We start from the raw sequence: 45,693 nt of genomic DNA on the forward strand, positions 1-45,693 counted from the left end.
TCTTGCACTGGTTGAAACACTTATTGACGCTGAGGTACTTACGGATTCTGATACGGGATCAGGTGAGTAATTGACTCTATACAATTGTGGATCCTTATCAGTTGTAGCATTTCCATTTGTAGTAGTATCAAATTTTTTGAAAGCAGCAAGAGCTAGTGCCAAAGATGAATAAGTATTGCCATCTGCTCCTAATACAGTATACGTAAATCCTTGTCGTACCAAATCTGAATCACTTACACCAAATGATATTTCTCCATTTGAGTAACCATCACTGCTATATTTTGTAGCCGATGCACTGGACGAACTAGTAGGGATTTGTTCATATGCTTCATTAGTAACAGGATTATTAGTTGGTTGGCTGGTAGAAATAACTACTGCTTGCTGATAATCAGGTGTCAGGCTAATGATTACTGCTTGCTTATCTGAATCAGTTGTACTTGCACCATTCTTGGTGGCGTCGAATGTGAATATTTGCTGAGCTAACGCAGGAGCCAAATGGTAGCCATTCTCCGAAACTCCTGAATCAGATAACAGCTCTCCTAAGGTTTTAGTTTGGTTTGAAAAACCATTTACAGTTACTGTAATGGAGGAAGATCCATTGATAGACGTGCTATCTGTATTTTGAACCGTTACGTCCACTTGTTGGACTGATGCAGTAACAAATATTGTTATTAAATCATTATTGGTTGAAACAAGGGTACTAGTTGGTTGGGTTTTACTTGTATCATAGGTATAACCAGCGGGAACATTCGTTACAGTGTAATAACCATTAGTCCAATCAATGGTATTGCCATAATTGGCTGTAGGTAAACCGTTGCCATACTCGTCATTTGCTGTTGTTACACTGCTTGTGTCAAGAACATTTCCATTTTGATCAACATATTGATATTGAACTGTTTCTGATAGACCATATACATATATTTTGTACGTATATGTATCACCAGAAATCGGAACAATAGCATAGGTTGCTTGACCATAACTATCACCATTATCATTACTACTTGTTGGATCTCCACCTGATTGAGCATCCGAAACGGCTCCTGGATATACTTGATTCGTTAATGCCCATTTGTAGTTTGTTGGCATATGTGTTGAAGCCCAGTCGCTTGTAACAAGGTTAATAGTTTGACCTATATTGTACTTAGTTTTATCTGAAACATCAAACGGTACTGTACTAATAACGTTACCATTTCTATCGACATATTCAATATTAATTTTTCCGTTATCAATTGCTGTAGTTTGTAATTCGCGGGTTGTAGAACTAACAACCGTTGACGTAGTAGAATTACCTGATACATCTGTTAATTTAGTTGTTCCATTAGAATAGTTTAAACTAACAAATGCTGCGTTAGCATCACCTGATGGTTTTGTTGTGCTAGTATTTGAATTTGACCAAGTCTTTATACTGGAATTATTCATAGTAATTGAACCAGTACCAGTAAAAATACCACTCCACGTATTACTTGGATTTCCTGATGAGTCTTCAGTATTTAGGTATAGACTTTTTGGTGAAATGAATTTAATTGATGAACTTCCGCCAACTTGGAAAATACCACCTATGGCACGCTGATGTATGTTGAAGACAGTACCTGCATTAAAAGTAGCCTTTTGTGTACCTAACAGACTAATTGCACCGGCTTGTGTTGTCGAAGGTGCATTTAATGTGAAGTTTTGACCAAAGGTATACTGAGCAGATGAGTTAGCTAACTGTGTTCCATTAATAAAGTACTGGAAACCAGTTTGTGTCCAACTAACATTATCTCCAGCAGTAATACCATTAATTAGTAAATAGACCGCTGGAAATCCAGCAGAAACACCATTGTAAGTGTAAGCTGCATTCGATGAACCATCCCCCATAGTTAAAGTATTACCATAACCAACACTACCCACAGGTGCGGTTGTTTCAAAATAAAATTCAGAAAAATGAATATCATTTGAAGTACGATTTAATGTAACACTGGCGTTGTTAGCAAAATTAATGCTCCCAACACTACGAGTTACTTCGTTAGATAAATTAAAGGTATTTGTACCAGAAAAATTAATTTTTGAACCTATGCCATACATAACGTGTATAGGATTATACCCATTCACATCACTCTTAGTCAAAGTCACATTATTAATATTTGCTGTTAATTGGGTAGCCGCTAACGAAGATATTAGTGAGTATCCATTACCATCGTTCCACAAAAATCCTTGTTTAACAGTTATATTCGATAATGTAAAGTTTGTTTGTGTGGTAGCGGCAGCATAGGTAAACGTTTGTCCACCAATATCAATTGCATGGTTGTTTCCATTGATGATTACACTTGCACCATTTGCACGATTAGCTAAAGTACCTGTAGTAATATTGAAATCATTAGTGATGTTAATATAGGTAACACTACTATTCGCCCATGCTGTCTGCAATTGCGCATAATTAGACACATCTCTAACAGTACCGTTTGCGATTGCTGCCTGATGGTACGTTGAGTCATTCGTCACCTGATCTGGAGCTGCTACGTTAACAGAAGTTGGTGATGTACTCGTTGTATCATTCGTTGAGACTGATTCACTAAAATTAGCTCTTCCGCTATCAGGATTACTCTGAACGTTCAAAGTATTTTCTGTAGCAGCTAAATTTTGGGTATCAAGTGTTGAAATATTAGCAACTAATCCATTTTGATCAGCAAAATTTTTCACATCATTTGCTACAGTTTTAGTGAATAGGGCTGTAGTAGGCAAAGATACATTTAATTCATTGGCCGAAGTGTCTAGCGTTAATTGACTATTATCAGGCAATTTATCTTGCAGTTCCGATAATTGACTACTTGTAACTGTTGATGGTGCTTGCGAAGTATTATTTGCAAGTGTCGTTTCTGAAGTTGCATTATTAGTAGCTACTGTACTGCCTTTAAGGTTATCATTATTAATATTCGATTCACTCGAAAATTCTGTCTTCTTTTCTACTGAGTCATTATTACTAACATTATCTCTCACTACATTCATAGATGTAGAAGTCGAATTATTTTTATTCTCTACAGTTATATCTGTGCTACTATTACTTGAAATAATATTAGAAGAAGTACTTTCACCATTCACTTGATTAGAAGTCTTAGTAGATAATGAGTCTTTTACGGTCGAAGAACTACTACTAGATAATGAGGCACTAGTACTATCTTGCAGTGATGTACTAGTGCGTAATGAAACGCTATCCTGCAACGAGATACTACTTTGTGTTGATGTACTTAAACTGGTCGAACTAGATAAACTTAGTGACTGTGATAAAGACTGGCTATCTGAAAGAGATTGCGCGTCCGCAGTACTAACTTTATCGGCGGGAATTGTTGCAGTCGTCTTTGTAACCAATGTATCAGCAGTATTTTCTTTAGTTGTGCCAGCATTATCGGCATTTACTGTATCTGCTGATGCTGAGCCACTGTCTAGCAATTGACTTCCCAGTAAACCACCCAATAATGTCAAACCAGAAAATACCCACTGTTTTCCAGATTTATACATTTTAAATCGTGTTTTTGAATCTTGAGATCTAGATAAATTAATTCGTTTCATATGTTTCCTCTCTCAAATAATTTTTTTAGTCATACATACAACAACTTCATAGTACTCGTATTTAATTTCAAAAAAAAAAATGTACCAGTATCGGAACATTTTTTTGATGAATTACATTTCAAAGGTTTCTTTTTTACTATTTTTGTACTTAAATTGATATTTTTAGGAAAGATTAGCATAACTTTTGATTAATTCAAACATTTTTTGCTCATACGTCACGCTTTCAAAGCTCAGTGTCATATCTAAAATATTATCAAACTCATTGTGCAATGGCTTTTTATCCGACCAATGTTTCATTAATGTATGGCAAAGTAAGCAAATATTCTTAGCCTTCCAGTCAGTTACCTGAGAATCCAGTACTGTCATTTTTTTTAATATTTTCCAAGTTAATTCACGATTTTTTAATCTTACCGCTATGCATAATATATCGTACAAAAAGAAAATTTTCTGATTTAAAGAGACTATAATTGATGGTTGACATATGCTAACATACAGTTCTGGTAAGAATTTTGAAAATCTTTTAGGCGCCATATATGCCATCGTAATTAGCATAATAATATCAACAATTGTCCACTCATCACGAATAAATATTATGTCCATAACATCAGTAAACTTGTCCGAATATAAAGAGATATCTTGGACATCGGTATATAACGCACAAAGCTCTGAAAATTTGATTAAAAGTGAATAAGGATCGTTTTTCATAGTTGTATTTCTGTGTTTTTGTAGAGAATCTCTTAATTCATAACAAACATTTCGACACAAATTTAACGAATAAAAAGCAAGCAACGAAGTTTTTTGAATAATTTCATCAGTTGGCTGACTAAAAAGTTCATGCATTTCCAAATCGGTTAACACTAAAATTTTCTGTATGCCAATTAATAAATTGTATGGTAAATCAATCTCATTGTCTAACCATCGATAATATCTTGAGCGACTAATACCGATTTTTTTTGTGATACTATTTACTGAAATATTACGAGAACGCCGAATTGCTTCTAATTTTTCTTTATCAAAGGCGATACTTACTAAACTAGTACTCACTTCCTTATCAATTATCTCAATATCAGGATAAACAGAAGTAATTCCTACAAAAAAAATTTTTTCCTTCAAAACACTTCCCTCCTATATCAATTCAATTGCGTTAATAATGAATATATAATGCCAAATAATACTACTATACCCATAACTATTGTGAATACAACTTGCACTTTACCTATACTGCTTTTTTGATCCGGTCTAATAATTTGTTTTTTTTCATACCTTACTCTCTCTTGAATATCATTATTTAGTATGGTTATTTTTTTCTTATCATTCACGTCATTATCATTCATAGAATAAGCTCCTCTCTGGATAGCCCATCGCAATTTGAAATTCTGTTTCTATAATTGCATGCTTTGTAAAAAAACCAGTAGTTAATAACATCTTAAAATGATTGACTTGTATCATTATGCCATCTAGTTGGCGTTCTGTCAGTTGATGAATCTTTTCTTCTAGTTCATCTAAAGAATCAATAATTATACCCAAATTATAAGTTTGTACCATAGTAGCAATAGCTGTCCCTCTTTTTACAATTACTGGCAAGCCGCTGGCAATATAGAGACTCACTTTATGTGGGTTATTATATTTAGCATATTCTTCACTATTTTCATATTGATTAGTATTCACATCCCAAACTAAACCAAACCCCGAAGGCAATTTTTGTACAATTTGATTGGGTGATAAGACGCCCCGATAATCCACTTGGCTACTTATAGAATAGTTTGGTTGTTTACCGTAAGCTATTATTGGTATTTTATAAGACCAATTTTTTAAGTAATCGGATTTATTTAATGAACCTGCAACAATTATTTTTTTCTCAATTTTTTTTCTATCTGGTATTTGGACATTCACACTATAATCAAATATATTTAAATTTACAGCATTACTTTTCAAACCATACTCTTTTAACACAGTCTCCATACGATAGTTATGCACAATAACAACGTCAAAATTATTCAAATAAGTAATCTCATCAAAATAAGTAGTAGAAGGAAAACGTAAAAATTCCACATCATGTAGTACTGCAACCAAATTCACCTGACGAATATGCATATGCTGCACAAATGTTTTTTCAAATTGAACACCGTTATATGTTGGAAATTGGTAGTAAACAGTATCACCTGCTTTTACCCCTGCTGTAATACCATCAATTCTGGCATGAAGCGAATCTAAGCTTTCCAGCGTAGCATCATATCTAAAAATTGGTAAACGTCTCAATCCTAATTGTTCAGAAAATTTTGAAATATCGTTTCTTGCTTTAAATGTAGCTCCTGAATCTGTTGCTTGAATAATATCTGTCATCCACGTAGTCATACTGCTATGTCCACCCTTCTATACCAGAACAATTAACTAAACTCCGAAAAGACTTTTTGATACAAATCAATTTGCCCCTCAGGTCCAAAAATAGTTTCTTGTTTAGTCAGTTCTTCATCGTATTGAAACTTATTTTCAGATGTTGTTTGTAACTTATCTTTCAATAAGTCAAACTGATCATTAGCAAAAATATTTTCCCTGGCAATATAGTTTTTATTATGAACAAAGTCATTCATTGATAAGATCAACTTGTGAGATAAGAATGCTTTTCGAACCGTGTCTAAAACTTCTGGTCCATTATTGATATCTAATAAATAATCTGTTTTATTGATTGCCTCGACAATATCTTCCACCGTAGATGCTGGATAGAGTTCGACATTATCATGCATATCCAATTGTAATAATCTGGCTGACATTTCAGTTCGTGCCATAATCTTAAATTTTATATGTGGCAATTGGTTAACTAGCGAAGATATGTTCCAAATATCATCAGAATTAGTAACAATCAATGCTGTGTTTTTAATACTTTTCTCGCTTTTTTTTAGGACAAAATGATTTAATTTGCCCAAATAAGAAACTATATTATTTCGAGGATAAGAATGATTATTGTGTATTTTTCTCATGTCTTTTTGCCGTTGAAAAAATATATGTTTAGTATTAGATTCAAGATTATTTAATATCGAAATCATATTACCAGGTATTTCTCTATCTAGTGGCTCATCCCATATTAAAATAGCTTTCGAATCTTTTCCTAATCGATTAACGATAAACAGAGGAATAGAGAGTGAATTGTAGACTATTTGATTATATTCATTTTTTTGAAAGTACTGCTTGATAAAAAACAAAACAAATTCTGTTTCACTTGGAAAAAAGTGAGTCTGTTCTGGTAAATTTAATATAATTTGGTCGGTAATCAAATTATGACTAATTATTTCTTGCCCCGTAGTAGAATAATATGCTTTTTGTACTGAGTTGTTTTGATGAAAAAAAGTTCTTGCGAAGATATTGCCATAACAATTATAATGATCAACAAATTGGACTTTCCCCAATTTATCACACCATTCTACTCTCTCAACCACACGATGATTATGATAAAATATTTTAGCTCGTATCGTATCATTATCATAGATTTCTGCTAGTTGATCATTACCACGGATTCCCCAAAAATTAGGGACTGGTACTTCATCAAAATATAATGGTTTTTTGTGTACATTATCGTAAGACATTGAATAAAAACTAAAAGGTGAAACCATATCCTTATCTAGCCAACCATTATCGTTTATCACGACAGTTTTAAATGCTACCTCAGCTTGATTTAAGGAAAAAATAAAATCGTTTGCTCTTTGATCTGCATTTTCAAATAAATTAATCATTAGTAACCTCTTCAATTAACTTCTGCCACAAAATTTTTGTATTTTTTTCCAGAAAACGTTCTGCTTTTTGATAAGATGCTTGTTTTAAAATTTCATAATTGTTGGTATGAAGAAGTTTTTCAATGCCTACACCTAGTCTTTTAATGTTTTGATCTATCTTATGATCATATTCTACTAAATAACCATTAACATCATTATCAATAAATTCTTGATTCCCGTATGGTACGTCGTAACCAACCATTGGCAACCCGGATCCGACTGCTTCCATAAGTGTTAACCCAAACCCTTCGCTCTGTGATGCTGTTACGTATCCAAAATACGATTTATATATTTCTGTCAAATCTTGATGCCCTTTTAGATTGATGTAACTATCGGCATTATATTCATCAACTATTTGTTGTATTTTTTCTCTTTGATTACCCATGCCATAGATATCTAATACAACAGAGGGAATAGATTCATGTAAGCTAATAATGGCTAGGACAATCCAATCAATGTGCTTTTCAGTCGCTAAACGTGAAGCAGTTATTAAACGATTTTTATTTCGTTTATGCCTTTTTCCACGTAATTTATCTAAATTTCCTACAGGAATAGCCTCAATTTTTGGTGTGATACCCTTATATTTTTTAAATTGATTTTCCAGTTTCTCTTTTTGCCTACAAGTTGCTGTCACAAAAAAATCTATTGCATCAGCATGCATAAACTGATACTCATAAAAATTATTCCATACGACATGTTCTTCATCTGTTTGATTACTACTATAATGTTCAGCATGAATTACAACACCAACTTTTGCATTATTTTTATTTTTTAAGACTGCTGATGCAATATATTTTTCTCTATCAATAATCAAAACATCTTGCTTGGTAGGATGAATTTTTTCTAGGAAATAAGATACTAATTCGTACTCTGAATATAGAATTTTTTCTCTCATATTATAAAGTACATTTTCTTGATCAATTAATTGCTCATAAGCTATGGTGCCATTTTCATTATAAAAAACTCTCCTATGAACCTTTGCCTGGTTATCAACTGGTGTGTAATATTCTGAAAATGTTCTTGTATAAGTAAAGTGATCTTTACGTATTAGATAACCATTAATTATATAATCTGCATAATTAACATTCTCATGTTTGTCATCTAAAACTACTCTTACCGTTACACCGCTATCCTCGTAGAGAACTACTTCAGGTGTAATTCGCTTATTAAAGTAAGCTACATTATAGTCCTTCTCAAATTTATTCAACGTATAACTTGATATTGAGGGTTTCAAGTCTGTAAAGTAAAAATGAATTGGTAATATATTATTAACATTCATCCCTATTCGATCAGCCATATCAAATATATTGCCATTTAAAATAAGTTCAGCAAATACAAATTTTGTTTGTATTTTTAACTTTCTAAAAATACTTTCACGATACGCTTGTGCATACTCTACACCACTGCTAGCCCAACCTAATGCTAAATTAAAATTATAAACTGTCACTAAATATATCCTTTCTACACTTTACTTATGCAAAATCAACTTCAATACTACCGTCTCGTTGCATCGATAATTCACTTAACATAAAACCCGATACTGCTTGTTCATTAATCTTTTCAATCATTAGAGTATATGATTTCTTAGCCTCAATTTGGTATTCATAAACTGGGTTATGCTGAGCTAAGTTACGATTCATAACGATGGTTTTGAGTTGTTGCAGATTATCAACTTCTTCGACCCATTGTGTATCAATAGCTTTAAGTAAAATTAAACGTTGAAAATACTTAAATTGGAACGTACTACTGATTTTTTTCTTTTTATTTTCCAGTACTATTTGGAATATTTTTAGTAGAAAATGTTTAATGCTATTTTTTTTATTGAAATCAATTCGTTCAAAATCCTGATTATGTTTATTAAATTGGTAATCTAAGTTATTTAGTATAAAATTATTGAGTTTATTTTTAGACAATTCTTCTTGCGAAGAAATTTTATCAAACCAGGTATTAGCCATTGATTCTAAAATACTTTCATAGTCATCTTCTTGGCTAATTAAATAATTTCTTACTTCATAAACTTTTTCACGTTGGATACGCGATACTTCGTCAAATTCCAATGTTTGTAATCGAGCTGTTTTATTCTGACTTTCAGCACTTTTTTGTGCATTGTCAATAACTTTTTTAAATTTTCTCTGTTTAAGTTGTTGTAAACGATATTTCCTATGTTTATCTACATATTTTTTTAACCACTGAGCACCATTTTTCAGTAAAATTTCATCATCTAAGGAAACAAAAAACTCACTGCGCCCATTATTCCCTTGTCGCCCTGAGCGCCCTCGTAATTGATTATCAATCCTCTTACTTTCCATACGTTCAGTACCAATAACAATTAAACCTCCTAACTTATTCACTTCGTCGCTAATTTTTATATCAGTTCCTCGTCCAGCCATTGCGGTTGCCACAGTAACTGCGCCTTTTTGGCCTGCCTCTTTAATAATCTGTGATTCTAGTGCAGCATTCCTTGCATTTAATACATTATGAGGTATTCCCTCTCGTAACAATATTCTTGAATACAGTTCAGACATCGTAACTGAACTACTACCCAGTAAGATTGGCCTACCTATTTTATGATATTTAATAATTTCTTTAACTGATGCTGTTAATTTACTTTCCAAATCAAAATAAATATAATCTTCTCTATCAAAACGTTTGATTGGTTTATGTGTTGGTACCACAATCACTGAAACATTGTACATGTCTCGCAATTCTTTTTCGTCCGTCTTACCTGTTCCTGTCATTCCTGATAATTTATGAAACATTCGAAATAGATTTTGATAAGTAATTGATGCCATTGCCCTCGTCTCTAGTGTTATTTCTAGATTCTCCTTAGCTTCAATAGATTGATGAATTCCTGATTGTAATTTGGTGCCAAGTAATTTCCGACCATTACTAGCATCTAATAATACTATTTCGCCGTTTTCGACAACATAATCACGATTTTTGTAATACAGAAAATGAGCTTTTAACGCTAGCATAATATATCGGTAAGTTTCTACGTTCTCTTTGGACATCATAGAATCAATACCGAAAAATTTTTCACCTTTTTTTATACCAGTTGATTTTAGCCAAACGTGTTTTTGCTCTTCATCTAATTCATAATCCTCAAGTGGTTCAAGCGTTTTAATAAAATAATCAGCTACTTGATAAAGATTAGATTGTACGCGGGGCGCCCCAGAAATAATGAGTGGTGTCTGTGCCATATCAAGTAATACTGAATCAATCTCATCAATTACAGCGTAATTGAATCCTCGAATATTTTTATCATTTGCATTATCTGCTAAGTTTTCAAATAAATAATCAAAACCTAAAGCCGAATTAGTTGTGTAAATAATATCTGAACTGTATATTTTTTTCTTATCTAAATCATCATTTTGCTGATTCTCTTGCGCTACTCCAATACCAACTGTTAAACCTAGCCATTCAAATACTGGACCAATTTCGTTTGCATCTCTTGCTGCTAAATAGTCATTAACCGTAATTAACATGACACCATGTCCCATTAAAGCGTTCAAATACAGTGGCATCGTAGCAGTCAACGTTTTCCCTTCTCCAGTTTTCATTTCAGCTACATTACCACTGTGTAGTACAATTCCTCCAATAACTTGTTCACGGAAAGGATATAATCCAAGAACACGTTTATCAGCTTCACGAACTATAGCGAATGCATCTGGTAGAATATCATCTAGTGTTTCTCCCTTTGCCAGACGTTTTTTGAGTTTAAATGTTTGATCTTGCAGTTGATTATCACTCATATTGGCATATTGAACAGACTTAGATTCTACTATTTCAAATATTTTATAATAATTTTTCAATGCTAATTTTTTTAATAGGCTATTCAAAGGTATCATCTCCATTTTTTAGAAATGTTAATTATTAAATTACTGAGAATTTTTTTGAACTAACATATCTAATAATTGATTTTCAGATTTACGACTTAATAGTTTTGAACTTTTTAATGCTGTTTCAAATGTACGTTTTATTTCAATTTTAGAACCAGTAATTTGACTACTAATTAATATGGCTAAAGCACTATCAAATATATGTTGCCCAACAAATATAATGTTTGTATCTAGTGAATGAATAAATTGATTAATATTTGCCAATGATTGATAATCGTTATTTTCTAAAATATTTTCAATTTGACAAAAATTTAAAAAAGGATCTCCAATCGCTATTATATGTTGAGATGCTATATTAAATGGCAAAGTAACTAGTTGATTTCTATAATCATTAAAAGTAACTTTTTGATGTTCATGATTTGTTCTATATGCAGTAGGTAGAACAAGCTTATTATTTGTATCAAAATAATAAGTTGTATTTTCTGTATCTGATTCAAAAATTAATAATTGTTCAAAAATTATTTTTTCATTAGATGAATTAACTAAACTGATTTGATAATTAGTTGCCTCTTCAGGAAAGTTAAAAAATATAGTGCGATTTTGATTAATAATGCTGTCTATTTTCGTGCCATAAATATCATAAAAGTCAACCTGTATAAATATAGAATTTTCAGGATATGCTTGGTATTTCGAATATAAAGCATAACGATGCCCGCCTTTTAAAAGAGGCAAAGTAGGTGAAAAACGAAATTCAGAAAAACTAGTCTCCGAGTACCACGTATGAATTTTTACTGCTTGTGCCATCATAGGATTACGATAATGTATTAAGTTCTCGATAATATTTATTGTGGCTCCGTAAGTATATGTTTTACTATTATTAGAATCCCATAGAACTTGAAATATAAAGCTATTTTCGAGAAATATTTCTGAAGTCATTCCACAGTACCAGCCCTTCCAAAATCATATTGAAGAATATTCTTATACTGTTTAATAAACCAGCTATTGATGGCATAACTATTATCATTATGACGGCCAACAAATCCCTTTGATAATAAAGGAATCCCTTTTTGATCACAAAATTTTTGTATATTCTTAAAAGCCATCGGATCATAGTCATCATTGCGCATAAAGGCTATGCAAAACTTAGTATTCTGATAATTTCCGTGCGTAAATTTATTCCAAAATCGATTATTTACGTTTTCTTTTTTAATTACGTTTGATTCACCAGCAATATTAAGAAGCATATCAAGCGCTGTCGGGAACATGTTGGGTCGAATAGTATGTTCGTGATAAGCTACATCTCCTATATTAACAAGCGGCTTTCCAATAATTACTGCGTGCGGTTGTAAATCAGCTGCATAATACAATGCTCCAAATGTTCCCATGGATAAACCCGATAAAACTAATTGACTTTCTGTAAAATCTAACTCCTTTAGTGTCGATTTAATTGTTTGAATAAGGTTCTCTCCAATATCTCGTTTTCCCATGTAAAAGCTTCCTCCCTCAAGACGAGGATCTGTGACTAACAAATACGGAGCTGATAAATCTCTCATCATAAAGTTTCCTTCGAATCCCTCAGCAGATCTATATCCTGAAAAATAAACATTTAATGGTGGTTTTCTATCACCAGGATGAAAATAAGTCATTAATTCTTGACGGTTTTCACTCACAATTCGTTTTCCACCAACAAAAAAAGTTCCTAACGCTTTCCTTGAACGTCTAATATGAAGCTGACCAAGTTTAACTTGCCCTTTCCCCCTAGCTGAAACTGAAGCCGATAAATATTCTCCCGGATTAAAACTTGTAATCACATATGGATTTTGTAAATCTGTTTCACTTAAAGAAGTTGTTTGGATAATATTTTGACCATCACTACTAATACGCGTAATGTTCAAAATAATTTCAACTTCTTGTTCGCTTTCATACTCTAACCACAATTCAATAACTTTATTTTCTTGAAAAATATAATTATATCGCCAAGTATATATTTGTTTGAACTGTTGACCCCAAATTCCTTCAAAAACAGTATTTACATGTCCCAATATATTTAATTGATTTTCCTGGTGTCGCCTCATTAGCGTATTACCAACAGAAAGTTTTGATCCCTCTTGACCATTAAACAAATATTTTTGAGCTTCTTCTAGGAAATAATTAATATCACTCAAGTCAACTTTGATTGCCCTATTTTCATTCAATATACTCAGTAATTCTTGATTTTTAGTAACAGAAATATCATATAATAATTGAATTGGCCAATGCTTCTTTAATAATTTGTTAACAATATTTTCTGTTAGAACATCATTTTGATTTATTTGGCTAAGCAAAATATAATCAGGAAACATAGATTCCTTTTCTTCTTCGCCTGAAAATGATAAATTCTTGTTATTATTATTTAACGCTGTGTCCAATTGCTTCCAAGACATAAATTGAAATGAAATCTGATCATTAGAGCTATTTTCAAATATATTTTCCTCATCTACGTTTATTATTTTAATCATGTTCGTTATTACTCCTCACAAGATCAATCCAACGTTGAACATTATTTTTATTTGAATATTTTTCTATTTGCTCAATGTTATAAACTAACGATTCATTCCAATAATTTAATGTATCCAAATAATATTCAATTGCTTCATCTAGTTGGTTAATCGTTTTTAAAATTAACCCATTTTTTCTATCCACAATATATGAGGATTCTTTCATATTTATTTGTGGTAAACCTGCACTTATACCACTAATTTGTAAAAAAGTATCAGGCTTATTATTCAAATCTAAAATTACTCTGGCACTACTAAGTCCAATATTAATGTCTTTTTCAAAGGTAATAACTTGTTTTTCTACATGTTGCATTACTTCAATTGCCTTAGTAGCATCTTGATATTCTTTGATTTCTGAAAATTGATTTAATTCATTATCATGTAATCTATTTTCACTATCATCGTTAAGTGCTTGCCAAGCCATTTGATAAATAACAGATTCTTCATTGACTTGATAAAATTCCTTAACATAATCAAATATTTTATTGCTAATGTCTCTTATTTGGAGGCTACTTTTTGAAGCGATTACAATTGAATTTTTTTTGTGTGTAATTAATCTGTGAGTAAGTTTCTGAATAGCTGTTGGCAAAATACCTGCAAGACTGTTATCTACATACCAATAGATAACTTGTTGCCTCATTGATTGGCTTTCTCCTAGTTTCAAATTGGCATCAAATGGTGGTAATTCATGAATCGTAAGATTTCTATGTTTTGATTGACATTCTTTTTCTAATTCACGTTGAGAAAATTTTGTGTCAGCAATTAAAATATCTGCCATACTCAAGAATTTATTGAGAAGCTCTTTGTTTTCAAATTTAAATCGTTGGTTTGAAAAAGATACAATAATACGATTATTCAAGTGACTAAGGTTCGTTAGATAATTATTTTCTAAACAAGCAGACAAAATAATCGTATGGTTTCCTCTTACGTCCTTTAAATGTTGTTCGATGTAAGATATGACTAATTCTTCAATACTCCCATAAATATAATTTTCCCCTTCAAATTCTAATTCAACCTGATGAGTTAATAAATCATGATGTATTTTTATATTTTGATAGTCATCAAAATAATTCATATAAATTTGTTTTCCAGTAGAATCGTAAGCTATTACACTTGATAATATACCTCGGTCATCATAAAAATTTTGCTTGTTAACCATATCATTAACAAAATAATCAACATGGCTTACACCACCAAATTTAGAATAATAGACCTTTGCAAACACACTTTTTTGATACAAAACAATTAAACAAATCGGAGTATAAATAAACTGAGCTTGATCAGGAAATTTAAGGCTATCTGCTTTTAAAGGTAATCCAATATTATTCTTTATATTTTGTAAATATTCGAATACTGACCAGTATCTAATGTTAGTCAATCCTTGTCTATTTAGTTGATAGCGAATACTTGGTAAATAAGTCGGTAAAATGATTTCTACCTTAATATTATTTTTTTGAAACATTTTAAGTTGATGAACAATATCATCAAAATCTGTTGGTCCATCAGATAACGATTGCCAACTTGGTATAAAATAAATCAAATTTCTGTCTCCTTATCAATTAAATTACTAAAATTTATTGGCTAATATACTTGGATAATGATTCTTTTCAATCAAAGCTCGACATTGATCAGTAATCGACACGATGGTTGTGTTCAAAATTAATAAACTTCCAAAAAGATATGAAAATGAACTAAGTTGTTCCCACCTAAGACTCATAAATAAAGGAATTCCTAATAGCAACATTGTCACCACATTACCAACTGTCGCCATATCCATTAATTTATGAGTTATATATTCACGCGTATCATCGCCGGGTAGTACATCAACAATATAGTCACCATTTTTAAGTAAATCTTCACTAATTTCACTTGGGTTTACATTGACAAAAGCAAATCCATAACCCAAGATAATTAAAATAATTAAATAAAGACAAATACTACTTACCGTCTTAAGTGACGTTAAATTAGTGACATCCTCTCCTTGTAAAAACGGTGTCCAATTTTTTAATAAAGGAATGACAAGTTGAGGCAAAGCCATAAATGTCAAACCAAACATATATGGCATAGCATTAGCGGGTAACAACTTGATTGGAATATAGGTGGGCACTGCTAATTCATTGCGAATCATAATACGAGTAACTGGAATTCGAAATTCAGATCCTAATACAAATGAAATAACACTAATAATCAAAACAATTCCTATAATGACAACTACAAAACTAATGACCGAATTCATTGTCGGATGATTTATCAAAGTTTCTTGAATAAATGACCATGTAATCTTTGGTAGTCTGCTCAATATACCAATTAAAATCAATAAACTCGGCCCACCTATGCCTACTTCCATATTCAAATCAACTAACCACATTGTAAACATAGCGCCAGTCGTAAAAACAAAAGTAGCTAAAGTTATATTCAGTTCGGTATTAGAAAAAAACGTGATATTATTTTTCATACTAACCGATAATCCCAATGATTGAATCATAGCAATCAATAAAATCAAAGTAGCCTTCATATAATAAATAGTGTCATCATTAATTTTACTGAACCTATCTTTATTTAATGATTGAATCACCCGCCAAAAAATCATACCTGACATATAAGGACCTAATCCCAATGCAAAAAAGGATAATCTCGATAAATTGCCACCGGTAACTAAACTAATTGATTCCATAAAATCAGGAGATTGATATGCCTGAACAAGATAACCTGGAAGTATAATATGTGTACCAATTTCATATATAAAAATAATTATTATAGAACAAAAACTTCTTTTAATTAGTTCTCTCATGTACTTCCCCAAATTTCTTTAAAAATCCTTGACATAGTATATTTAATGAATTACAATGTTTAGATTGTGTTATATTAAAACAGAATCAAATATCGTTTAACAAATACCATTTATCTTCATATAATTGTATTCTGCGATACATTTCTTTTAATGTCATGCTAAATTAGGGTGTAAACTGCTACAAAAAGGTAGTTAACTTATTAACATCTCTTGTTCAATAAAATTTATGTCACTAAAAAGACCTATTATTCATTTCATGAATAATAGGTCTTTTTAGTTATATCAATTACCTTACTAATTTATCCCAAATCACAACCTTATCAGCTGCTAATGACTTAGGTACATCAATAATCCTTTGATTAGCACTACCTCTAAACTGTAATGTTAAATCTTTTTCTTCTTCCAAAAAACGTCCATCAACTAGTATATCAATTAATGATAATAGTCTCATTTTATCATAGGTCTCTTGCTGCAGTTCATCCCATGTATATCCAGTCCAGGACCATATATCTTTTGAATGACCAAATTCTTTGCGAATTCGACGACATAACTTCAAACAAACATCAGTATTTAAGAAAGGTTCTCCCCCTAATAAAGTTAGTCCCTGCACATAGTCCTGACTTAAATCTTCAATAATTTGGTCTTCTAATTCTTGTGTATAAGGCTGTCCAAAATGAAAATTTTGAGCTGCAACATTATAACAACCTGGGCAGAGAAACATGCAACCACTCACATACAAACTACAGCGTACACCCTCGCCATCAACAAAGTTAAAAGCCTTATAATCAGCAATATAATTTTGACTATACTTCTGCGCGGTCCATTCTTTGGGCATCGGATTGTTTGGTTTTCGCAAAGGTCGCGACATTTTCAATCATCTCCTTAGTTAAATTCTTTTGACGTGAAATTATTTCAATATGTCGACCATGAACCATTGGTCGTTGCTGAGGATTTCCTAGATAACCGCATGTTCTCTTAACAACATCACAAAATGCTGGATCATGGTTGCCACATTCAGGACACGTAAATCCACGAGCAGTTGCTTTGAATTCACCAGCAAAACCACATTTAAAACACTTATCAATACATGTGTTCGTACCTAAATATCCAACATGGTCGTAAGCCCAATTCCAAACAGCTTCTAGTGCCTGTGGATTTTGCTTCAAATTAGGATATTCACAATAATGGATAAAACCACCCGCTGCATATTTTGGAAATACCTCTTCAAAGCTTATTTTGTCAAATGGCGTAGGATGCTTTCTAACATCATAATGAAAACTATTCGTATAATATTCTTTATCAGTAATGTTAGGGATATCCCCAAACTTCTGTTTATCAAGATGACAAAATGTGTCTGTTAGTGACTCAGCGGGTGTTGAATACAAACTATAGTGATAGCCACTCTCTGCTTCCCAATCTTGACAATAATCATGCATTTTTTTAACGATTTCTTCAGCAAAAGCATGTGCCTCTGGATTATTTTCCCAATTAGGGCCAAAGAAAGCCAAACAAGTCTCATACAGCCCAACATATCCCAATGAAATTGTTGCTCGACCATTCTTGAATACTTCATCAACACTATCTGTAGCCTTTAATCTTTTCCCAAATGCACCATACATATATAGCAATGGTGCATTTTCAGGAACTGCTTCTTTAGTTCGTTCAATACGATATGCTAAGGCATCGTGACATAAAGCCATTTTTTCGTCAAAAATTTCCCAAAATAACGCCACATTTCCTTCAGAAAATAAAGAAATGCGTGGCAAATTAACTGAAACAACGCCTAAATTCATACGTCCTGAGTTAACTTCTACACCATTCTCATCTTTCCATCCTTGTAGAAATGATCGACAACCCATTGGTGTTTTGAAACTACCAGTTAATTCGACAATCTTGTCATACATTAACAAATCAGGATACATCCGTTTTGTAGAACATTCAAGTGCCAACTGTTTGATATCGTAATTTGGGTCATAAGATGCAAAGTTTAGTCCCTTTTTTAAAGTAAAAATCAACTTTGGAAAGATAGCTGTACGTTTTTCTTTTCCTAATCCCTTGATTCTTATCTTTAAAATTGCCTTTTGGATCTCCCTTTCGATCCAACTAGTTCCTAAACCAAAATTAACAGTAGTAAATGGTGTCTGTCCTTGTGATGAATATAATGTATTAATTTCATATTCCAAAGCTTGCATGGCATCATAAATATCTTTACGAGTCTTTTCTTCAGCATAAGCAACACGTTGATCAGCAACTACCCATTTTTCTGCTTCAACAATATGTTTGTCATAATTCATCTGTGCATACGGTGCCAACAATTGGTCAATACGGTTAGCGGAACAACCACCATATTGTGAAGAAGCTACATTGGCGATAATTTGTGCCATTTGTGCAGTAGCCGTTTGAATAGAATGAGGTGAATCAACCCATGCATTTCCTATCTTATAACCATTTGTTAGTAAATTATCAAAATCAATTAAACAACAGTTCGTTGCTGGTGTTACGGGTGAGTAATCTAAATCATGCCAATGGATATCACCACGTAAATGCGCCTTAGCAACTAATGGCGGTAACATTTGTAAGCCTAACGCTCGACTGGCAGCCCCCGCTTCCAAGTCGCGTTGTGTATTGAATACTCGACTGTCCTTATTAGCATTTTCATGAACAACGTCTTCGTCTTGTGAAAATAGTTTTTCTATTCTTTTTTGAACGTTAGAAGCATCAGAAAAGTTTTGCTCGTCGGCTACATGATATAAATTATATGCATTAACGGCATCAAATTGCTCATAATTTTTGAGTAGTGAGAGCAATAAATTACGAATTTCAATTGTTGTTACACTTGCTTGAGATGCCAAAGATCGATATAAATCTTGGTTAATAGCATCAATAATATCTTCTGTTAAATTGAGTTTTTCTAAAATAAAATTAATTTTATACGCGTAAAATTGCGTCCCCTCACCACTATGCTTAATTACTGTTAAATTGGGTAAACTAATTAGTTTAATCGTATTGTTCATTAACAAACTACTTCCTCCAGCGCTATTTTTTAATTGCTATAATTTAAATGTTACAACTATTTTTTATATAATAGTAGGACAAAGAGTGTCTCTGGATTCAAAAAGCCCTTGTTCATTAGTATTCAAACGATTAAGTTATTATAAAATTAATTCACATATCAATTTATTGATATAATAAACTCAGAGGACTTTAATATGTATTCTGATGACTCACTGGTACTTCATACTGACGCGTACCAAATTAATATGATTTACACCTATTGGAAACAAGGAATTGATCAAACACCTGTTGTATTTGAATCATACTTTCGAAAGATGCCTTTCAACAACGGTTATGTTATTTTTAGCGGTTTAGAGCGTATTGTGAAAATTTTAACTCATTTAAAATTTAGTAACGATGATATTGATTATCTACACTCCTTAGACCTATATGATAAAGATTTTCTAACATACCTTAAAAATTGGCGTCTCACCGCAACTATTCGTTCAGCCTACGAAGGTGAAGTGATGTTCAATAATGAACCAATTTTACAAGTTGAAGGGCCACTTGTTGATGCACAACTGTTAGAAACCTTACTTCTAAATATTATCAACTTTCAAACATTAATCGCCACCAAAGCAGCTCGAATTGCTAGCGTAACAAATGGTGAACCCTTATTAGAATTTGGTACGAGACGTGCGCAAGAATTAGATGCTGCGTTATGGGGTACTCGTGCAGCTTTTATAGGTGGTTTCGATGCTACGTCAAATGTCCGTGCTGGCAAGCTATTTAATATTCCAATTTCAGGAACTCACGCTCATGCACTGGTTCAAGCATACGGAAACGATTATGATGCTTTCTATGCCTATGCATCTACACATAAGGATGTCGTCTTTTTAGTAGATACTTTTGATACGTTAAAATCTGGTGTGCCAAACGCAATTAAGGTTGCAAAAGAGTTTGGCGACAAAATTAATTTTCAAGGTGTCCGTATTGACTCGGGTGATATGGCTTATCTTTCAAAAAAAGTTCGCATAATGCTTGATGAAGCTGGATTTTTAAATGCTAAAATCTACGCTTCAAATGATTTAGATGAAAACACAATTTTAAACTTAAAAATTCAAGGTGCGAAAATTAATGTGTGGGGTATTGGCACAAAGCTAATCACTGCCTACGATCAACCTGCTCTAGGAGCAGTATATAAAATGGTCAGCAATAATGGCCATGATACAATTAAGTTATCCAATAATGTCGAAAAGATTTCAACCCCTGGTAAAAAACAGATTTGGCGTATAACTGATAGTCAAGATGGTAAATCTGAAGGTGATTATTTAACCTTTAACGACGAAAATCCTAATAATCTTGAAACGTTACACATGTTTGACCCTAACCACCCTGTTATCTCAAAAAACATTAAAAACTTTAATGCACAGCCAATATTACACGATATTTTTGTTCATGGTGAATTAATTTATGATTTACCTGACATTTTGTCCATTAAACAGTATGCTAAACAATCGTTAGATAACTTGTGGGATGAATATAAACGTATTCTTAACCCAGAAACATATCCAGTTGATTTATCTCAAAAGCTCTATGATGCTAAAATAAAACTAATTCATGAAATTAGAAATAAAATTCAGGAGATATCTAAATGAGACCTTTACAAGCAAAAATAATTGCAGAGCTTCATGTTCAACCTCTTATTGATCCACTATTAGAAATTAGACGTTCAATCGATTTTTTAAAGCAATATTTGACACACAGCATTTATACAGGTCTCGTGATAGCCGTTAGTGGTGGTCAAGATTCAACGTTAGCCGGCAAAATTGGGCAACTAGCTATTGCAGAATTACGTGATGAAATCAACCAAAAATATGAATTTGTTGCCATTAGACAACCTTATGGTGAGCAAAAAGATGAAGAGGATGCACAAGCAGCACTTGATTTTATTCACCCTGATTTAACTATTACAACAAACATCAAAGATACAACAGATGCTATGGTACAGGATTTAAGAATGGGGGGGCTCAAAGTAGATGATATGAGTCGTGGCTCTATTAAACCAAAAATGCGTATGATAGCCCAATATGCTGTAGCACGTGAACATAATAGTGCGGTAATTGGCACTGATCACGCATCAGAAGCTATTGCAGGCTTTTTTACAAAATATGGTGATGGTGGTACAGATATTAATCCACTTTGGCGCTTGAATAAACGTCAAGGACGACAAATGTTATCCACGTTAAAAGCACCAAAACATCTCTACGATAAGACCCCTACAGCAGACCTAGAAGATGATCATCCGCAATTGCCAGATGAAGTAGCACTAGGTGTAACCTATGATACGATTGATGATTATTTAGAAGGTAAAATTGTACCTGTTAAAGATGCCGAAAGAATAGAAAGCATGTATTTATCAACACAACAAAAGCGACATGAACCTATTACTATTTACGACACGTGGTTTTATTAAAAATATACTTCACAAATTTAATAATCAAAAAAGCCTTGTTAATACAAGGTTTTTTCTATATCTATTCTCTTAATTTTAAAAATAAGTTAACTTAGAATATATTTGTTTAATAAAACTCCTCAATTAAAAAAATTCTCACTATTTTTTAGTAACTGGCCTTTTTGTTGAGCCAAAGAAACAATTTTTTTTACTGTTGTTGCTAAAGTAACTTCTCGCATTTTATGTTCAATCAATTCTTGAAGTTGTTGGTACTCGTCTGTCAAAACCTCTTGAATATTCCCACCAACAATACACTGTTTTTCTGTCTCTTGATCCACTTTAAACAGTGTATCAGCATTCATTTTTAAACTAGCATAAATATCATAAAATGAAATCTCTTCCAAGGACTTCATCAAAACTGGCTTTGCTTGCCCGTTCGTCGTTTGAATTAAGTTAGATTTTTTTAAGGCACTCATTATTGAACGTACTCTTGCTGAGGTAACTTGCACACTCTCTGCAATTGTAGTACTTGATAGATTTTTCTGTTCATGATAAATGGCAATGTAAGTCATAATATGGATTGCGTCACTAAGCTGTGTTGAATTTCTCACTGTATCAAATCCTTCGTCTTTATTTTTCTTGACTATAGGTCTTTAATAAGCGTACACTATAGCTGTATAATAAAATTATACAGCTGACAAGACAAGGATTCAAGAAAGGATTGATTATATTATGACTGTTTTAGTAACCGGTGCCACTGGTGGTTTAGGTAATATGGTATTAAATCATTTAAAAAATATAATACCTCAAAAAGAAATTTATGGTTTAGCACGTAATAACGATAAGTCTCAAAAACTGTTAAAATCAGGATTTAACGTAAAAATTGCAACTTACGATGATCCTACTCTGTTAGAACAGGCTTTTGAGGGTGTAAATCGATTACTACTAATTTCCAGTAGTGAAATTGATCATCGCCAAGAACAACACAAAAACGTTATTGATGCAGCTCAAAAAGCTGGTGTTTCGTACATTGCTTATACTAGTTTTGCCAAAGCGACTAAAGCAAACAGCCCTTTATCCGAGGATCACGCCTATACAGAAAATCTTATTTTGAATACGGGCATTGATCATACTTTTTTGCGAAATAATTGGTATTTAGAAAATGAAAAAACGCTCCTTGACACAGCACTTATTACTGGAAAAGTAGTTCATGCTGGTGGAAATGGTCAAGCTGGTTGGCAATTAAGACGAGAATTTGCTGAAGTAGCTGCTAGAGCTATTTCAGGACAGTTTTCCTTTCCTAATGTTTTAGAAGTCGGTGGTAGCTTAATTACCTATCAACAGTTGTTTGAAGCTTTAGAAAGATTTTCTGGTAAAAAGATAGAAATTATTAGTAGTGATAATAATGCTGCTTCAAAATATTTACAAGATTTTGCCGATCTTCCTAAAGAGGTAGCTAATATATATGTCAGTTCACAAGAAATTATCAGAAGTGGTGATTTAGCTGTACAAGCTGATAATATGACGAAATATCTTGGTAGACCCCTAATATCAACTGATGACGCTTTAAAAGAGTTGCTACACTTAACGTGAGTCGTAGAGAAATATTTACTTTTTACGTGAACAACACTTATTTTAAAGCATAGATATCAAAAAATATTTCTTATATTCAAATTCAACAATAAAAGCCCTAAAATTAGCAGAAGCAATCTACTAATTTTAGGGCTTTTATTTATATATTTCAATTTTACTTTATGGTACCAATAAAATGTAGACGAGGATTTTTAATCATATCGTTAGGATTAGTACCCAAAACATTTAAAGGTACACTTTCTCCTAATTTGTGATAATAGGTTGCCCAAAAATCAGAAATTTCCTTCTCCTGATCACCAAAACACATTGGTTGTTCATTAAACACTACAACTCCCCTAAAGGATTCTAGAACTAATTGTGAACAATAAAGTCCATCTGTATTAGGTCGAAATGAAAAATTGTATGGCTTGCCTAAGTGTTTTCTAGCATGCTGAACTACTAAGGATCGATTTTTGATGTCTGCCCGATATACATCGGCACACTTATTTTTATCCAAAAATGATTGTAAACGCTGCTCACAAACACCTGTTTGAGGAGTTGCGTGAATCACATGCCCTTCATCAGAAACAATAGCAACATGTACAAAATCACCTGTAGATTGAGCTATTCCATCATCCAGCTCACTGTGTCCATTTTTTATAAAGAGTAAATCAGCTTGTTTTAGTTCCATAACAACAGTTTATCATACTTATCTCACCAAAGTTTAGCGACAAATAAACAATATTGTATAAATAACATAATTACCAAAATTATGATCCATCCACTTAATTTTGTTGGAAACTGCTCATGGTAACTTCTACGCTCACCCTCTTCAAATCCATGAGAGGTCATAGCCATGGCTAAGTTATTGGACCACACCAATGCTTGAGTAATTGCTTTAAAATAAAGTTTTGGTGACCAAAAATACAATACCTCTCCTCGCATTAAACCTACTGCACGAATTGTTCTTATGGCCTTGATAATTTTAGGGATAAAATTAAGCGCACCTAATATACCATAAACAAATGTTGCTGACATTTTGACATTTTGCTCTAAAGAACGTAATAATTTGTACAAGATCATGTTGGCCATAAAAGCAGCACCCATAAAAACATAGGCAACAACACGAGTAGTCATAACAGATGCAAAATGAATTCGTTGAACCGCTTCACCTGTACCAAAAAAATAAAATGAAGTGAAAGACCCAATGGTTGGTAAAATGCAGACAAGTATCAAACGCACAAAGCTTTTTATCGAACTTTTTGAAATGATTAAAATTATAATACTAATCAAAATCAAGAGTAAATTAAGATATACAGATTGTGTAAAAGCTATTTCTATTGAGATAAGCAATACTAATAACAACTTTTGTGTTTCATTCATTTATGAAATTGTCTCCTCATATGTTAAACCGTTTTGGCTGAAATGAACATGATAGTCGACATATTTTGCAATACCATCAGTTTGATGTGAAATCATGATAACAGTTTGATTTAAGTCATTGATTACTTCTTTAATAATCGACATAACAATTTGAACAGATTTTTTATCTAATCCAGCTAATGGCTCATCTAATAATAAGGTTTCTGGCGAAATAATCATCATAAGCAATAGTTGTAACTTTTTTTGTTGTCCACCAGATAACTCGTATACACTATGTTCTGATAATCCTGTCAGATTGAGTCGTTGAATACTTTTAGTTACTTTAGTTTCAGTCCAATATTCTGGATAACGGCTCTGTTGTTGAGCTTGTTCAATCTCTTCTCTTACATTAATGTTCAAAAATTGATTCATTGCATTTTGAAAGACTAGACCTACTAATCGTGCATATTTTTTTAAAGATAATTTATTAATGGACTGTTTTTGGTACAATAATTCTCCTTCAAAAACATGTAATCGTGCAAAAGTTAACAGCAGACTTGATTTACCAATACCATTTGGACCAGTAATTAAAGTTACTTTTTGTTTGGCCCATTTAAAATAGCTTTTTTTCAAAATAAACATGTCACCATTTTTTATTGTCACATCTGCCATGCTAAACGCTAATTCTTCAATTGGTTTGTTAGTAAGCAACTTCTGCACGCTATGTTGATTAAACATGGTGTCAAATTCATGTGTTTCTATTTGATGCAGTGTCTTATTTTTTATACAAAACACATCCGTAATTAGCGTTCGATAATCACTTGTATCATGGTCAGCAACTAGAATACCATGACCCTGATCAGCTAATTTTTTCAACAATAACTGTAATTCTTGCCGATGTATGGGGTCAACGGCTGCAAATGGTTCATCTAATAAAATAATTTCGGCACCCATAGCCAATGTTTCAGCCAAAGCTACTTTTTGTAATTCTCCCCCTGATAAATACGCTAATTCACTGTAACGTAATGATTCAATACCTACTGCACGTAAGGCTTCATTAATTCGTATATCAATATCTTGCTTGGATAATGATAGATTTTCGAGTGAAAAAATTAATTCATCTTCTACACGATCCATTGCAAATTGTTGGTCTGGATGTTGAAATAGCATAGCTACTTTTTTTGCTCGGAAATTAGCTTTGATGTTTGCAATATTTTGCTTATCTAATAAAACTGTTTGTGACAACTCACCACCATATTTAGGATATAATCCTGCCAAAGCAGTCATCAAGGTAGATTTTCCACAACCTGATTCACCAACTAATAAAATAAATTGTCCAGGCCGTATAGCTAAACTAATATCTTTTAGGATTAATTGCTCATTAATTTTGATATTTAAATGGTCAGTTTTTAAAGTTGTCATAATTTTTATGAACCTTATTGTTCCATTTTTAATAGTTTAGATTTTTCTAATAAGTTAACAATCCAATAGACTAGTACGCCAGCAAAAAAAGCAATAGAAATCCAACGTACAATAAATAGACCAAATAACATACCAAATCCAAACTGTAAATAACCATCATGAAACAGCGACCATACAAAAGTCATAACAGTTCCAGTAAAGGTTGACAAAATCAAACCTGTCTTCCAATTTTTATAACCTGTCAATGTAAAACCTAGCTCTGAGCCAATGCCTTGAATAAATCCCGAAATTAAAGTAGCTACGCCCCAATATCCTCCCAAAAGAGCTTCTCCTGTAGCGCCAAGCAACTCACCAATTAAACCAGCACCCACTCGTCTCAATAAATAACTAGAAAGAGGCGCCGCCATCATCCAAGGACCAATTGTGATTGCAATTGTATATTGATGTAACCCAAGTGGTACTAATACAGCATCCAAAGCTGTATACACCGGATCCATAATAAAATAAATAACACCAAAAGCAATACCTATTAACGCCATTAGTATAACTTCACGTAATGACCATTTACTCTTTGATCTTGATGAAATTTCTACTTGTTCCATAAACATGTTCTCCTCTTTTTTGAGGGTGTATGTTTCGATAAAATACCTTTTAGTAATAAGTGCCTAAAAAAGCCACCAACCACAAAAGAAACTAGTGATTGATGGCATCTAAAAGACGTCTTAATCTAAGTTATCTTCCTTCGCAGGTCTTAACCTGACAGGTTCAATGGGTATTATCTCAACCTTACGGTACCCCAGATAAAATATTTAACTACGAGAAAGAGTATAGCCTATTAATTTTAAAAATGCAAGATGCGGATTATTATTTTTTATCTAGTTGCAATTATTTCGTTGAAGTGCTATGCTTACTTCATCAAAATTATTATATATTGTCCACTAGGGGTGCCTCTTGGCTGAGATGATGTCTAACATCAATCCCTTCGAACCTGATCTAGTCAACACTAGCGTAGGAAAGTGGTATTCTTTTTAATGAAGAATGCTCTTTTTTGCCTATGCAAGAAAGAGCATTTTTGTTGATGATTAAACAAATTACTAGGAGATATTATGTTATTTTCAGAAGAATTACGTGCTCAAGCACAACCAATTATGACTGCTATTCACGAGCATCCATTTGTTCGTGGTATCGCAACAGGTTACGTACCACGAGAGGCTTTAATTTTTTACGTGGAACAAGATTTTCAATACCTTAGTGAATTTATAAAAATCTATGCCAACGCGATTACAAAATTAAAAGACCGAGAAGAAATGAAATTTTTTGCCAATTCAATTAATTTCATTTTAAATAGTGAAATTCATCCACATCACGTTTTTTGTGATATAGCAGATGTTGCATATGAAACATTACAACATGCAACGCCCGCACCAAAAGCATATTTGTATGAATCACATATGTATCGTGCTGCAGATACTGGATCATTGCTTAACATCTTAGCTGCTTTTCAACCTTGCCCCTGGACATATAGTGAAATTGCTCAAAAGCAAACAAAAGAACATGCTAATCACAAAAACAATCCCTTTAAAAGCTGGATTGATTTTTATGCTAAGTCAGCAAATGAATCTGAAGGTTCCTTATCAAATAGTGTGTTTCAATGGATAGACCGTTTAGCAGAAAACGCCACTCCTCAGCAACGTCAACAAGCAATGCAGTTTTTTCTAAAAAGCTGTGAATTAGAATGGCAATTTTGGGAACAAGCTTATCATCAAGAAGACTGGCATTTTAAAGAATTGTTAACAACAGAAAAAAATAGCCATAATAAAAAGTTGTCTTACAATCGTAAAACAACTATACAATAAAACTTTATTATTTATAATTCGTTGCTTTCAAAAAAGCAAGCTTTAATTCAGCATTATCTTCCGGTGTACCCAGCGCTATACGAATCCAATCCGAGTTTAGGCGATCATTAACTTGGAATCCTTGTTCTAACAATGACTGCCCTACTTTTTTCGTTTCACCCACTTTTATCCAAATAAAGTTAGCTTGTGATTCATAAAATTTAAAATTATTATCACGTAAGAAATCTTGAAATTTTTTGCGTTCTAACTGAAATTTGGCTACATTTTTTTGCAAATATTCTTGATCTAATACCGCTGCTGTACCACCAGCAATCTGATATGTCGACAAATTATACGGCAAACGGACAGCTTGCATCGCAGTGAATAATGGCTCCTGCATAATACCATACCCAACTCGTAAATTAGCCAAACCGTACGCTTTTGATAAAGTACGCAAAACTACAAGGTTATCATATTTTGATACAAGCGGTGCAACAGTAGCATTGGGTTTGTCAACAAAATCATAATAGGCTTCATCCACAACCAAAATAACATTTTGGGGTAATTTATCTAGAAAATTTTGGATAGCATCAGTTGTTTCAAAAACACCTGTTGGATTATTAGGGTTAGCAATCCAAACCATCGCCGTTTTGTCATCAATGGCCTTCAACATTTCTTCAAAATTAACGTGTCCGTTGTCTTCATCAACAGGCACTTTTTTTGTTGTCGCCTGTTCAATTTGAGCATGCATAGCATATTCACCAAATGTAGGACTTGGAACGATAACATTTGCCCCTGGCTCCAACACTACACGAGTCAGAAGTTCTATTAATTCATCAGCTCCTGCACCAAAAATTAGGTTATCAGGATTAACCTGATTTAATGTTGCAACCGCTTCACGCAGTGATGTTGCTTGTCCATCCGGATAGTATCCTAAGATATCATCTGATACTTCGCGAACTGCTTGTGCAACTTTTGGTGACGGTCCGTAAACGGACTCATTAGCAGATAAACGAGATACATGTTTTAACCCATACTTTTCTTTGATAACTTTCACTGGTAGTTCTGCCTGATATGCTGACAACGATTTCACTGTATCTTTCATTATTTCTATTCTCCTCGCCAATCTTTACGTTCATGTAATAATGATTTTTGCCCTAAACGTGACCCTAATTCATCTTTAATATCATTAAAAGTCACACCTTTTTCTACCAATAACACCATCAAATGAAATAGTAAATCAGATGCTTCATAAATTAATTCTTCTTTATTATTTTTAGCACCAAGAATAACTTCTGTACTCTCTTCACCAACCTTTTTCAGGATTTTGTCTAACCCTTTTTGATACAAATAATTGGTATAAGAACCCTCTTGAGGATTTTTCTTACGCTCAAGAACTTGTATGTAAAGTTCTTCGATTGTTTGTTGTACCATTTTTTCTCCTTTAATTAGTATAATCTTTTATTCTTTTGGAAAATAGCCATCAGTCCATTTATTTTTGATTTTGGCTTGATTGGCGTCTGTTAACCCTTCACCAGTTATAGTGTTAAAAAAACATGAATATGCATTGGTATGACATGCAGGTCCAGCCGGTCTAACATGAATAAGTAACGTATCTAAATCACAATCCAAAGTCATACTAATTACCCGTTGGATATTACCAGAAGTTTCTCCTTTATGCCACAGTTCATGTCGCTCCCGAGACCAGAACCAAGTTTCTCCTGTGCTCTTCGTAAGCTCATAACTTTCTTTATTCATATAACCCAACATCAGAAATGCTTGTGTTTCGGCATCAACTATCACGGCTGGAATCATGCCATTTTGGCTTTTTTTGTCAAAATTTGGTTCTGTTCCAATCATATGCGTATCTCGGCTCCTTCTGATTTTAATACTTTTTTTAAGTCAGGTATTTTGATTTCTCCAAAATGGAAAACAGAAGCTGCAAGTGCAGCATCAATGTTGGTTTGTTCAAATAATTCAGTAAAATCTTTTATTGCTCCGGCGCCACCAGAAGCTACTATCGGCACGTCAACAGCTTCGGCCAATTGACTATAAAGTTGAATGTCATATCCTTTTTTAGTACCATCGGCATCCATACTTGTTACAAGTAATTCTCCAACACCACGAGATACTAGTTCAGAAGCCCACTCTACGGCATCCAATGCCGTTGGTTTAGAGCCACCCGCAACGTATACACGATATATTCCTGCTGTATTATCCCATTTAGCATCGATAGCACCAACAATAGCCTGCGATCCAAATATCTTTGCACCACTCGTAATCAAATCTGGATTTTTCACTGCTTCTGAGTTCACAAATACTTTATCAGCACCAGCCTTGATTAATCGAGACATATCCTCGGTTGTTCTGATGCCACCACCAACAGTTAATGGAATAAAAACTTCTTTGGATACTGCGTCAACAACAGACATGATGGTGTCACGCTCTTCTAAAGTTGCTGTGATATCTAAAAAGACTATTTCATCAGCGCCAGATGCTTGATATGCTTTTGCTGATTCGACAGGATCCCCTACTTCACGCAGGTTGATAAAATTAACACCTTTAACTACTTTACCGTTCTTAATATCTAGTGCCGGAACAATACGTTTCGCTAATGTCATCCATCTACCTCCTTTAGTTGGGATAGCGTGACATCCCCATCATAGAGCGCACGACCAACAATAATATCTTTAATACCACTTGTTTGGAGTCTCTTAACATTTTGAATATTTGCTATGCCACCACTTGCTATAATATTACTTTCTTGAAATTTTTTTTGTAACCGTGAAAGCAATTCGACATTGGGTCCTGAGAGTGTTCCATCTCGTGCAATATCTGTCACAACAAAATTAATGACACCAACTGACAACATTGCTTCAATAACATCATCAAAATTTGTATCAGAATTTTCTAACCATCCCTGTGTCGCAACCTTTTCGTTACGGCCATCAACACCAACAACAATTTTATCGGATCCGTAATTTTTTACAGCTGTTTGAACTAATTCTGGATGTGTTAGTGCCGCCGAACCAATGATAACACGATTGATTCCCATTTTTATATACTGATCAACTTGCTCAATAGTTCGAATACCCCCTCCTAGTTCGATAAAAAGCTCTGTTTTTTCTCGTAAAGACTGAATAACAGATAAATTTATAGGTTCTCCTGCTTTAGCGCCATCTAAATCAACTAAGTGCAAATGCTTTAGCCCTATTTTTTCGATTTGTTGTGCTTGATTTAGTGGATCTGGGTTAATCGTTGTTTCTTTTTGATAGTCACCTTGATAAAGACGAACAGATTGTCCATGAAGTAAATCAATTGCGGGAAAAATCATACACTTTCTACCATTTCTTTGAAATTTTGCCAGATTTTCAAACCATCTTGTCCAGATTTTTCCGGATGAAATTGTGCACCAATTACATTGTTGTTAATGACAACACTTGGTACATCAATTTTTCCATAATTAACAGTTGCCGCAATATACTTTGGGTCAGTCAGGGCATAATAACTGTGGACGAAATAGGTATACTTATCATTAATCGTACGTGTGATTGGATTTACTTGACTGACTTTGTTTTTATTCCAACCCATTTGTGGTACTTTATAATTTTTTTGTTTAGGTAATTCAACTACCTGCCCTGGTATAAGACCTAATCCTGTGGTTTCACCAAATTCAGTTGATGAATCGAAAAGCAATTGCATGCCTAGGCAAACACCCAGTAATGGTTTGCCAGTTTTGGAAAACTGTTGTATCGGCTCAACTAACCCACGCTCTCTTAACTTTGTCATGGCTGAAGCAAAAGCACCGACCCCTGGTACGACGACCCCGTCAGCTTCTGCAATTTCAATAGGATTTTGAGACACTTTAGCATCTAATCCGGTGTATTCAATTGCCTTCATGACATTTCTTATATTACCCGCACCATAATCTACGATAATAATTGCCATATCGCTCTCCTTTATTTTTGATGATTCATGTAAATTAAATCAGTCCTTTTGTTGAATTAACCCCTTTAATTTCTGGATTGACTGTAACTGCTTGACGCATTGCACGACCAACTGCCTTAAACATACTCTCAATTTTATGGTGCGTATTTCGTCCATACAAAACTTCAATATGAACATTGGCCTTAGCCTGATCGGCAAAACCTTGCCAGAAGTCTTCCACAACTTCTGTTTCAAATGCACCTAATGTCGGAGTATTAAGTTCAGCTTTCAAGACTAAATAAGATCTACCAGACAAATCAACCACTGCCCTTGCTAAAGTTTCATCCATAGGTACAAATTGTGCACCATATCGTTCGATACCAACTTTATCACCGAGAGCTTGCGCGAAAGCTTCTCCCAATACGATACCGACATCTTCAGTCGTATGGTGACTATCAACCTGTAAATCACCTTTCACATCGACCTGTAACCCAAAACGTCCATGTTTAGCAAATAAAGTTAGCATATGATCGATATAGCCAATACCAGTATCAACCTTAATTGGGGTTTGTTCATCAATATTTAAGGTTAATTCAATTTGTGTTTCAAAAGTATCTCGTTTAATAGTTGCTATTCTCGACATTATTATTTTTCTCTACTTTCCATTGCTCTGGCATGAGCTTCTAAGCCCTCTTCACGTGCTAAAACAGTAACGTCTAATGCATCAGCTGCTAAGGCTTCAGCAGAATATTGCAAATATTGTATACGTTTTTGGAAATCCCAAACACCAAGGGGGGAACTAAATCTTGCGGTACCCCCTGTTGGTAAAATGTGATTTGGGCCTGCTAAATAATCACCGAGGGGCTCAGAAGCATATTTACCTAAAAATACTGATCCAGCATTTTTAATCTTAGCAATATAGTTATAGGCATTTTCTAGTTGTATTTCCAAATGTTCTGGTGCTACAGCATTCATCAAATCAATCATCAAATCAACTGTATCAACCAAATAAATAAATCCATTGTTTTTAATTGCCTTACGAGCGATGGCTTCACGAGGTAAAATTTTCAATTGCTCTTCAACCTCTTCAGATACTTCGTTTGCTAGTGTTTCAGAATTCGTAATCAAAATTGCCCGTGCATTTACATCATGTTCTGCTTGTGATAACAAATCTGCTGCTACATCTTTTGCTCTGGCTGAATCATCAGCTAAAATACCAATCTCAGATGGTCCTGCAATCATATCAATATCTACTTGTCCATAGACATCACGTTTAGCAGTAGCGACATAAGCATTCCCCGGACCAGTAATTTTATCAACTTGCGGAATTGATTCAGTACCATATGCTAGTGCTGCAATCGCCTGTGCTCCCCCAACTTGATAAATACAATCAACACCAGCTATTTTTGCAGCTGCTAACACTGCTTGATTTAACCCATTTTTTTGCGGTGGTGTCACCATAATGATGTTTTCAACTCCAGCGATTTTAGCCGGAATAGCATTCATCAGAACTGATGAAGGGTACGCAGCAGTACCACCAGGTACGTAAATTCCAACAGCAGATAAAGGCGTTACTTTTGTCCCTCGAATGATCCCATTACTAGGGCTATCCTCAAATGATTCACCAACTTCTAATTTGTGAAAGCTTCGAATATTGCGAGCAGCTTTTTCCAATGCTTTAATAACATCTGGATCAACCTGATCAAATGCTTCTTGTATTTGTTCATCTGTTACTTTTAATTCATCCAGACTAACGCCATCAAATTGCTCTCCATATTCTTTCAGAGCAGTGTCCCCATTAGCACGAACATTTTTGATAATGTCAGCAACGCGTGCTTCAACTTGAGGGTCTACTGTTTTTTCAGTTTGTTGACGAATACGTGCTTTTATTTCTTCTAATTTTTCATTCTTAATAATGTTCATTCTTTTTCTTCTTTCAAAATATTAACAAGGTTATTAATGACTTTCGTAAGTTCTAATTGGTATTTCAATAATGCCCCTGCACGAACTAGCATATGTGTTGCTACTGGACCCACAGCATCATAAACTTGCAGAAGATTATCACGTAATGTATTACCTGTTTGTGTAATATCAATAATGGCATCTGATAAACCAGTCAACGGTCCCAGTTCGACGGAGCCTTCCAGTTTAATGAGTTCAACATCCTCTCCACGTTTCCTAAAATACTCTGTAGCAACCTTAGGATACTTTGTTGCAATTCGTTTACGCTGAGGCGTATCAAGATCAAATCCTTCAGGTGCAGCAACAACAAACTCTGCTTTTCCAGTTTGTAAATTAAGGACATCGTAATGATTTTGAACTTGTTCAGCAATCGTATCGGAACCAACAATTCCAACATCACCAATCCCACGATCAAGATATTTCACCACATCACTTGGCTTTACCAAAATAAATCGATATTTGCCATCTGCACTATCAAAAATTAATTTTCGTGCTGGATTGTCTAATAATGAGGTATCTACACCAGATTTTTTTAATAAAGGGCGGACATCTTTTTCAACACGGCCCTTACCGAGTACCATTACAATTGGTTCCTTTGGCTGCATTTCTTCAGGTTTTCGTCGCCAGTCCGCTAAGATGGTTTCAATATTAAGCCCCATACCAATGGCAGGTAAAGATTTATTTTGGAAATTTTCTAGTAAGCGATCATAACGTCCACCACTGAATAAATATCGACCCAAGCTAGGTACAAAACCTCGAATAATTGTTCCAGTATAGTATGGTTGTGGTGATGCTGCTGCCAAATCAACTGTTACTGCAACTGCCGGATAATGCGCATGCGTATGTTCAGCAAGCTTTAACCAACCGTCAATGATGTCATTAACAGCGGGTATCTCTTGCAGTTGCCACATGACAGTTTCACCATCTTCTCCAAATGCTAATGGCCATCCAGCTAAACCTTCAGGGAAATCGGGAATTGTCGCACGTAATTTTTCAAATTCAGAAACATTTTTTTGCTCAATTGCTTGCTTCATACTTTGACGCAGATCTTGATCTAATTGTAGGTTTTCTAAGACAACATCGATAAATCGCGCATCACTAAGAACAACTTGAACATCAACAATGCCAAATTCTTGTGCAAACTTTAACATTGTATCCAAAGCCTGTATTTCAGCCTCAAAGCTAGAATCACCAATTAGTTCAACACCAGCCTGTGTTTCTTGATTATAATCTCCTGATAAATTATCTGTACGTCTAAACACATCACCAATGTAATATAACTTTGACATACTATTTTGCTGACGATTTGCTGATAAAAATCTAGCAATTGGTAATGTTAAATCTGGGCGTAAAACTAAGTTTTCTCCAACCTGATCAAATAAACGAAAGACATTTTTATTTTGATATTTTTCAAATGTACTCTCACGTTCTATTAGTGGGGTGTTAATTGGGGTAAATCCATCATCATTTAAAATGTTGGTTATAATTTGTGAAACCTTTTGTTTTTGTTGTAATTTTTCTCCGAATTCATCTCGTGAACCAGCTGCCAATATTTTTTCATTCATCTTTATCTCCTAATGCCATATAACACAAAGACGCCCTCACAAACTACTAAACTAGTTTGCAAGGACGTCTTCACGTGTTCCCACCTTGATTTCAATTTTACTTACGTAAAAAAGCTCAATAACCTGCTAACACAGGCTTACTCGGTATCGGGAATTTCCGGAATGGCTTTGTAACCATTCAGCTCATTGGTGTGTTTTCATTAATAATACTGGCGTTCATCTCAATGCGTTAGCTTGAACACTTCCTGTACAGTAAGCCTATTAATTACTTTTCCAACTTTTAGCTAAATAAATCATTAATTTATTTTAATTTTACAGCAATAATTATATATGTCAATACTTATTTTAATATAATTTAATAATCAAATAAAAATCATATTTTATTATCAATAACTATTTGCCCTCTACCATTTTTTTTCGATTCATACAACAAGTTATCTGCCTCATCAAAAGTCTTTTTTAAGTTAAAATGATGATTTATAGAAAAACTTATACCTACAGAAAAACTCATATAATGATTCTTTCCACCCAATGGTATTTTTTCAAATTCTGCCTGTACTATTTCTAAATATTCCTGTACATCAGAAAATAGAACGGGATCAAACATCCAAACAATTTCCTCGCCACCATATCTATAGATACCTAACTCAGTTTGCTTTAACTTATAAGCTAAGTGTTTTCTTAAAAATATTGAAAACTGCTGTAAAATTTGATTCCCTATATCATGACCGTAGGTATCATTAACTTTTTTGAAATAGTCTAGGTCTATAATTGCAATACCAATATTATTTCTCGTATTAACATTCATTAAAATATCTTGTTCAAATTTTTTATAATTTAAAAAACCTGTTAATTTATCAAAACTAACTTCTTTTTTTAATTCTAAATTCTTTTCTTGCAAAGATGTAACTTGCAGATATACTTTTCTAACTGCTATAACAGTTATTACTGCAACGGTAGCACGGATAATCCAGTTTGTTGATTGATTAAATAAACTGTATATAACAACATGCGGGATATATGAAGAAAAGGCAATTTCTGTAGCTACAATAAGTATTTCGCAAAGAAGCATCGATAATAATTGATTTTCAACAAATTTACTAAATACCTTTAAATATACAATAACTAGTATGCTGACGATTCCAGTAGCTATGACACTAACTAATGTGACATGCCCATCAACAAAAAAAATGTACATTATTCTTATAATTGGTGTAACAGCAACTAAGAATACAGCTTTATTTTTGTCTACTAAGTAAAAAATTAAAAGAGCAAATAAGTATTCATGCGCCACTACACCAATAAAATTAAAAGAAACCGACATTTCTGTATAAACCATGGCTACATAAATGATTGGTTTTATCCACTGCTCATAGCGACTACCAGAATTATTATGCATTAAAAGTTTCATGCTAATTAATGTTGAAATAGCTAAATTTAGTATTATAACCATCAAAATTAAATAACTAAAAACATACATTATCATTTTTTTGCCTCAATTGTGTAACCCATTGGTCTACCTAAATACCATCCTTGCTGATAATCTATTCCCATTTTTTTTAATAAATAATAACTTTCAAAGTTATCAACTCCTTCACAAATAAATATTAAATGATTGGCTTTGGCTATATTTTCCCAAGTATTTAATAAGCCAACAACATCATTCTTCGAAAGATTTTTAAATGGTACAGCCGAAAACTTTATACCGTCAATATAGTTGGCACTATTCTGCACACAAGAAAGTGTATGTCTTCCAGTTCCAATATCATCAATAAAAATGCTATATCCCATTTCTTGTATTTTTTGTATTTTTGGTAAAATAGATTTATTTTCACTAGCTTCATACGATCTTTCAGTTATTTCAATTATAATTTTTGGTGAATAAGTCAGCATATTCTCAAAAAAAGTAATTGTTTGATCATATTGAAATTGTATTATTTCAAAATTAATAGAGAAAGTAGTATTTGGATTATCATTTAGGAATTTTTTTAACTCAGTTTCAAAAAAAATAAGAACTTTTAAGTTTCCATACTCACTGCTAAATAAATCAAAAAAATTATTACCAGGAAATTTATTTGATACTTTTGATCTTAATAGTAACTCGTAAAACGCAACCTGATTTTCATTTGATACATTAAAAATAGGCTGTACAACAAAATACAAATTCTGAATCATTTTTAATTGTGACTGGGTTTTGGTCATTATCTTTTCCAATATTTTTACCTTTAATGCGCTTTTCGCTTGCTCAGTATTTCTACCCACCATTTCACAATAATATGCCATAATCGATTTGAATAAATTATACTATTATAAATTTGTGAATTTTGTGCATAGGTATGTCTAATAATGTATTCATACGCAGACATGTCTAATTCTTTAAAGGTAACACCTATTAAGGATTGACCATTTATTTGACGCTGCCACATTTTTTTAAATTTAAATTTATTTCCCATAATATCAAATTGACCATGCAGGCTCAAATCTTCAATAATAGCGGATAATTTTATTCTTGCTCCATCTTCATTCCAATCTAAAATCTGCCCTTCAACTACCTTTTGATTGGTAAATTTAATTTGGATAATTGTATCTGACAAAAATCTCTCAGACTTGCGTAATCGAGGTCGTTCATTGGATAAATAGCTAGCTAAAATCAGAGAAAAGGAATTATAAAACAGCCAAAAAATATTAATATAAATACCATCTTTTGGGATAGAGCTTTCCCATACACCTACAATTAACAAAATACCCCTAATTAAACCAAACAAAGATAATACTAACAAAACAATAATTGGCCAAGCCGTACGCCAGTTATAAAAGCTGTTTTCAGTGTTAACACCTTTTCGAGTAACAGCAAATTTTTGCTTTGACTTTAGAAAAAGTTCATTGAATACACCAAAAGCCATAAATGGTGCAGTTGCAGTTTCATATATATTACTTAACATGACTGTTTGTTTTTTTTCACTGACTAAGTTAAAAGCAAGTTGTGATGCTACAAATGAAGGTAACCAAAAAGTTAAAATTTGCTCCAGATTGGTCTCTAAACTATATAGACCAAAAACTAAGAAAAAAATCGGTGCTAAGAGAAAAATCAATTTATATATTCCCGAAAACCAGTAATGTATTCCATCTGTATATATCAGACGTTGCATAAAACTCAGCCCTTTGATGCGCCAAGGATGCCATTTTTTTCCAACTTGTATATTACCTCTGGCCCATCTATCACGTTGCTTGATTAAATCACCAAAAGTTTCCGGTGCAAGACCGCTTGCCAAGTTTTCATTTACGAAACCAGTTTGCCATTTTTTAGCTTGTAACAGCATTCCTGTTGCCATGTCTTCGGTGATAACTCCTGTAGCAAAACCACCAATACTTTCTAAAGCTTCTCGCCGGAAAATTGCATTGGAACCAACGTACATGGTTGCGTTAAATGCATCTTTTTGTTGTTCAATGTTACGCATAAAAAAATCTTGATCATTACCAATAACATTTGTAGCAAATAAATTAAACTGATAGGGATCATCATTAAAAAAAGTTTGTGGTGTTTGAATAAATCCCATATTAGGATTTTCAAAATACCCTACAGTCTTTTCTAAAAAGTCTGTACGGAGAACCATATCAGCATCCATAGTAACAATTAAATTACCATTAGATACAGACATCGCATGATTTAGATTGCCAGCCTTAGCATGTTTATGTTCCTCTCTTGCGACATAATGTACCCCTAAACGCTGACATAAATATTTAATTTCATCACGACTGCCATCATCACAAACGTAAATATTTACTAAACTTTTTACTGGATAATTCATTAATTTTGCAGCAACAATACTTCTTTGTAAAATACCTATTTCTTCATTATAGGTGGCGATAAAAACATCAATACTAGGATACTGATTTTTTTTATATGCATTAAGTTTTTTGACTGGTCGATGGTATTTTTTAAAAAAAAGTCTGTAAAAAACTATAGACAGACAAAATCCCCCCAATTCTGCCAATAATAATATAATTCCTAAAATCAGACTTAATACATTATCATTTGGTAGAGTCCATCCAGTTCTCCATATTAAATAGATAGCAGTCGTAACAATATATATAATAATCAAACTTTGTTTTAAAATATGATATTTTTTCCCCAAAAAATAACAAAAAATTGTTAACAGCAATAGACAGGCCTCAATACCTAAAAATATTATGTTCATATACTAGATTCTCCTATACTTCATTTTGAACTAGAATGCTCAATCATTAATGCTGCCAACATTTTTAAGGTATCAGCATAATAATTATTTGATAAATTACTATTATTCACCTGTTTTAACAAATCATTTGACAAAGTTTTGAATTCACTTTTCTGTTGATACGCTGCCACTGCAAGAGGTGCAGTAAAAGCCATGGAACTGTAATCATTTTGTTCTTTACCGTTCAATTGATATACTGCCTTAATTTGATTTTGTTGGTTGAAGAAGTTTAACAATTTTTTATTAATAGCTAATAATTGTTGATTGGATGTATCAAAAGAGAGCCTCATTGGCACACGATTAGCATTCCAGCCATAATTATTATCATCTGCACTTTCAAAAGTGTTAGGAGCAACATTAGTGATACTACTATTCTTAACTATAATAAAATCAGGAATAAGTCCGGTATCATTTTGATTACTTACATTTTGTAAAACATTAATTGATTTTAAGTAAATTTTCCACCATTCTGAATCATTAGTTACTTCATAAAATTTTTTAAAATACGTAGGTACCAAATCTGACGTTCGAATCAAATTTTCATATTTAATATTCTTTTTTGCCCAATTCCCAACATTTAATAATTCATTTTGATCGTTGTAATTATAATGCAATAAATCATCGAGAATACTAATAGCTATTTTCTTATAGTTATATTTTCCATCAGACTGCCATTTTTGATCTGCCATTAATAGCGCATAAGCAATATCCATATCACCATCGGTCGCATTGGTATTATTTTCGACTAATGTTTTCATTTTATTCCCTGACCTAATTTGTTTCCAAGCCATTAGATGATTTTCTTTACTAATATTATGATTTTGATAGTATTTAACAAATTGATCAAAATCTTCTTGAGTAGCTTCATTTTGTTCTGCAGCCAGAATGGTGATTAACATACCATAACCCTGTGATTCAGATAATGCTATCTCTTTACTTTTATGATCATTACTGTTCACAAAACTACCAGTCGCAATATTTCTAACATAGTTCGATTTCCATGCCTGATATAATTGATTCGTTGGCGTATTATTTTGCATAAATTTACCTATAAAAACGACTAAAAAAAATACAATAATTAAACACAACAAAAACCATCTAACATTTTTCTTTATTTTCATATGTACCAATTATCTAAATATTTTCAATAAAATTATTCATCTCATCAAAGTGAAGTCCCAATGCAGCTACATTATGTGCGTCAGAGCCATAAATTAATGGAATGCCTATTTTTTTTGCACTTTCAGCAATTTCAAAGGTGGGATAGCTTTCACCATTATAAGGCTTACTAAAACCTGCTGCATTAAAATCTAACTGATAATTTTTTCTTTTAATATCTTGTAGTATATTCAAAATTTTATCACTGATGCCAATATCAAATTTAGGTAAATTTAGTAATTTTTGATATTTTCGAATCAAAGTAAGGTGTCCAATTCGTATTGTAGTATCTAATAACCCCGTATCAAACTGCACACTTTGACTAACTGCCTCATAATAACGTTCAAACAATTTTTTTGGTTCTCTACATTCTCGCATAAAATAATTAGATAAAGTTTCTGGATCATAATCAATAGGCACAATATCACTACTACTGTTAGGTAAGAAGTGTACGGATAATACTATTTCATCAATCCAATCTTTATTTTCTTGCAGAAATTCTCTTGTTTGAGATTCATATTTTTGTAAATAATCTACTTCCAGTCCTGCTTTAATCATAATATTGTTCTTATATTTTTTTTGAACACGTTTAACTTCTTCTCTATAGATTGGTAGCTCAGCATTAGTCATTGCAGAATTAATTTGTGCATCTTTCGGTCCAACAAACTCTTGAAAAAACTGACTCGGTAGTGGTGCGTGTTCCGTAACCACATATTCTTTAAATCCCAACTCAATAGCATATTCAATATATTGATCTAATTTTTCTTCGCTACCATGATGGGAAAACTGTGTATGTGTGTGTCCATCTTTTTTAATCATATAATCACCTTGTTTCTTACTATAACAAAAAAACACACAAGTTGTGTGTTAAATGCTTTTTAGTATTGTTCTCAATACACCATCATCCTGATTATTCGCAACTGAGATATCAAAATCATGCTTAAATAACTCAGGATCACTATTAACCATTGCTACTGGATGACCGACATATTCCAACATTTCCATATCATTGAGGCCATCACCAAAGGCCATAATGTCAGATTCATCTACGTTTAAAGCCTTCGCTATATATGCTAAAGCATTTGCTTTATTAACTTCTGAATTAACAATATCAATGGCTCCATAACCAGATGTTGTAACGTGAACTGAATTCCCTAAAATCGACTTAAGATCATTCATATATAATGTTTCGTGTCTATTCAAAACAATTGTTGCCTTCAAGACCGGTTCTACTATTTCTTCCAGATTATCAATTAAAATTAAATTTTGAAAATATTTTGAAGCTTCTTGAAATGTATGGCCAATTTGAGCTTGTGTTTTTAACATGTATGTTTTAGATTGACCTGTAAAAGCCAATCCCACAGCAATATCATTTAAATATTTTTCAGTAATAGCAACAATGTTTTTCAAAGCTGCTGTGGGCACAACTTTCACATTTTGAATTTGACCGTTCAACATTACCTCAGCACCGTTATTCGCTATGATTTGATATTGACCTTCAAAATTTCGAAAATACTCTAGAACTTTTTGTAAATGGTTACCTGTCGCCACAATGAATTGAATTTTTTGTTCATTCATTTTTTGCAATACTTCTCTAAAAAGTGGTTCATTGATTGTTTTATCATCGCGTAAAAAAGTTGCATCAAGATCTGAAGCTATGAGTTTAATTGTCATAATTAATCCTTAATATATTAAATAATTGAACAACATTATTGGGCCCAATAAGATTATCTGCGAACCCACCACCATAAAAACTTTACCAAGCCAAATACAATCACACCTGCTATTGCTGCCAATAATATAGCAATTAAAACTGATACAAAAGAAAATTGTGACAAATTAAGTAAATTTGAACCAAGTAATACAACAAATACAAACACTGGTAAAGTGCGTTCCAAACTTTTCATTACTTACGTCCACGCTTTTTTTTGGCTTTTTTCAAACGACGTGCAGCTTGTTTAAGTGCAAATGTTTGCACTTTCTGGCCGAAGTTGCCTTTTGGCATGCCACCGCCCATGCCGCTCATCATTGAGGACATATCCATACCAGATCCGCCCATCATCTTGTCAATGCCACCAAAGTTACCATTAGTAGCTTGATTCATCATTTTGCGCATTTGATCAAATTGCTTAATCATACGATTAACTTCAACAATTGGACGACCAGCTCCAGCTGCCAAACGACGACGACGAGACGGATTAATCAAGTCGGGATTTTCACGTTCTGCAGGTGTCATTGAACCAACAATAGCTTCCAAATGAGCAAATTGTTTTGCATCAATATTGATATTAGCCAACGCTGGGTTATTAGCCATTCCAGGAATCATCTTTAATAGATCTTCCATTGGTCCCATACTTTGTACTTGTTTTAATTGTGCCACAAAGTCGTTGAAGTCAAAGGTATTTTGACGCATTTTTTCGAGCTGTTTTTCTTGCTCTTCTTCATCAAAATCACGTTGTGCCTTTTCAATCAATGTTAAGACATCACCCATACCCAAAATACGCGATGCCATACGATCTGGATAGAATACATCTAAATCAGTAGGTTTTTCTCCTTGACCAACAAATTTGATTGGCTTGCCAGTCACATCACGAATTGATAATGCCGCACCGCCACGTGTATCACCGTCTAACTTAGTCAAAACTACACCTGTCAAATCGAGTGAAGCCGAGAATCCTTTAGCAGTTTCAGCAGCATTCTGCCCGGTCATAGCATCGACTGTCAATAATATTTCATCAGGATGAGCAATATCTGCAATATCTTTCAATTCTTGCATCAATTCTTCATCTATTTGAAGACGTCCAGCTGTATCGATAAATACATAATCATTTTTGTTCTCAGCAGCTTTTTTCAATCCAGCACGTACAATGTCGCGCGGATTAACATCTGTACCCATAGAGAAGACTGGAATTTCTAAATCACGACCAAGAATTTCTAGTTGGTCAATCGCAGCTGGGCGGTAGATATCGGCAGCAATTAATAATGGTCGTGCCTTTTCTTCTGTTTTTAATTTATAAGCTAACTTAGCTACAGTAGTGGTTTTACCAGCACCTTGCAAACCAGCCATCATAATAATCGTTGGAATTTTTGATGATTTGTTTAGCGGTGCCGCTTCCTCACCCATCGTTATTGTTAACTCATCATTAACAATCTTAACAATTTGTTGCGCTGGATTGAGCCCTTCCATAATGTCCGTACCACTTGCTTTTTCACGAACATTAGCCACGAATTTTTTCACCGTATCATAATTAACATCGGCTTCTAGCAAGGCCAAACGAATTTCACGCATTGTCGCACGTAAATCTTCTTCGCTAACACGACCACGCCCTGTCAGATTTTTAATTGCCTTTGATAGGCGTTCTGTTAGATTTTCAAATGCCATAGGTGTTTAGCTTGTGCATTTTTTTGCACATTTCCCTTCTAATTATCAATTTCCGTCGTTAAAAGCTTCTGCACCAATAATTTTAACACATTATCATTCGGGTAATGTGTTTCTATATATTGTTCCACTTCACTTTCTAACGCTTGCCGTTTTACAAAATCAACTTGCAGATGTAATGCATTTTCATATTTTTCTAATTGCTCAACTGCTCGATTAATATTATCAGAAACTGCTTGACGACTTACTGCTTCGGCTTCAGCAATTTCAACAATAGAGTAATCATTTTCAAAATAATAACGTAAATAAGCCTGTTGTTTAGCTGTTAATAACTTTTCATAAAAGCCAAATAATTCATTAATATGGTTTTTTTTCGCTAAATTCATGATTCAACCAATTCTTTGAACAAACCATAGACAAACTCTTCTGGCTTAAACTCACGTAAATCATTTGCCTTTTCACCAAATCCAATCCATTTAACTGGTAAATGCATCTCATTACGAATAGCAAAAACAATACCACCTTTAGCAGTACCGTCCATTTTGGTTAGCACAATACCACTAACATCAGAGGAATCTTTGAATAACTTAGCTTGTTGCAAAGCATTTTGACCGGTCGTAGCGTCAAGAACCAACAAAACTTCATGCGGTGCTTCAGGTATTTCACGTTGAATAATGCGTTTCATTTTCTCTAATTCTTGCATCAAATTCACGTTATTCTGCAAACGTCCTGCTGTATCAACAAAAAGCACATCATAGTTTTCCTCACGCGCTTTTTCAACTGCAGCAAACACAACTGAAGCAGGATCTGCTTTTTCTTTACCTGAAACCACTGGTACATGGGCGCGTTCACCCCATTCCTGTAATTGCTTGGTTGCACCTGCTCTGAATGTGTCTGCAGCAGCTAGAAGGACTGATTTACCAGCTTTTTGATACTTACTTGCCAATTTACCAATAGTCGTTGTCTTCCCAACACCGTTTACACCAACAAATAAAATCACTGTTGTTTGTCCTTGAGGTGCAAAACTCATTGAAGCATCTTCATTGAGACCATCAGCTTCGTACAAATCGACCATTTTTTTAATGATCACATCACGGACATCTTCTTTCCGTTTAGCGTTCTTCAATTTAACCTCTTCACGAAGTTCATCGCTAATTTTAATGGCCATGTCAAAACCAACATCTGCACCGACTAAAGTTTCTTCTAATTCCTCAAAAAAATCTTCATCTACTGAGCGAAAATTAGCTAAAAATCGATTAAAACGATCCGCAAATCCTGTGCGGGATTTTTTTAAACCTTCGTCATAAATTTTTTGTTCGGTGATTTCTGTTTCTGTTTCTGTTT

41 protein-coding genes and 2 riboswitches are annotated in these 45,693 nt (G+C 33.3%); of the genes, 4 read left to right on the forward strand and 37 right to left on the reverse strand.

All coding sequences use genetic code 11. From position 1 onward, the window contains the following. The 13 genes from ESZ47_RS07965 to nrdD all read right to left on the reverse strand — a co-directional run. A partial coding sequence (locus tag ESZ47_RS07965; RefSeq protein ID WP_167497056.1) for a KxYKxGKxW signal peptide domain-containing protein occupies positions 1-3,546 on the reverse strand: 3,546 nt, incomplete at its 3' end. A gap of 162 nt (positions 3,547-3,708) precedes the next feature. Then, complete coding sequence (locus tag ESZ47_RS07970; RefSeq protein ID WP_148606389.1) at positions 3,709-4,659, reverse strand: helix-turn-helix domain-containing protein; 951 nt, start codon at positions 4,657-4,659, stop codon at positions 3,709-3,711. Between the two features lie 17 nt (positions 4,660-4,676). Continuing rightward, entirely contained in the window at positions 4,677-4,880 is a 204-nt protein-coding gene (locus ESZ47_RS07975; RefSeq protein WP_148606391.1) for a hypothetical protein, read from the reverse strand. Then, positions 4,873-5,889: a glycosyltransferase gene (locus ESZ47_RS07980; protein ID WP_161595283.1), complete on the reverse strand. Its 1,017-nt coding sequence runs from the start codon at positions 5,887-5,889 to the stop codon at positions 4,873-4,875. Before ESZ47_RS07980 ends, ESZ47_RS07975 begins: the two co-directional genes overlap by 8 nt. A gap of 44 nt (positions 5,890-5,933) precedes the next feature. Then, positions 5,934-7,274, reverse strand: coding sequence for an accessory Sec system glycosylation chaperone GtfB (gene gtfB, locus ESZ47_RS07985; protein ID WP_148606395.1), 1,341 nt, complete (start codon positions 7,272-7,274; stop codon positions 5,934-5,936). Further along, positions 7,267-8,760 (reverse strand): accessory Sec system glycosyltransferase GtfA, encoded by a 1,494-nt coding sequence (gene gtfA / locus ESZ47_RS07990; protein ID WP_161595284.1) that lies wholly within the window; start codon positions 8,758-8,760, stop codon positions 7,267-7,269. Before gtfA ends, gtfB begins: the two co-directional genes overlap by 8 nt. Before the next feature lie 25 nt (positions 8,761-8,785). Beyond that, positions 8,786-11,161 carry an accessory Sec system translocase SecA2 gene (gene secA2, locus ESZ47_RS07995; RefSeq protein WP_425280131.1) on the reverse strand — a complete coding sequence of 792 codons (2,376 nt, stop codon included), beginning with the start codon at positions 11,159-11,161 and terminating at the stop codon, positions 8,786-8,788. 30 nt (positions 11,162-11,191) lie between these two features. Next, complete coding sequence (gene asp3, locus ESZ47_RS08000) at positions 11,192-12,088, reverse strand: accessory Sec system protein Asp3 (RefSeq protein WP_148606401.1); 897 nt, start codon at positions 12,086-12,088, stop codon at positions 11,192-11,194. Continuing rightward, positions 12,085-13,650 (reverse strand): accessory Sec system protein Asp2, encoded by a 1,566-nt coding sequence (gene asp2, locus ESZ47_RS08005; RefSeq protein WP_148606403.1) that lies wholly within the window; start codon positions 13,648-13,650, stop codon positions 12,085-12,087. The genes asp3 and asp2 overlap by 4 nt, the downstream gene beginning before the upstream one ends. Further along, complete coding sequence (gene asp1, locus ESZ47_RS08010) at positions 13,643-15,229, reverse strand: accessory Sec system protein Asp1 (RefSeq protein WP_148606405.1); 1,587 nt, start codon at positions 15,227-15,229, stop codon at positions 13,643-13,645. Before asp1 ends, asp2 begins: the two co-directional genes overlap by 8 nt. Positions 15,230-15,256: 27 nt before the next feature. Beyond that, the gene (gene secY2, locus ESZ47_RS08015) at positions 15,257-16,480 is read right to left on the reverse strand and encodes an accessory Sec system protein translocase subunit SecY2 (RefSeq protein WP_148606407.1); all 1,224 of its coding nucleotides are present in this window, start codon (positions 16,478-16,480) and stop codon (positions 15,257-15,259) included. A gap of 286 nt (positions 16,481-16,766) precedes the next feature. After that, positions 16,767-17,348, reverse strand: a complete 582-nt coding sequence (nrdG, locus tag ESZ47_RS08020; protein ID WP_148606409.1) for an anaerobic ribonucleoside-triphosphate reductase activating protein — start codon at positions 17,346-17,348, stop codon at positions 16,767-16,769. Continuing rightward, positions 17,284-19,494 (reverse strand): anaerobic ribonucleoside-triphosphate reductase, encoded by a 2,211-nt coding sequence (nrdD, locus tag ESZ47_RS08025; RefSeq protein ID WP_148606411.1) that lies wholly within the window; start codon positions 19,492-19,494, stop codon positions 17,284-17,286. Before nrdD ends, nrdG begins: the two co-directional genes overlap by 65 nt. 195 nt (positions 19,495-19,689) lie before the next feature. On the opposite strand from nrdD, the gene ESZ47_RS08030 reads away from it, so the two are divergent. After that, the gene (locus ESZ47_RS08030; RefSeq protein WP_148606413.1) at positions 19,690-21,132 is read left to right on the forward strand and encodes a nicotinate phosphoribosyltransferase; all 1,443 of its coding nucleotides are present in this window, start codon (positions 19,690-19,692) and stop codon (positions 21,130-21,132) included. Continuing rightward, on the forward strand, positions 21,129-21,950 hold the full coding sequence (gene nadE / locus ESZ47_RS08035) for an ammonia-dependent NAD(+) synthetase (RefSeq protein ID WP_148606415.1): 822 nt from the start codon (positions 21,129-21,131) through the stop codon (positions 21,948-21,950). Before ESZ47_RS08030 ends, nadE begins: the two co-directional genes overlap by 4 nt. A gap of 119 nt (positions 21,951-22,069) precedes the next feature. Here the strand turns inward: nadE and ESZ47_RS08040 are convergent, their stop codons facing one another. Continuing rightward, positions 22,070-22,540 (reverse strand): Rrf2 family transcriptional regulator, encoded by a 471-nt coding sequence (locus tag ESZ47_RS08040; protein ID WP_148606417.1) that lies wholly within the window; start codon positions 22,538-22,540, stop codon positions 22,070-22,072. A 121-nt stretch (positions 22,541-22,661) separates the two neighbouring features. On the opposite strand from ESZ47_RS08040, the gene ESZ47_RS08045 reads away from it, so the two are divergent. After that, positions 22,662-23,522, forward strand: coding sequence for an NmrA family NAD(P)-binding protein (locus ESZ47_RS08045; RefSeq protein ID WP_148606419.1), 861 nt, complete (start codon positions 22,662-22,664; stop codon positions 23,520-23,522). A gap of 154 nt (positions 23,523-23,676) precedes the next feature. Here the strand turns inward: ESZ47_RS08045 and ESZ47_RS08050 are convergent, their stop codons facing one another. Genes ESZ47_RS08050 through ESZ47_RS08065 form a run of 4 tightly spaced genes read right to left on the reverse strand, consistent with a single transcriptional unit; the run spans position 23,677 to position 26,887 of the window. After that, complete coding sequence (locus ESZ47_RS08050; protein ID WP_148606421.1) at positions 23,677-24,192, reverse strand: YiiX/YebB-like N1pC/P60 family cysteine hydrolase; 516 nt, start codon at positions 24,190-24,192, stop codon at positions 23,677-23,679. Positions 24,193-24,215: 23 nt separating this feature from the next. Further along, positions 24,216-24,884: an energy-coupling factor transporter transmembrane component T family protein gene (locus ESZ47_RS08055; RefSeq protein WP_148606423.1), complete on the reverse strand. Its 669-nt coding sequence runs from the start codon at positions 24,882-24,884 to the stop codon at positions 24,216-24,218. Beyond that, positions 24,885-26,285 carry an ATP-binding cassette domain-containing protein gene (locus ESZ47_RS08060; RefSeq protein ID WP_148606425.1) on the reverse strand — a complete coding sequence of 467 codons (1,401 nt, stop codon included), beginning with the start codon at positions 26,283-26,285 and terminating at the stop codon, positions 24,885-24,887. 14 nt (positions 26,286-26,299) lie between these two features. Then, the gene (locus ESZ47_RS08065) at positions 26,300-26,887 is read right to left on the reverse strand and encodes an ECF transporter S component (protein WP_148606427.1); all 588 of its coding nucleotides are present in this window, start codon (positions 26,885-26,887) and stop codon (positions 26,300-26,302) included. A gap of 118 nt (positions 26,888-27,005) precedes the next feature. Further along, positions 27,006-27,094: riboswitch (TPP riboswitch) on the reverse strand. Positions 27,095-27,215: 121 nt separating this feature from the next. Beyond that, positions 27,216-27,317: riboswitch (TPP riboswitch) on the forward strand. Between the two features lie 74 nt (positions 27,318-27,391). Here ESZ47_RS08065 and tenA point away from each other — a divergent pair. Further along, on the forward strand, positions 27,392-28,141 hold the full coding sequence (tenA, locus tag ESZ47_RS08070) for a thiaminase II (protein WP_148606429.1): 750 nt from the start codon (positions 27,392-27,394) through the stop codon (positions 28,139-28,141). Between the two features lie 7 nt (positions 28,142-28,148). On the opposite strand, the gene hisC is transcribed toward tenA, so the two are convergent. The 19 genes from hisC to ftsY form a co-directional block, all read right to left on the reverse strand. After that, positions 28,149-29,225, reverse strand: coding sequence for a histidinol-phosphate transaminase (gene hisC / locus ESZ47_RS08075; protein ID WP_148606431.1), 1,077 nt, complete (start codon positions 29,223-29,225; stop codon positions 28,149-28,151). Positions 29,226-29,230: 5 nt separating this feature from the next. Next, complete coding sequence (hisE, locus tag ESZ47_RS09440) at positions 29,231-29,554, reverse strand: phosphoribosyl-ATP diphosphatase (protein WP_148606433.1); 324 nt, start codon at positions 29,552-29,554, stop codon at positions 29,231-29,233. Positions 29,555-29,581: 27 nt separating this feature from the next. Further along, positions 29,582-29,980 (reverse strand): phosphoribosyl-AMP cyclohydrolase, encoded by a 399-nt coding sequence (hisI, locus tag ESZ47_RS09445; protein WP_148606435.1) that lies wholly within the window; start codon positions 29,978-29,980, stop codon positions 29,582-29,584. Beyond that, the gene (gene hisF / locus ESZ47_RS08090; RefSeq protein WP_148606437.1) at positions 29,977-30,741 is read right to left on the reverse strand and encodes an imidazole glycerol phosphate synthase subunit HisF; all 765 of its coding nucleotides are present in this window, start codon (positions 30,739-30,741) and stop codon (positions 29,977-29,979) included. Before hisF ends, hisI begins: the two co-directional genes overlap by 4 nt. Beyond that, positions 30,738-31,454 carry a 1-(5-phosphoribosyl)-5-[(5-phosphoribosylamino)methylideneamino]imidazole-4-carboxamide isomerase gene (gene hisA / locus ESZ47_RS08095; RefSeq protein ID WP_148606439.1) on the reverse strand — a complete coding sequence of 239 codons (717 nt, stop codon included), beginning with the start codon at positions 31,452-31,454 and terminating at the stop codon, positions 30,738-30,740. The genes hisF and hisA overlap by 4 nt, the downstream gene beginning before the upstream one ends. After that, positions 31,451-32,068 (reverse strand): imidazole glycerol phosphate synthase subunit HisH, encoded by a 618-nt coding sequence (gene hisH, locus ESZ47_RS08100; protein ID WP_148606441.1) that lies wholly within the window; start codon positions 32,066-32,068, stop codon positions 31,451-31,453. Before hisH ends, hisA begins: the two co-directional genes overlap by 4 nt. Before the next feature lie 34 nt (positions 32,069-32,102). Continuing rightward, a complete protein-coding gene (gene hisB / locus ESZ47_RS08105) occupies positions 32,103-32,690 on the reverse strand; it encodes an imidazoleglycerol-phosphate dehydratase HisB (RefSeq protein ID WP_148606443.1) in 588 nt (195 codons plus the stop codon). A 2-nt stretch (positions 32,691-32,692) separates the two neighbouring features. Beyond that, positions 32,693-33,970: a histidinol dehydrogenase gene (gene hisD / locus ESZ47_RS08110; protein WP_148606445.1), complete on the reverse strand. Its 1,278-nt coding sequence runs from the start codon at positions 33,968-33,970 to the stop codon at positions 32,693-32,695. After that, positions 33,967-35,574: an ATP phosphoribosyltransferase gene (gene hisG, locus ESZ47_RS08115; RefSeq protein WP_148606447.1), complete on the reverse strand. Its 1,608-nt coding sequence runs from the start codon at positions 35,572-35,574 to the stop codon at positions 33,967-33,969. Before hisG ends, hisD begins: the two co-directional genes overlap by 4 nt. A gap of 373 nt (positions 35,575-35,947) precedes the next feature. Then, a complete protein-coding gene (locus tag ESZ47_RS08120; protein WP_148606449.1) occupies positions 35,948-37,060 on the reverse strand; it encodes a GGDEF domain-containing protein in 1,113 nt (370 codons plus the stop codon). Beyond that, a complete protein-coding gene (locus tag ESZ47_RS08125) occupies positions 37,057-37,839 on the reverse strand; it encodes an EAL domain-containing protein (protein ID WP_244307579.1) in 783 nt (260 codons plus the stop codon). Before ESZ47_RS08125 ends, ESZ47_RS08120 begins: the two co-directional genes overlap by 4 nt. Beyond that, entirely contained in the window at positions 37,800-39,773 is a 1,974-nt protein-coding gene (locus tag ESZ47_RS08130; protein WP_148606451.1) for a glycosyltransferase family 2 protein, read from the reverse strand. Before ESZ47_RS08130 ends, ESZ47_RS08125 begins: the two co-directional genes overlap by 40 nt. 20 nt (positions 39,774-39,793) lie before the next feature. After that, positions 39,794-40,852, reverse strand: coding sequence for a glycosyl hydrolase family 8 (locus tag ESZ47_RS08135; protein WP_148606453.1), 1,059 nt, complete (start codon positions 40,850-40,852; stop codon positions 39,794-39,796). Positions 40,853-40,946: 94 nt separating this feature from the next. Further along, on the reverse strand, positions 40,947-41,789 hold the full coding sequence (hisJ, locus tag ESZ47_RS08140) for a histidinol-phosphatase HisJ (protein WP_148606455.1): 843 nt from the start codon (positions 41,787-41,789) through the stop codon (positions 40,947-40,949). A gap of 48 nt (positions 41,790-41,837) precedes the next feature. Next, positions 41,838-42,644 (reverse strand): Cof-type HAD-IIB family hydrolase, encoded by an 807-nt coding sequence (locus ESZ47_RS08145; RefSeq protein ID WP_148606457.1) that lies wholly within the window; start codon positions 42,642-42,644, stop codon positions 41,838-41,840. 53 nt (positions 42,645-42,697) lie between these two features. Continuing rightward, positions 42,698-42,877, reverse strand: coding sequence for a hypothetical protein (locus tag ESZ47_RS08150; protein ID WP_148606459.1), 180 nt, complete (start codon positions 42,875-42,877; stop codon positions 42,698-42,700). Then, positions 42,877-44,352 (reverse strand): signal recognition particle protein, encoded by a 1,476-nt coding sequence (ffh, locus tag ESZ47_RS08155; RefSeq protein ID WP_148606461.1) that lies wholly within the window; start codon positions 44,350-44,352, stop codon positions 42,877-42,879. Before ffh ends, ESZ47_RS08150 begins: the two co-directional genes overlap by 1 nt. A gap of 38 nt (positions 44,353-44,390) precedes the next feature. Then, entirely contained in the window at positions 44,391-44,735 is a 345-nt protein-coding gene (gene ylxM / locus ESZ47_RS08160) for a YlxM family DNA-binding protein (RefSeq protein WP_148606463.1), read from the reverse strand. After that, positions 44,732-45,693: signal recognition particle-docking protein FtsY (ftsY, locus tag ESZ47_RS08165; RefSeq protein ID WP_148606491.1), on the reverse strand; the 962-nt coding region annotated here is incomplete at its 5' end. The genes ylxM and ftsY, both read right to left, overlap by 4 nt.

Source organism: Leuconostoc litchii (assembly GCF_008107645.1).
Lineage (GTDB): Bacteria > Bacillota > Bacilli > Lactobacillales > Lactobacillaceae > Leuconostoc > Leuconostoc litchii.

Coding starts and splice junctions, on each gene's coding strand:
- asp3 (WP_148606401.1), bottom strand. CDS start 12,088: ATGACTTCAGAAATATTTCTCGAAAATAGCTTTATATTTCAAGTTCTA.
- hisF (WP_148606437.1), bottom strand. CDS start 30,741: ATGACATTAGCGAAACGTATTGTTCCGGCACTAGATATTAAGAACGGT.
- ESZ47_RS08135 (WP_148606453.1), bottom strand. CDS start 40,852: ATGCAAAATAATACGCCAACGAATCAATTATATCAGGCATGGAAATCG.
- ESZ47_RS08065 (WP_148606427.1), bottom strand. CDS start 26,887: ATGGAACAAGTAGAAATTTCATCAAGATCAAAGAGTAAATGGTCATTA.
- hisJ (WP_148606455.1), bottom strand. CDS start 41,789: ATGATTAAAAAAGATGGACACACACATACACAGTTTTCCCATCATGGT.
- nrdD (WP_148606411.1), bottom strand. CDS start 19,494: ATGAACAATACGATTAAACTAATTAGTTTACCCAATTTAACAGTAATT.
- hisE (WP_148606433.1), bottom strand. CDS start 29,554: ATGGTACAACAAACAATCGAAGAACTTTACATACAAGTTCTTGAGCGT.
- ESZ47_RS08055 (WP_148606423.1), bottom strand. CDS start 24,884: ATGAATGAAACACAAAAGTTGTTATTAGTATTGCTTATCTCAATAGAA.
- ESZ47_RS07980 (WP_161595283.1), bottom strand. CDS start 5,889: ATGACAGATATTATTCAAGCAACAGATTCAGGAGCTACATTTAAAGCA.
- ESZ47_RS07975 (WP_148606391.1), bottom strand. CDS start 4,880: ATGAATGATAATGACGTGAATGATAAGAAAAAAATAACCATACTAAAT.
- tenA (WP_148606429.1), top strand. CDS start 27,392: ATGTTATTTTCAGAAGAATTACGTGCTCAAGCACAACCAATTATGACT.
- secA2 (WP_425280131.1), bottom strand. CDS start 11,161: ATGATACCTTTGAATAGCCTATTAAAAAAATTAGCATTGAAAAATTAT.
- hisA (WP_148606439.1), bottom strand. CDS start 31,454: ATGATTTTTCCCGCAATTGATTTACTTCATGGACAATCTGTTCGTCTT.
- gtfB (WP_148606395.1), bottom strand. CDS start 7,274: ATGATTAATTTATTTGAAAATGCAGATCAAAGAGCAAACGATTTTATT.
- ESZ47_RS08130 (WP_148606451.1), bottom strand. CDS start 39,773: ATGAACATAATATTTTTAGGTATTGAGGCCTGTCTATTGCTGTTAACA.
- ylxM (WP_148606463.1), bottom strand. CDS start 44,735: ATGAATTTAGCGAAAAAAAACCATATTAATGAATTATTTGGCTTTTAT.
- ESZ47_RS08125 (WP_244307579.1), bottom strand. CDS start 37,839: ATGGTGGGTAGAAATACTGAGCAAGCGAAAAGCGCATTAAAGGTAAAA.
- nrdG (WP_148606409.1), bottom strand. CDS start 17,348: ATGTCGCGACCTTTGCGAAAACCAAACAATCCGATGCCCAAAGAATGG.
- hisB (WP_148606443.1), bottom strand. CDS start 32,690: ATGTCGAGAATAGCAACTATTAAACGAGATACTTTTGAAACACAAATT.
- nadE (WP_148606415.1), top strand. CDS start 21,129: ATGAGACCTTTACAAGCAAAAATAATTGCAGAGCTTCATGTTCAACCT.
- hisG (WP_148606447.1), bottom strand. CDS start 35,574: ATGAATGAAAAAATATTGGCAGCTGGTTCACGAGATGAATTCGGAGAA.
- ESZ47_RS08030 (WP_148606413.1), top strand. CDS start 19,690: ATGTATTCTGATGACTCACTGGTACTTCATACTGACGCGTACCAAATT.
- ESZ47_RS08150 (WP_148606459.1), bottom strand. CDS start 42,877: ATGAAAAGTTTGGAACGCACTTTACCAGTGTTTGTATTTGTTGTATTA.
- hisC (WP_148606431.1), bottom strand. CDS start 29,225: ATGAAAGATACAGTGAAATCGTTGTCAGCATATCAGGCAGAACTACCA.
- ffh (WP_148606461.1), bottom strand. CDS start 44,352: ATGGCATTTGAAAATCTAACAGAACGCCTATCAAAGGCAATTAAAAAT.
- secY2 (WP_148606407.1), bottom strand. CDS start 16,480: ATGAGAGAACTAATTAAAAGAAGTTTTTGTTCTATAATAATTATTTTT.
- hisD (WP_148606445.1), bottom strand. CDS start 33,970: ATGAACATTATTAAGAATGAAAAATTAGAAGAAATAAAAGCACGTATT.
- ESZ47_RS08045 (WP_148606419.1), top strand. CDS start 22,662: ATGACTGTTTTAGTAACCGGTGCCACTGGTGGTTTAGGTAATATGGTA.
- ESZ47_RS08060 (WP_148606425.1), bottom strand. CDS start 26,285: ATGACAACTTTAAAAACTGACCATTTAAATATCAAAATTAATGAGCAA.
- ESZ47_RS08145 (WP_148606457.1), bottom strand. CDS start 42,644: ATGACAATTAAACTCATAGCTTCAGATCTTGATGCAACTTTTTTACGC.
- asp2 (WP_148606403.1), bottom strand. CDS start 13,650: ATGATTAAAATAATAAACGTAGATGAGGAAAATATATTTGAAAATAGC.
- hisI (WP_148606435.1), bottom strand. CDS start 29,980: ATGATTGGAACAGAACCAAATTTTGACAAAAAAAGCCAAAATGGCATG.
- ESZ47_RS08050 (WP_148606421.1), bottom strand. CDS start 24,192: ATGGAACTAAAACAAGCTGATTTACTCTTTATAAAAAATGGACACAGT.
- hisH (WP_148606441.1), bottom strand. CDS start 32,068: ATGGCAATTATTATCGTAGATTATGGTGCGGGTAATATAAGAAATGTC.
- ESZ47_RS08120 (WP_148606449.1), bottom strand. CDS start 37,060: ATGATAATGTATGTTTTTAGTTATTTAATTTTGATGGTTATAATACTA.